The organism is Streptococcus sp. ELY_86 (assembly GCF_058314495.1).
Genome location: NZ_JBZFUK010000003.1, coordinates 115,344 through 173,014, shown reverse-complemented (window position 1 = coordinate 173,014; position 57,671 = coordinate 115,344). Strand labels below are relative to the sequence as shown.

Below are 57,671 nucleotides of genomic sequence, written 5' to 3'. Positions count from 1 at the left end.
CTGCTCAGCCAGCTCAAGAGTGCGCTTAATGGTCGGTCGGTCAAAACCGACAACGTTGTGACGCGTCACACCAAGTTCCTTGGCAAGAGCCAACTCCTCGTCTTCACGCCCGGCGAAGTTCTCAATGTTTAAATGTGTATGTGTATCAAAGATATTCATGCCTTCATTATATCAAAAAAGCCCAAGGAAAACACCTTGGGTTTTGAAAAGTTTCTTGGGAAATAAATCATTGGAAAAATCTTGCGGTGTGTGCGAAAGACTGCACAAAATTAAGATTATTTAGCGATTGGCCTTGTTTTGTCCATTCAGCCAGTCGAAAATATTGCCGTACTCTCTGCCATTAACAATAGCCTTACTTGCACCGCCCTGAGTCGGATTGGTTGCCACCAGGCCATTTAGTCCTTCCATTGAACTGACATTAGCTGTGCTTTGAACGCCATTTACCTGATCATTGAAAAAGTAGACCCAAGACCAATGGCCGTTATAGGTTGTATTAGACATCTCAGTGCCGGCAACACTCTCATAATAAGAAATCCATTTATTGTCAGTTTTAGCATCCATCAAAGCTTTATAGAAAGGCAGGGCACTGCTGGATGGCGCCACGGTGGTATCTGTTGCTGCATGAATCAGCCACATGGGCTGGTCCTTAAGAGCCTTCAGACTATTGTCATCTAAGCTGTAGCTGGTCTTACCGTCTTTATTGTCGGTTTGGTAAGAATAGGGAGCGGCAATCGGCACAAGAGCTGCAAAATAATCCGGATATTTAATTCCCATATCCAAGGTCATGCCGCCGCCGTTAGAAGCTCCGGCAAGGTAGATACGATCCGCATCAACATCGGGATGGTTGGCAACATAGGATTTTATGGTTTCCATCAAAGCATCGGAATATTGATCCACCGACCAAGGAGTCGGCGCCTGAACGGCTAAAACATAGGCTCCGGTCTGAGCTCCTCCTCCCGTTGAGGTGAAATGATTTTGAATGCTGTCTTTTGTCAAATTGACCACTTCACTTGATAAAAGCGGAAAATTGATGTCTGTGCCGGCTTCACCGACACCATGCAGCCAAACAATCAAAGGATTTTTTTCACCCCCCGCTGCCGACTGAGGCGCATAAGCTGCATACTGCATGCTGTTTGTTCCGCGTTCTGAAAATCGCTCTGCTGACGGGGTGATTCGGTTATTAATCGCTTCTTGTTCAGAATCAATAGTCTGCAGACGGCGGCTTCCCGAGGCAATCGCCTTAAGCCCCGATACTTTCACCATATAGCTGTCAACCCAGGCATTTCTGTAGGTATCCAGATTGAAAGTAAAAGGTGAAGCACTTTGAGAAGGATCATCTGCATTGTAGGTCACTTCTAATTCCAGTGTTACATACTTACTTCTGGCACCTCTTCGCAAAGCATTTCCGCGTTCATCAGAAAGATAGCTTGCTTTGACCTGCCTGCTGATGCCGGCCGTCGTGACTGATGTCTGAGAATCAGCAGCAACTCCTCTTAACGTTTGGTTAGTTTCAAGGACAACTTTTGAAACCCCCGGGCCAAATTCATAGCTGTCAATAACAAGATTAGTCTTTGAGACCGCAAGGGTATTGCTAAACGCTTTAACCCTAAAACTTCCTGCAAACACAAGCACTCCCAAAGCTAAAACCAGCAGTCCCTTTATCCATTTGTGCATAATAACAACTCCTTTTCTTTTTCTTAAAATCTCCCATAGAAGCACTGATTCAGCACCTTAGCATGAGTTGTGTTCCACTTTATAGCTTTCTTAAAAAACTGTCAATAGCCTTAACAAAATCTTAACTTGGTTTTACACAATGTAACTCTTTTCATACATAAATACAATAAAAAAAGCGGCCTTTGCCGCATTTTTGTCTGGAAAACAGCTTGACATTTCAGCCTGATTTACCATCAATTTTCAAAAAAAACCTGCCGTTTTCAGAAAAAAGGTCTCTTCTAAAAACAGCAGGATTTTTAATAATCTTTGACTTTCATGATGCGAACGAGGTTGGCCCGTTCGGCTTCTTCAAGCTTGAGTTCGATATAATGGATGGTTTCTTCCAGCTGCGGAATCGTTGAGTGTTCTAAGCCGTTAACACGGCGTCTGGTTTTCTCAATTTCATCCGCCATCAGCTGACAGGATTTTTCAACTTCTGCCAAGCGCAGGAGCTTCTCCACCAAACCGTCCATTTTCTGAATAGTCGCATCCATTTCACTGTTGGAAGCCAGATAACTGTAGACGACATCTCCTTCATCATTGCCGTAAGGACTGTCTATCTGGCTGTGCATCTTGGGAACCGTCACACTCATGATATTTTCTTTTTCGATAAACAGCTCAACCTGCTTTGTCGGAACCGCAAAAATTTCCTCCACCATCAGGTCATTTTCAAGCGATTTAGCCACGACGAAGTCTTGCATATTGCTGACCAAGGCAGTTTCCACTTCCTGCCGAAGCTTATTATTCTCACGAATCAAATCAACAAACCGACGCATGAGCTCATCACGCTTATCTTTAAGCAGCTTGTGACCGCGGGTTGCGGTTTTCAAACGCTCCTTAAGATTGCTTAATTCCATTCGTGTCGGTTTGACATTTAAGCGTGCCATCACTTATCACCTCCCTTGAACCTCTAAGGATAGGAACTCCTTTAATCTAATCGGCTGCGCTTGCTTGCGTTTTAGGCAGGTACTGATCCAGCATGTCATCCTTAATCCGTTTGAGTTCAGTCCGCGGCAGAACGGATAGAAGTTCCCAGCCCAGATTAAGACTTTCCTCAATACCCCGGTTGGTATAAAAGCCTTGATTGATATATTCTTCTTCAAAACGATTGGTGAATTTCACATACAGTTTATCGGTTTCAGACAGAGCAGACTCTCCCAGCACAACAGCCAGTTCTTTGGCTTGCTTGCCTTGGGCATAGGCTGCAAAGAGCTGGTTCATGGTTGCTGCATGGTCACCGCGGGTCTTCCCTTCACCGGCGCCTTTGTCTTTTAACCGAGACAGAGACGGCAAAACATTGATCGGCGGGCGGTAGCCGCTGTTATAAAGCTCGTGTGACAGGATAATCTGTCCTTCTGTAATGTAGCCGGTCAAGTCAGGAATCGGATGGGTAATGTCATCCTCAGGCATGGTCAGAATCGGAATCTGGGTAACAGAACCTTTTTTACCGATTAAACGGCCCGCACGTTCATACAGCGTTGAAAGGTTGGTATAGAGATAGCCCGGATAACCGCGGCGGCCCGGAACTTCACGGCGAGCTGCAGAAACTTCACGCAGAGCCTCACAGTAATTGGTCATGTCTGTCATGATAACAAGAACGTGCATATCTTTTTCGTAGGCCAGATATTCTGCTGTCGTCAGGGCAATACGCGGTGTCGCAATACGCTCGATAGCAGGGTCGTTAGCCAAATTGACAAAGAGCACCGAACGGTCAATCGCTCCCGTCTGACGCAGGTCATTCATGAAGAATTCAGCTTCTTCAAAGGTGATTCCCATAGCTGCAAAAACCACGGCGAAATTTTCATCAGAATTCAAAACCGTTGCCTGACGGGCGATCTGTGCTGCCAGTTCATTGTGGGGCAGACCGGAACCCGAAAATACAGGCAGCTTTTGTCCGCGGACAAGAGTATTGAGGTGATCGATAGCTGAAATTCCTGTCTGAATAAATTCATCAGGATAGTCACGCGCTACCGGATTGATGGCCTGCCCGTCAATATCCAGATACTTTTCAGGAATCAGTTCCGGTCCGCCATCGATTGGTTTTCCCATACCGTTAAAGATACGACCGACCATGTCTTCCGACACTGCCAATTCAAGCGGGTGCCCTGTGAAGCGCACCTTAGCTTTTTCAAGGTTGATCCCGGATGAACCTTCAAAGAGCTGCACCATAGCCTTATCTTCCTGAACTTCCAAGACCTGCCCCTGACGGACTTGACCGTCGTGGAGCTTGATTTCAACCAACTCATTGTACTGGACGCCTTCAACTTGGTCCACAATCATCAAAGGGCCGACAACTTCGCTGACTGTACGATATTCTTTAAGAACACTCATGCTAGATACCTCCCTTTGCCAGCACTTGATGAATGCTGTCGCGAACATCTTCAGTAAGCACCTGAATCTTTTCTATTTGATCTTCTGAAATATATTTGCTGCGGGCGATGCGGTTGCGGACATCTGCTGTTCCGTCCATAATTTCAGTGTAATAAGCCCCCAACTCCAAAGCTTTGCCGGCTTCGTCTGCAAAGGTCAAAATATTGGTCAGCATAGCTTCCTGCTTAGGAAACGACGTAAAGGTATCCACTGTATCAAATGCATTTTGCTGCAGATAGTCCTCACGAATCTGCCGAGCGACAGCCATGGTTAAACGATCTTGATCCGACAGTGAATCAATGCCGACCAGACGGACGATTTCTTCAAGACTTGACTCTCTTTGCAGAACATTCATGGCACGTGTGACCTTAGCTGCCCAGCGTGTATTTTGCACTTTATCAATATACTTGCCGACATCATCCTTATACAGCGAGTAGGAACTCAGCCAGTTGATAGCCGGAAAGTGACGGCGCTGAGCAAGCGGTGCATCAAGTCCCCAGAAGACCTTGACAATACGAAGGGTATTTTGGGTGACCGGCTCTGAAATATCTCCTCCCGGAGGTGATACGGCACCGATAGCTGTAATCGTTCCCTCGCGCCCCTCACTTCCGAGCACACGCGCACGGCCGGCACGTTCATAATATTCGGCAATACGGCTGCCGAGATAGGCCGGATAACCTTCATCACCCGGCATTTCTTCCAAACGGCCGGACATTTCCCGCAGGGCTTCTGCCCAGCGAGAAGTGGAGTCAGCCATGATAGCGACAGAATAGCCCATATCGCGGAAGTATTCAGCAATGGTGATTCCGGTATAAATTGATGCTTCCCGAGCAGCAACAGGCATATTTGACGTATTGGCGATCAAAACCGTCCGCTCCATGATGGACTGGCCGGTATTAGGGTCAATCAATTCCGGAAATTCATTGAGTACATCGGTCATTTCGTTTCCGCGTTCACCGCAGCCGACATAGATAACAATATCAACATTGGCAAATTTGGCAATCTGGTGCTGAACAACTGTCTTACCAGCTCCAAACGGCCCCGGAACGGCAGCAGCTCCGCCTTTTGTAACTGGGAAGAACGTGTCAATAACACGCTGTCCTGTCACCAGAGGCTCAACCGGAATCAATTTCTGAGCAACCGGGCGGCTCTTTCGAACCGGCCATTTTTGCATGAGCGTTCCCTTGAAAACAGAACCGTCAGCCTGTTCGATTTCATAGACAATATCATCAACAGTAAAATCACCTGCTGAGACAGCGATGAGTTTGCCGGATACCTTGTCGGGCACCAGAATACGGTGTTCCACAACCAGAGTTTCTTGAACAACTCCCAAAATATCTCCGGAGACGACCTGACTGCCGACTTCAAGACTTGGCTTAAAAGTCCATTTCACCTCACGGTCAAGACTTGGAATCGTGACACCGCGAATAAGGAAATCACTGTCTGTAGCTGTTTTAAAACGATCCAGCGGCCGCTGAATGCCATCAAACATTTGTGAAATTAAACCCGGTCCTAATTCTACTGACAAAGGATTTCCTGTTGTTAGGACAGGCTCACCCGGCCCGATACCGGAAGTTTCTTCATAAACTTGAATAGAAGCTTGATCGTGGCGCATTTCAATGATTTCACCGATCAAGCCTAAGTGGCCAACCCGGCAGATATCCTGAATGTTGGCCTCCTGCATGCCAGAAGCCACCACTAAGGGGCCTGACACTTTTATAATTTTTCCTTGGCTCAAGATGTTTCCTCCATTAAGATACAGCTCTCAACACACAGCAGTAAAATAAGCAGCACCGATACAGCGTGTTTGAGCTGTGTTTATTTAGAAAGTCTTTCTTTTTGCTGACTTCGATTTTTCAAATAATCTATTTTTACTATTGCAGCATTTGCTCAGCGAAGCATTAGAGAATGTTTTGGCCGACGGCCTTTTCCACATTGTCCTGTACTCGCTGCAAACCAAGCCCTGTCGTTCCCTTGTGTGTGGGGATGAGGATAAGGGCCGGTGTGACCTGACTGTCATAATAGGCAATTGTTTCAGGAATTTCAGCAGCAATGTCTTCTGTCAAATAAACGATACCATAGTCATTTTTGGCCAGCTTTCGCAGTTGATTAATGGCCCCCTGTGCCTGATTAACAGGAAAGGTCTGAAAACCTATCATACGAAAAGGCAGGATGGCATCACGATTTCCAATCACGCCAATTTTGTATTTCTTACTGTCCATAAATCGGTCTCACCCTTTCTTTAACCAGCTCGAGCGGCAGCTGATTGCTGATTGCCGATAAAAGCAGGCGCAAATTTTTAACCTCAAATTCCCGGCAGAGCAAATAACGCGCTAAAACCAGCGGCCCTTCTGCAGTATATCTAGCCGGATCCAGCAGCTGAAACTGCATGAGGTCATAAAGATACTCTAAGTCAACTGCTGATATGTTCCCTTGGCGCATTTTAGCTTCAAATTCCGCCCAATCTGTATTGAAATGATTGGGGTTAACTTGAGTAAACCAAGAGATCAGCTCCTGCTTTTCACCCAGCTCAATAAACTCTCTGGCTGAGAGACTCCCCTCGTCAGAAAGCAGCTGCATCATAAAACTCTGAGGTTTTCCCTGAGAGAGCGCACGCTGGACAGTGATAACATTGTAAAAATCAATCATCAATCCGATTGCCTGGCTAAAGACTTCTGACTCCAGCTCTACCTGGTTGGCCAGACGTTTTAAATGCTTGAAATAGGCTAAATCGGTTCCGATTTCCAAAACCCGGATATCCTTATAATCCTCATATTCTGCCCAGATCATAGCCAGTTCATCCGCCATAAATGCCGGAAAATTTTCCGAACTGAAAGTTGAAATCAGATGCTCCAAAGCTTCCAAGGATTCAGAACCGATGGGGATTAAAAGGTGCGTCAACTCCTGTTTAGTGGCTCTGGCCTTAAAGAAGACCTTGATGTTGTGATAAACATAACGCAGAGCGAACATATTCACGATATCCTGATCCGGTGATTCAGTAAAGGCCCAGGCATACTCCTTGGCCAGTCCCGATGTTAATTGCTGATCAATTCGGTTGAGGTCTTCCAAATCAGCTGCCGACAGGTGATAAGAGCTTGTCTGCAGCAAAAGCACCAAACTTTCTGTATCCGGAGCCTGCAGGAGTTTTTCAAATTGATCCAGAGTAATAAGCTCTCGTTCCTTAACACTGATAGTCGTGTTAATTTGTGAGAATTGACTTGCATCCATCTCAAATCCTCCTAATCCTCTTTGAAAATGTCAGCAGCAATACGGGAGCTCTCCTCTTTGTAGATCGAGTCAATCAAGTTAGCATACAGGTAATTATCATCAATTTTTCCAAGCGATATAACCAAACCGGCTTCATCGGAAATAGCCTGATCTAAAAAGGTTGCATGAGGAAAATCTGCCTGCAGCTGCTGCAAAATACCTGAGTCCCATTTATCAGCTGTTAATTGGCCGAATTGAACAGTAATTGTTTCTTGCCCATATTTGCTGAGAATTTTTCTGACAAAAGAGAGCTCCTCTTTCTGACTCCAGTTTTTCATCTGTTCAAGAGCTGAAGCAAAGAGTTCTTTTAAGACCCTTTGCTTTGATACCAAGGTCGATTGGCGCTCTTTATTTTTGATTTGCTGAGCTTCTATTTGAAAGGCTTGATTGATGTCTTTCAGCTGACTTTGGCGCTCATTTGCTTTTTCTGTCTGAAGCTGCGCCTTGCGGTCTTCAAAATCGTTTTGAATTTGTTTTTTAGCAGCATCTAATTTCAGCTGTCCTTCTTGATGCGCCTGCTCAATAATTGATGTCTTTAATGGATTTGCTTCACTCACAAGACGTCCTCCTTCTTATCATTTTGCTGCAGTAAGAAGAATACGCTACACACGAAGCGTCAATAGGAAGGATACAACGAAAGCTAAGATAGCATAAGTTTCTACCATGGCAGACAAGATGACACCCTTCATTGTTTCTTCCGGACGTTTAGCCAAGATCTGCATCCCTGCAACAGCTACATTTCCTTGATGCTTAGCTGAAAAATAACCAACCAAAGCAATAGGAAGCGCAACAAAGAAATACGCAACGCCCTTTTCAACCGGCAGATCAGGTGTAATTTGTAACCAAATCAGCATGCCGATAACAAAGCCGTAGAGACCTTGTGTTCCTGGCAAAAGCTGCAAAATCAACGCCTGAGCAAATTTTTGCGGCTGCTCTTTCAGCAGGGCTGCTGCTGCCTGACCGGTCTTGCCGACACCGTAAGCAGAGCCCATGCCGCTGAAACCTACAGCCAAAACAACGCCCAGAGCTGCAAAGAAGGCACCGCCGTGTGAAGAGAAGTAACTTGCTAAATGTTCCATTTTATTTGTCCTCCAAATGAGTTTTTGTTATTTTGATATATTTTTCAGCAGGTTTCAGGGGCTTGAAGGCTTCGCCTCCGCCGTCATAGAATTTACCGAAAAATTCAACGAAGATTAGACGTGCACCATGCACATAACCTGACAGAAGCGACAGGAAAATATTAATGGCATGTAAAAGCACAAAGATGAGCACACCGACTGTAAAACGTCCCAGCGGCGGGAAAAGACCGACAATCAAATTGAAAGCTGAGCCGATACTTGCTCCCGACAGTCCCAGAGCCATTAAGCGGGTAAAGCTGACTAAATCACCAACATAAGATGAAATATTATAGAGATTGAAGAGTCCCGAGCCGATACCGGACAGACTTTTTGCCTCAATAACAGAAGCAATCACAACCCCTACAGCATTAACAACAGCCAGCACTGCACCAACAGTGACCAAAGCAGACAGGTGAGGCAGCATCATTCCCAGGGCCAGCAGCAAAATACCTATCAGAATGAAGCACCAGGCAAAACCGGAGTGATAAGCTTCTGCATATTTTTTCATTCTGACCTTCTGGAAACCGCCTAAAAGCAGCCCGACGACTACTGCTATAAAGCCAAAGGCTACCGACAGTGCCAAAATCGTCATAACATCTGTAGTTGTCGATATCAGCACCACAGGCAGCGTATAACCGAAGAACGATCCGTAAATCAATCCCCAAAGGGAAACCGAAACACCTAAAATATTGAGAAATTTGGCAAAGCGGGCAGTTCCTTTGGGAAGATGAAAATATCTTAAAACGAGGAAAGTCGCTGCAAACAACAGCAGTCCGTAACCTAAATCAGCTACCATCATACCGAAAAAGGTAAAGTAAAAAGGAGCTAAAATCGGTGTTGGATCCTTTTCATAATATTTAGGCAGCGAATACATCTCTGTAACCAGCTCGAAAGGCTCAACCAAGGGATGGTTGCGCAGTTTAATCGGAACCTTTTCCCAGTCTGATTCTTCCACATCTACTTCTTGCAGATAAATACTGTCCCCAAACTCCTGTGTCAGCTCGGCTTGCAGAAGTGCTACCTGATCCTTTTCCACCCAGCCTTCCAAAGCAACCAAATGCTCTGTACTGGCTAATTTTTTCTTAGCCGCTTGGCGGGAATAGAGATTCAAAAGATAGTCCGTTTCAGCTTCTAAGCCTTCCAAATCTTTTTGCGAATGCTGCAGTTCCTCTAAAAGCCGCTGCCTTTCTTTGGACCATTCATCAACATCATTTTGCATCTGCTCAATCGCCTGTGCCGGAAGTACGGCTCTGTCATATTCAAAAGGTTTAAAATGATAATCTTCTAAATGAAGGTCAGCTTTTTTATCAAAGAAAATGAGAAGACCGTATTCAGCTTCTGAAGTAAAAATTTCCTGACACTGGACATCGGGATTCTCCTGCAGCCCACGATAAGGGTTGTCATCCAGTGTTTTCGGAAGAGTTCCGACAGCAGCCCTTACAAAATCAAATTTTTTTAATTCTTTGGGAGTAATTTCCAAGTCTTTCCACTTGCTTAAGCCGGCAATATCAGCTTCATTTTCAGAAATCTGCCCTTCCAGCACCTGAAGGCGGCTGATTTTTTGGTTGACCTGAGCAATCACCTGCTCAGCCTGATTGTCTTTGCCGTAATTCTCCAATTCCTCAAAGGAAAGTGAGGAAGCTTCCTTACGCAGAGCCGTCAGAAAGCTTTCTTTTGGTATGAAGGTGCGCAGCTTATCGATGGTTGTCTCCAAATGCTGCTGGCGCTGAGAAAGATAATGGAGGGCTTCTTCGCCTTCAAGTTTCTTTCCCTTCTCCTGATCGGCCTGATAAATGGCTGGCAGGCGGACTTCTGAGCGTTCAAAAACGTCCTGCCAATTTTCCATCTGTGCAATTTCTCGCACCTGCAGATTTTCTAAGCGCTGGAGAGTCAGCAAAACAGCATCCAGCTTATCCTTGGCAAAAACGATGGAAATTTTTTTCATTTGACTAATTGCCATACTTTTCTACCACCCTGTCCACAATTTGCTGAACGAGACCTGCCTTTTTATCCGACAGAACGGAGCGAACATGCTGATCATTTTTAGCAATCGTCTCTGCCAAATTCGCCTGCAGATCTGTTTTTTGCTGGGTTAATACAGCTTCTAGTTTTGATACCTGAAGTTTTGTTTCTTGGTCACAATCCAATTTTACTTTATCTAAATCCTCTGCAGACTGATCACGGAGAGCCTGAATCCGGTCATCATAATCTGCCAGAACTGCCTTGGCTTCTGCTTCAATGGTCTGCATCGTTTCTAAAATGGAGTTTGCCACCTTGCCACCCCCTTTCAATGTTATGTCTATTTTACCAAAATTCCGACAGCTTGAACCGCTAAAATTGAAGTTTTTAAGATTTTTTGACTGAAAACCGCCTTGAAAGCTGATTTAACTGCCCATCAGCCCAACGTTTCATTTTGATGACAGCTACAAACAGCCCGCTTGGGCTGACGCTAAAAAACAAAAATCCAGCAGTCTCGAGCACTGCTGGATTTATTTTATAAGTCATTATCATTTTAGTCAGATAAAAATGCTGTTAAAGCGGTCGGCAAAACTGCTGACAGCTGAAACATTTTTACCAGCTGAAATTAAGCAGACAAGACTTTGCGTCCCTTGCGGCGGCGTGCTGCTAAAACACGGCGGCCATTTTTAGTTGACATGCGGTGACGGAATCCGTGCTTGCGCTGACGACGGATCTTACTTGGTTGAAAAGTACGTTTCACGCTGAATACCTCCTCATAGATTTTCGTATTCGTTTAGCCGGCTATAATGTGATCAGTTACTAAACATACTAGACTATTTTATAACAAAGCACGCACAGTGTCAAGGTTTATTTTTCTTTGAGACTGTGTTCCTCTGCTTTTGTGTCCACATCTCTGGACAATTCATTTCACACGGATTGGTAAACACTTTCTTAATCAGGCTGACGGTAAATTTCTGACACTTTTGCTGTACACCAGTCTAAGCTCTGGCAGCGCAAAACGGCAAATCTGTTATCAGCAAAAAAGCAGCTTCACGGCATTAAAAAAGGACTGGAGATATTGTATCCAGTCCCGCTGTTTATTATTTAACTGATAACCATCACCAAATGCCTTGAAATCAGTCTTTCAAAGCTACCACTACATAGCGATTTGGGTCATTGCCCTCGGAATAGCTTTCGACGCCGTCAATTCCTGTAATGGTCTTGTGGACAACCTTGCGCTCGCTGTTGCTCATAGGATCCATTTGATAGGCTTTGCCTGAATCTAAAACCCGGTTGGCAATTTTATGAGCAAAATCAATCAAGGTTTCTGTCCGATGCTCCATGTAATCATGAACATTCAAAGACACCGCAAAATGTTTGGAGTAGTGGTCATGAAGAAAATTCTGAGCCAGTAATTGCAGAGATTTTAAGACTTTGCCGTGATAGCCAATCACGCGCCCTGCTTCTGGTGTTTCAATCTGAAGGTTAATCTGACGGCGGTTATTGGTCATCTCAATACTTGCTTCCAGATCCATCTCGTAGATAATATTCTGAACATACTGCAGAACAGCTTCTCCGGCCAAAGCAATGTCAGCACCGCCTTCAACCTCATCGAATTCATTAGCAACAAATTCTTCAAAGCTTTGTTCTTCTTCAACCTCAGGTGCATGGGCCTTCTCAGCAGATACTGCAGCCTTTGTTTCAGCATTTTTTAAATTGTCCTGCTTCTCAGCCAACTGGCTTTGTGCCAAAGCTTCCTGCGGCGAAATTTCACCTTCTAAAATTTGTTTTTTGACTGTTTCATCTAAAGGCTGACCGTTTTCTTTTTCAATCTCTTTGATGGCCTTAGAGAGTTTATTTAAAGCTACTGTGTCTTCGACGCTGCTGGAAACAGGGGCATTTTGCTTATTGACATCCTCAGGCACTCCGCGGACAGCTTTTTGGTCTGCTTTATGAGCTGTTTTTTCATTGATGTTTTCGATTTCAACACGGGCCAGTTTCCGGCCAAAACCAAGAAAGCCCTTCTTTTCTCGTGAAATGACTCTGATATGCGCCTTCATTCGGGAAATTCCCATTTGTTTCAAACCATTTTCAATAGCTTCTTCAACAGTTTTTCCTGTGAACAATACCATGATTTGTTCTCCTTATCTTCTCTTCTTCTGTGCTTTCTTCTTGGCACGTCTTTTTCTGGCTTCCAATTCACGCGCTTCTCTTTCGAGGCGTTCGCGCTCTGCAACAATCTTAAACGGATTATTTAAGAGAAGAATCTGAAAGACCTGGTAGGCATTGGAGACAACCCAGTAAAGAGCAACCCCACTAGCCAAATTAAAGCCGACCAGCAGAATGAAAATTGGCAAAATAATGTTCATTGCTACCATCATGCCGTTGCGCTCCTTGGCTGCCTTATTGGTCAGCCAAGACGACAGGAAAGTAAACACTGCCGCCAGAACCGGCAGGATAAAGTAAGGATCCTTATCGCCGATATCCATCCAGAGAAAAGATCCTGTCTTTAAAAATTCGACACGGGTCAAAGCCTGATAGAGCGCCCAGAGCACCGGCATCTGAATCAGCAGCGGAAAAAGACTGGCGTAAGGATTGACACCGTATTGTTTATAAAGTTTTTGGCTCTCCTCAGCTAGAAGCATTCGGGTTTCTCTGTCTTTGCCGGAATATTTGGCCTGCAGGGCTTTCAATTCAGGCTGGATTTCCTGCATTTTCTGCCCGGATTTCAGCTGCATATTGAATAAGGGCAAGAGAACTGTCCTAATCAGAATCGTAAAGATAATGATACCGATACCGATACGGCCATTGACAGAGAAAAAGCGAATAATTTCCGCAAAGAAATAAACAAACTTCTCCCATGCCCCTTCTGACTGATGACTTACCTGGCTGCGGCCGCACGCTGACAAAAATAAAAGCGCAACAGACGCCAAGCCCATTAATTTATATTTCCTTTTCACTCGTCGTTCCTTCCTGATACAATTTAGCCAGTTTCAACACATGGATCAAATTTTTTTTAAGAGCCTGATAATCAAGCTCTTCAGTCCCTTTCCTGGCAATAACGACAAAATCATGTGACTGCAGATTGGGACTTAGTTCCATAAGAATATGGCGTAATTTTCGTTTGATGGCATTTCTAGTGACAGCATTTCCTAACTTTTTCCCAACCGAAAGCCCCGCACGATAGTGACTTTGATCTTTTTTTAAACTGTAGACAACAAACTTGCGATTGGCAATGCTGCGTCCTTCAGTAAAAATAGCCTGAAAATCTTTATCACTCTTAACGCGATAGCTTTTTTTCAAAACATGACTCCAATTAATTTAAAGTATTCTTATTATATCATAAAATGAAAAAAAGCCAAAAATCTCATTAATTTTTGGTTTCTTTCCTTATTTTCTCAAAGTTCCTTTTTGGCTTCATCAATCTGCCATCTGACTTGATCAAAGCCGGTTCCGCCCAATGAATTTCTGCGTTCTACGGCTGTTTCAGACTGAAGAGCCGTGTAGATGTCTTCTTCAATAAGGTCTGAGATTTCCTGATAGCGCTCCAAGGGCACATCCTGTAAATAGTGACCGTTCTTAGTACATTCCAAAACCAGCTTACCGACGATTTCGTGAGCCTGTCTGAATGGCAGTCCCTTAACAGCTAAATAATCAGCCAGTTCAGTCGCATTTGAAAAGTCTTTTTCGGTAGACTCAGCCATGTGGGCATCATTGACGGTCATTGATTCCAGCATTCCGGCAAGAATATCAATGGCAACAGTGATGGTTTCAGCTGTATCAAACATACCTTCCTTATCTTCCTGCAGGTCCTTATTGTAGGCCAAAGGAAGAGATTTCATAACCGTTAAAAGACCAAAAAGATTGCCAAAGACACGGCCGGATTTGCCGCGAATCAGCTCAGCCATATCAGGATTTTTCTTTTGCGGCATAATCGAAGAGCCGGTAGAAAACGTATCAGACAGGGTAACAAACTGGTACTCATTGCTGCACCAATTAATGATTTCTTCACAGATACGGCTCATGTGCATCATTAAAATACTGGCATTGGAGAGAAATTCCAAAATGAAGTCACGGTCAGATACCGCGTCTAACGAATTGCTGTAAGGCTTAGCAAAGCCCATCAGCTCAGCTGTCATCTTCCGGTCAATCGGAAAAGTCGTTCCTGCCAGAGCAGCTGCGCCGAGCGGCGACAGGTCTGTATGCTGCTGATTAAAAGCGAAGCGCTCGCTGTCACGCGTAAACATGCTGTAATAAGCCATCAGGTGATGCCCAAAAGAAATCGGCTGGGCATGCTGAAGGTGAGTGTAGCCCGGCATAATCGTATGGACATGCTTTTCTGCCAGGCTGAGCAAGGTTTGTCTCAGATGACTCAGTTTTTCCAGCACTTCTGCCAGTTTGGCCTTGAGATAAAGGTGCATGTCCGTTGCCACTTGGTCATTTCGTGAGCGTGCTGTGTGAAGCTTTCCGGCCACCGGACCGATTTTTTCAGTCAAAAGGGTCTCAATATTCATGTGAATATCTTCGCTTGAGACATCAAAAACCAGCTGACCTGCTTTATATTCCTGCAGCAGCTCTTCTAAGCCTGCTTGGATTTGCGCAGCATCATTTTGCGGGATAATGCCTGTTTGACCCAGCATGCTGACATGAGCTAAAGAGCCCTTAATATCAAACTCGGCCATCTTTTGATCGAAAGTGATACTGGCACCGAACTCTTCCACCCACTTCTCCAGCCCTGCTTCAAAGCGGCCGCCCCAAAGTTTTTTTTCTGTCATTTTATATCCTCATCTTATTTCTATTATAGAAAAAGGCTAGAAAAACTAGCCCCCATTAGTGTCACTGCACTTGTCTTTCTTAAATCCTGCCTCTCTGCGGACAGGTTTATTTAAGCTCGGTGTAACTCTCTGTTTACACTTACGAGTAGTTAGAAAAGAGTTTCAGATGGATATCACTGTGTCCTTTTATCTGATAATAATTTCTAAATAATTGCATGCGGTTTTCATGATAACAAATCACTCAAACCCTTTTATTGCTTGTTTTGATTGGCCACTTCAGCATTCACTTTCGTTGGCAGCCCCCAAAGTTTAATGAAACCAACCGCTGCATCCTGGTCGAAAGTATCGGCAGATGTATAGGTTGCCAGATTTTCATCATACAGTGAGTTCGGTGATTTCCGGGCAACAACCTTGGCAGAGCCCTTGTAAAGTTTGACTTTGGCGGTCCCATTAACAGCTTTCTGCGTTTCATTGATATAAGCAATAATAGCTTGTGTCGCCGGATTAAACCACAAAGCATTGTAGATGAGATTGGACAGTTCATTTTCAAGGATCGGTTTAAAATGAGATACCTCACGCACTAAGGTCAAATCTTCAATTTCTTTATGAGCTGTCAAGAGGGTAATAGCTCCGGGACATTCATAAATTTCACGCGACTTGATGCCGACCAGACGGTTTTCCACATGGTCAATCCGTCCGATGCCGTGTTTACCGGCCAGATTGTTGAGCTTTTGAATCAAATCTGCCAGCTTCATTTCAGTGCCGTCCAGTGCAACTGGTTTGCCGGCTTTAAATTCGATTTCCACATAATCTGGTGTGTCAGGCGCTTCCTCAACAGAACTTGTAATCCCGAAAGCATCCTCAGGCGCTTCGTTCCACGGATTTTCAAGGACACCGCACTCGTTAGCACGGCCCCAAAGATTTTGGTCAACTGAATAAGGATTATCAAGGTCTGCCGGAACAGGAACGCCGTTTTCTTTGGCATAGTTAATTTCCTCTTCCCGCGACCATTTCCACTCACGAACCGGAGCTATCACGTTTAATTTAGGATCAAGAGCTGCGATAGCTACCTCAAAACGAACCTGGTCATTTCCCTTGCCGGTACAGCCGTGAGCAATTGTTGTCGCGCCGGTCTTGTGGGCAATTTCAACTAACTTTTTAGAAATAACAGGGCGGCTGAGTGCTGAAACCAACGGATATTTTTGTTCGTAATAAGCATGTGCCTGCAAAGCCGGCAGCACATATTCTTCAGCGAATTCATCCTTGACATCAAGAACATAAGACTCGACAGCACCAACTTTAAGAGCCTTATCATGAATAAAGGCCAAATCCTTACCCTCACCGACATCCATGCAAACAGCAACAACATCATAATCTTTTTTCAGCCAGGTAATGGCAACTGACGTATCAAGACCGCCCGAATAGGCTAAAATAACTTTTTCTTTTGACATAAAACAAACTCTTTTCTATTTTGAATTTTGATTAATTATTCAAAGAATGACTTTATTATATTGCATATTTATTCAAAAGTCAAGTATATTTTCAAAAAATATTTATTTTTATGTATTTTTTTCTTTTTCCCTTCTAAAATAATAGTTAAAGCAAAACATTGCTTACCTGCCATGGCTGGTCTGACGGTATAAAGAAAAGGCCGGAACCCTTGGTTCCAACCTTTTTTCACAGTTATAATCAATCACTCTATTCCTTCGGATATTTATAAGTTAATAAATAATCACCGTTGGATTGCTTTGTAAATTCCAGAGATACATAAGTCAATTTAGACTTATCAGAGCTGGAATAATCGCTGTAAGTGAGCTTCAAATACCTTTTAATGCCTTGGCCGTAGCTTTCCACAATTTCTCTTGCTTCGACAGGATCGCCGTGCTTTTTGATGATATCATCCAATTTCGCACCGCCCTTACCATTTTCTCTGTCACCGACAGTTAAGGCATTAACATCAGCTTGTGTCCAATTAGACTTGTATGACCCTCTTGCAACGGTTTTTACTTTTGACGAATCGGAATACATTGTTCCGCTTGAAAGAATAAATTTACCATTATATTGCTTTTCAAACGAAAGTCTTACTCTTTCACTGTCATTAGTATCGCTTGCATATCTCAAAGACAGGTTATTGCCATTGATAGTAGCTTCTGAAGCCTTACCGAATTTCTTAAGAACCGACTTGACCGTAGAACCTTCTTTATTCGAGTAGCTGGCAAATTCTAATTCTTCAAACTTAGACTCGGTCCATTTGTATTCATACTCAGAACTGTCTGCAATATAGTCCTGAACATCAGTACTGTCTTCGTCGCCCTCATCTTCATCTTCTTCATCATCAATGTCTTCGTCGTCAATGTCCTCGTCATCTGTATCTTCTTTTTTCTCACGCTTTTCTGTTTTTGGCTGATCATCCTTAGGCTGACGGACAAAGACAGCAGCTCCGCTGGCCAAAAAGACTATTGATGCCAGCACAACAGCAATAATGGATAAAACTTTTTTGCGCTTAAGATTGACAATTAAACTGACAACAGCATAGATAAGTGCTAAGAAAGCAATAATGACATAAATAATCGGAATCGGCGCCAGCCAAGCCAGAATCAGGGTAATCACCGAAACAACAAATGAAATGATTGGAAGAACAATAAGCTCCTTACGAGCCAGAGCACTTTGAAAGACCGGATTGACAGTCGGAGGAACAACCGGCTGTTCAAAGTTTGCCTGCCCTTGCTGCATATTATTTTGCTGAGGTGCTGCAGGTTCGGCTGCCCCTGCAGGATTTTGCGGCTGACTTTGAGCTTCCTGATAAGCTGCAGGCTCTCCTGCAGTTTGCTCTGGTACAGATTGTTCCGCTGGTTTTGAGTCCTGCGGCTGAGCCGTTTGATTTTCTGGCATAGGAGTTTCTCCAGCTGCATTTTCAGGCGTGTTTTGTTCCGGAGTATTTCCATTGTTAAATTCTTCTGCCATGATATCTCCTTCGCTTTTTTCCTTTATTGTACTATAATCAAAGGCTTTTTTCAATGCTTCCCTAAACTTTAAGATCACAAAAAAAGCAGTTCTGCAATCAGAAGATGATCCAATCACAGAAACTTACCCGACAAGTTTTTAAATACTTTTTGCTGCCTTGAGAAATTTCCAGCAGTAATAGGCCAAATAAAAATCAACCATCCCATGAATGACAGAGCCCATTCCGATTAAAACAATTAAAGTCAGCCAATAAGACGCAGACACAGAACCAGAGACTGTCAGCATTAAAACGACCAAGAACTCAGCTAAGCCATGAATCATATTGAGCCCCAGAGCCAAAAACAGCGTTTTTTGCCAGCTTAGCAGAAAATCAGGATGTTTTTGAATCAGATAGGCACCAATAACAGCAAAAAGCAGATGAGAGAAGGCGCGCAGGACAATCACAAAAGGAAAACCAGCCATAAAAAAGCCAAGCCCTGCTCCCAGAGCGACAGCGATAGCTACTCCCGGTGATATAAAGACAGCAAGAAAAACAGGAACATGGCTGGCTAAGGTAAATGAGGCAGGTCCAATTACCACTTTGACAGGCATAATCAGCGGAATCAAGATGGCAAAGGCGATCAGTATCGCAGACAAGGTCAGCTTTTGAAGACGTTTTTTAGGGACAGGGGAAGCAGACATGATAACTCCTCAGTGTTTTGTACTGATTCAAGTTTACAGCATATCTTTACATATGTCAAGACATATATCTAATTTTCAAATAGCAGCCCCTTGTTTCTGAGATGCCGGACAATGTTTTCAAATGTTTCTTTATCTCGGCAGGATATCCTATGAAGATGAATCCCTCCTGTCAGGCTGCTCAGTAAGCTCCCGTGATAGCAGGACAGTTTATCCATAAAATAATCTATTTCGTCCTGACTTTCAATATTCAAAGGGGCAGTAATCATGCCGTAAATCGGATGTTCTACTTCAACATCCAGTACTTTCCCGCCATTTTGAACGATTGTCTCTAATTCCAGGCGAACTTCCTTAGCACTGTGCTTACAGGCCAATTTCCCATGATAATAAGAACTCGGCACCTGCAGGCGGTCTGCTAAAAGATAACCCCGATGGGTTGCCATAATATCATAGTTTTCAGCCCTTAAAAGAGCCACATCGCCTACAATAATCTGCCGGCTGACTCCCAGCTGCTCTGCCAAACGGCCGGCCGAAAGCGGCTGCTCTGCTTTTTCTAATTTTTCTAAAATAGCCTGACGGCGTTCCTTAGCTTTCATCAGTCACCTCTGCTTTGACAATTAGTTTTCTTATCCCCAATTACTTTAATTATAACAAATCCTGCTCATTCTTGTTTAGTAGCACCGAGCAAAACCGAGGATTTACTCGGTTTTTTCAGTCAAACAAAGGACCGGACATCAGCCCGGCCCTCTGCTCTTATTATATTGTGTGCGGCAATCACTGACTGTGATTTGCCTTCCCAGACGAATGACAGAAAAATTCTTATTTAATTTTTTCCAACATGGAAGTCAGGTGTTCAATTGATTTTTCTTTGCCGAGCAGATAAATAGTGTCCGGCAGTTCCGGACCGTGCATTTCACCTGAAACAGCGATGCGGATTGGCATGAAAAGATTCTTACCCTTGATGCCCGTCTCCTTTTGCACAGCTTTAATCTGCGGGAAGATATTTTCAGACTTAAAGTCTTCATCTGACATGTCTTCTAACTTCGTTTTGAAGGCTTCAAGAACTGTCGGTACCGTGTCAGCTGTCATGAATTCTTTCGCCTGATCTGTCAACTCCGGAAAATCTTCAAAGAAAAGATCCGTCAGCGGTACAATTTCATCAATAGACTTCATTTGCGGCTGGTAAAGTTCCACCATTTTCTCAGCCTTGTCCGTTAAGCGGCCTGCTGCCTGCAAATAAGGTTTCGCCAGCGCAAAAACAGTAGCAAAGTCAGCATGCTTGATGTATTCATTGCTCATCCAGTCAAGTTTTTTCTGGTCAAAGGCTGCCGGAGATTTACTGAGACGTTTCTCATCGAAAAGCTCAATCAATTTGTCATGAGAAAAGATTTCGTTTTCTCCGCCCGGATTCCAGCCCAGCAAAGCAATAAAGTTGAAAACCGCATCCGGCAGGTAGCCTTTTTGGCGGTAGTCTTCAATAAACTGCAGCGTATCGGTGTCCCGTTTTGACAGTTTCTTGCCGGTTTCAGAATTGATAATCAGTGTCATGTGCCCAAATTCCGGCGGCTGCCAGCCGAGCGCTTCGTAGATCATAAGCTGCTTAGGTGTGTTGGCAATATGATCATCGCCGCGGATAACATGAGAAATCTCCATCAGATGATCATCTACTACGACTGCAAAATTATAGGTAGGGTAACCGTCTTTCTTTTGAATGACCCAATCGCCCCCAATGTTACTGCCTTCAAATTCGATATCGCCTTTGACCATGTCGTGCCATTTATAAATACCGGATTCATTAACTGCCAGACGAACGGTCGGAACAATCCCTGCAGCTTCGCGTTCTGCAATGTAGGCAGCCTTTTCTTCTTCTGACATGCCAAGAAATTCATTGATGTAGCGAGGCGTTTCACCCGCAGCCTCTTGGCGTTCACGTTCGGCCGCCAGTTCATCTTCTGTTACGTAGGACTTATAAGCCTTGCCTTCTGCCAGAAGCTGATCAATATAGTTTTGATAGAGAGCCAGACGTTCTGACTGGCGGTAATTTTCATGGGTTTCCGGACTCTCATCCCAATCAATTCCCAGCCAGCGTAAGTTTTCCAGCTGTGAGCGTTCTCCGTCTTCGACATGGCGCTTGCGGTCTGTATCCTCAATACGAATAATAAAATCGCCGCCGTAATGACGGGCATAAAGGTAGTTAAAGAGCGCTGTCCGCGCATTTCCGATGTGTAATAATCCTGTAGGACTGGGTGCATAGCGCACACGAATCTTGTTTGCCATTTCTCTCTCCTGTTAGTTAATTGGCACAGACTGTATGCCAGATGGAAAAGTCAATAAGAGTTCCCTTAAACTTTTCATAGAAAGCTCCGCTTTTTTCTGCTGTTTGGCTGTGCCTATAAAAATCAATCGTTTTTATTATAGCATATCCTTAGCATTTGAGCGAAAAAAACGGCAGTAAAAATAGCCATGCCTTATCACCGTCCGTCCTTATTTAATCAGTTCCGCTGAAAATGATAGTAACCAAAATAATTTCAAAAAAATGAGGCTTGGCCTCATTTAATCATTTGACTTCGGTAATTCTGCCTGTATCCACATCATAAACAGCCCCTGAAATAGTGATGCTCTCAGGAATTAAGGGAGAATGTCGCAAAAGAGCCATGTCTTCTCGCACACTGTCTTCAATATCGGTAAAAGGTAAAAAATCATAATCTGACACATCAACTTTCAAATCCTGCTGCAGCTGCTGCGCAAACTCTTCATTTGTAAAGGTCTGAGCCCCACAGTCAGTATGGTGCAGAACAACAATTTCACTTGTTCCCAGCTGCTGCTCAGAGATAACCAAGGATCGGATGACATCATCCGTCACCCTGCCGCCGGCATTGCGCAAAATATGAGCATCGCCAAGAGCCAAGCCCAAAGCCGGAGCCACATGCAGGCGGGCATCCATACAGGTTATAATGGCAACATGGGTTTTGGGCTTAATGGGCAGATGGTCTGTCCCATGCAAGTCAACATAAGCTTGGTTAGCTTTTAAAAAATTCTCAAAATAAGACATTGTTACTCCTTTGCTTCAAGCCAGTCAAATAAGTAGTTAAGACAACTAGCTTAGGCTGTATCATATCATTTTTCGGATACCTTATCACTGCCAAATCAGCCAAATACTTTTTTCAGCACTTGGCTGACAGTGGTGACACCAATGACCTCAATGCCTTGGGGAGTGCTCAACCCTGCTAAAGCATTTTGAGGAACATAGATTTTGGTAAAACCGAGTTTTGCAGCTTCATTGATGCGCTGTTCAATACGATTGACGCGGCGAATTTCACCGGTCAATCCAATTTCACCAATATAGCATTCCTGAGGATTGGTCGGTTTTTCCTTATAGCTCGAGGCAATAGCTACCGCAACCGCCAAGTCAATAGCCGGCTCATCTAAGCGGACACCGCCGGCAGATTTGAGATAAGCATCCTGATTTTGCAAGAGAAGCCCGCAGCGCTTTTCCAAGACAGCCATAATCAGACTGACACGGTTAAAATCAAGGCCGGTTGTTGTGCGCTTGGCATTGCCAAATACAGTCGGTGTTACCAAGGCCTGGACCTCCGCCAGAATCGGTCTTGTTCCTTCCATAGTGACAACAATAGCTGAGCCTGTTGCCCCATCTAGACGTTCTTCCAAAAAGACCTGACTGGGGTTAAGAACTTCGACAAGGCCATTTGTCCTCATCTCGAAAATACCGATTTCATTAGTAGAACCAAAGCGGTTTTTAACCGCCCGCAGAATGCGAAAAGTATGCTGACGCTCCCCTTCAAAATAAAGGACCGTATCTACCATGTGCTCCAGCATTCTAGGGCCGGCCAGAGTGCCTTCCTTGGTCACATGACCGACGATAAAGGTAGCGATATTATTGGTCTTAGCCAGCTGCATCAGCTCTGCAGTTACCTCACGAACCTGGCTGACAGACCCTTGAACACTGGAAATTTCCGGACTCATAATGGTCTGAATAGAATCAATGATCAGGAAATCCGGTTTGATCTGCTCAATCTGAGCTCGAATAGCCTGCATATTAGTCTCAGCATAGAGGTAAAATTCATTGTCAATATCTCCCAGACGCTCACTGCGCAGCTTGATTTGCTCAGCCGACTCCTCTCCTGAAACATAAAGAACGCATCCCTTATTGGCCAGCTGGACAGAGACTTGCAAAAGCAGAGTTGACTTCCCGATTCCGGGATCTCCTCCAATCAGCACAAGACTTCCCGGTACCACACCGCCTCCTAAGACACGATTGAATTCACTCATTTCTGTCTTTATTCTTGTAACTTGATTAGACCTTACTTGATTGAGTTTAACGGGTTTTGTTTTTTCCCCTGTCAGAGATACACGCGCATTTTTTACCTCAGCGACTTCTACTTCTTCGACAAAGGAAGACCAGCTGCTGCAGTTGGGACAGCGTCCCAGATACTTGGGCGAATTGTAGCCGCACTCCTGACAGACAAAGGTTGTTTTTTTCTTAGCTATGATAATTCTCCTTTAATGATGATTCCCTGTTTTTGGCATTTCTCTTGCGTTTTTTGAAAGGCTGTTTTATTAGCAGTCCTAATGCAGGCCGCCTACCTTGCCTTTATCAGCATAATCAGCCTGCATATCAATAACCAGTAAATAGTCCGCCATCTTTTATTTCCCTGTAGAGCCAAAACCGCCGGTCCGCACGCCATCAGCTTCATCGCCGTCAGCGATCAAAAACGGCGCAAAAACAGCTTGGACGATGCGCTCACCAGCTTCAAGGACGACCGTTTGATCTGTAATATTTTTCATTTGTGCAAAAATGTGCCCTTCATTGGCCGGATTGTTATAGTAGTCTCCGTCAATCACACCGACCGAATTGACCAGTACCAAGCCTTTTTTGCGCGGGTTGGATGAACGGTCATACAAATAAAGTACCTCACCGGGCTGCATGTAAGCTTTAACACCTGTCGGTACTAAAACGATTGCCTCAGCCGGAATCTCGGTCCTCTCTGCCACCTTTAAATCATAACCGGCTGCATGGGCTGTTTCTCGTTTGGGCAGCAGTTCTTTATCCTTATAGTCAGAAATTAATTCAAATCCACGAACTTTCATTGGTCACTCCTTAGGCCTTTTTAAGAATGAACATCAGACATTAAAACAATGCCAATGCTCCTCAATTTCTTCTATTATAAATGATTTATTCGCAAAACAAAAGTAAAATTCCTGCTCTCTCAGAGAGCCGTATTTTCTGGCAGGGCTTCAGCAGGAATGCAAAGAATAACGATTTCCTTTCAACTAAGTAAAGACAAATGAATTAGCTTTATGATATAATGAGGTTAACTTTCCATGAAATATAGGAGAAAAATGATGAGACAAAAAATCGCCGTATTGGGTCCCGGGTCATGGGGAACTGCCTTATCTCAAGTTCTTAATGACAACGGTCATGAGGTTCGTATCTGGGGCAATATCCCAGAGCAAATTGATGAAATTAACGAGCATCATACCAACAAACGGTATTTCAAAGATGTGGTTTTAGATGACAAAATTAAAGCCTACAAAGAATTAAAAGACGCTCTGAAGGATGTTGACGCTGTCCTTTTTGTCGTTCCAACAAAAGTCACCCGCTTAGTGGCTAAGCAAGTAACAGAGCTGCTTGACCATAAGGTCATTATCATGCATGCATCCAAAGGATTGGAGCCGGGAACTCATGAGCGTTTATCTGTGATTCTCGAGGAAGAAATTCCTGCTGAACTCCGCAGCGACATTGTAGTTGTCTCCGGTCCCAGCCATGCTGAGGAGACCATTGTTCGTGACATTACTTTGATTACTGCAGCGTCAAAAGATTTAGAAGCTGCGAAGTATGTGCAAAAGCTCTTCAGCAATAACTACTTCCGCCTCTATACCAATCCGGATGTCATCGGTGTCGAAACCGCCGGTGCTCTCAAAAACATTATTGCCGTCGGAGCCGGAGCACTGCATGGCATGGGATACGGTGACAATGCCAAGGCAGCCGTCATTACGCGCGGCCTAGCTGAAATTACCCGGCTGGGAGTAAAATTAGGTGCCGATCCGCTGACCTACAGCGGTCTTTCGGGTGTCGGCGACTTAATTGTTACTGGAACTTCGGTCCATTCGCGTAACTGGCGTGCAGGAGATGCGCTGGGCCGCGGTGAAAAATTAGAAGACATTGAAAAAAATATGGGAATGGTCATTGAAGGTATTTCAACCACCAAGGTTGCCTATGAACTTGCCAAAGAGCTGGATGTCTATATGCCGATTACCAGTGCTATTTATGAGTCCATCTATGAAGGCAAAAATATCAAGGAAGCCATCAGGTCAATGATGTCCAACGAATTCAGAGCAGAAAATGAATGGAGTTAGTCGTATGCCAAGCAAAAAAGTAAGAAAAGCAGTCATCCCCGCAGCAGGTCTGGGAACTCGTTTCCTGCCGGCCACTAAAGCACTGGCCAAAGAAATGCTGCCCATTGTCGATAAACCGACCATTCAATTTATCGTAGAAGAAGCCTTAAAATCAGGCATTGAGGATATTTTGGTTGTTACCGGTAAATCAAAACGTTCCATTGAAGACCACTTTGATTCCAACTTTGAACTGGAATACAACCTTGAACAAAAAGGAAAAACGGACCTTCTCAAGCTCGTCAATGACACTACTGCCATTAACCTGCACTTTATTCGCCAGAGCCATCCGCGCGGACTGGGGGATGCTGTCCTGCAGGCCAAAGCTTTCGTTGGAAATGAACCCTTTGTTGTAATGCTCGGTGATGATCTCATGGATATTACAGATGAACAGGCCGTTCCTTTGACACGCCAGCTCATCAACGACTACGACCACACCCATGCTTCAACCATTGCTGTTATGCCGGTTCCGCACGATGAAGTTTCTGCCTATGGCGTTATCGCTCCCCACGGTGAAGGAGTGAACGGTCTTTACAGTGTTGATACTTTCGTTGAAAAACCGGCCCCTGAAGAGGCCCCCAGCGATTTGGCTATTATCGGCCGCTATTTGCTGACACCTGAAATCTTTACCATTCTGGAAACCCAAAAACCCGGTGCCGGCAATGAAGTTCAGCTGACAGATGCTATTGACACTCTCAACAAAACACAGCGCGTTTTCGCGCGTGAATTCACCGGCAAACGTTATGATGTCGGCGATAAATTCGGCTTCATGAAGACCTCAATTGATTACGCCTTGAAGCACCCTCAGGTTAAAGACGAGCTGAAATCTTATATTATCAGTCTCGGTAAAGAATTAGACAAAGAAAACAAACAAAAGAACTCGAAATAGCCTCGAGTTCTTTTATCTTTATGAACATCAGCGATGGAAGCCTAAAAACAGCAGGCCCAGAGCAAGGCCTAAATAAAGCAGAAGCGCCAGAAAGCGCTGAGCGGGCCTAAAGACATTCTTTTCTCTTTGACTGGGCAGAATGACCGCTGAGACCACCCCGCCAACAATGCCGCCCAAATGCCCGGCAATGCTCACACTTGGCATAAAAAGATTAAAAATCAGATTGATGGCAATCAAGGCCTGGTAATTACGCCCCAGCTGTTTCAAGTAAGGATTGTGCCCGAAGTAGCCTAGAACTGCAATAGCTCCAAATAAGCCGAATAAAGACGTCGAAGCACCGGCTGCCACTACACTCGGCGTAAAGTAAAGCGTAAAAACATTTCCCATTATTCCGGATAAAAGATAAAGGAGCAAGAATTTTCCGGAACCCCAAATGCTTTCTGCCAGCTGGCCGACAAAGTACAGTGTCAGACTGTTAAATAAAAAATGTTCCCAGCCGATGTGAACAAAAATGGGGGTTATTAACCGCCAGAGCTGGCTGGGCATCTGAACCACCACATCACCGTACATACCGCCAAAATTAAAGACCGCAAGAGTCTCTGCTGCCTGACCGAAATAAAAAACCTGCATGGCCAGAAAGACCAATATTGTCAGCACTAATAAAAATGAGGTTGCAGGATATTTTTTAAAGCTCTCCATATCGTAATACCTCTTTCACTGGAATATCAAAATGACTGGGCTCAAAGTCAATAGTCTGAAAAGGATAGATGGTGCTGACCGTACTGCCCGTAAAGTCAGCCAGATAGCGGTCATAATAACCGCCGCCAAAACCAAGACGGTAGCCATCCTCATTGAAAGCAAGTCCCGGCACATGAATAAGATCGATCAATGACTTATCAACAGCCTGATTGCTTCTTGGCTCTTTGAGGCCAAATGCGCTCATTGTTAAATCAGCAGCATCATAGGAAACAAAAATCATTTCCCCTTGTCCATAAACCTTTGGAACCACTACTTTTTTCCCATCTTTTTGTGCCTGCTCAATCAGCAAAGAGGTGTCAAATTCAAAAGGAAAAGCCAGATATGTTGCTAAAGTCTGAGCTTTTTGATAGGCCTCAAGTCCAATAAACCTATGGAACAGCTCCTTGTCCCTTTGGGCCTTAACAGCCTTGTCCTGCTTTTTTAGCTGCTCTATCATCTGAGCTCTTAGTTCTTTTTTTGTCATGCTAATATCATAACACGATTAGGCCGTTTTTCCTATTATTAACTCAGATGGATAACAAGCAATATAGATCAAAAAATGTTACAATTCCTGTTTTTTCAGCCTGTAAATCTGATAAAATAAGGCTTTTTGCTTTTAATAAAATAAAAATTCCAGTTTAAGATTTCTTTAAGGTTTCTCTTATATAATTTAATCATCCTAAAACAACCACTTCCCCAAGTGGTTGGGGAGATAAACTTTCCTAATTTATTTCCCCTTTTTCATAAATCTCCTAGAGCATCAGTGAAAACTGGTGCTCTTCCCTTTTCCTTTTATAAAAAATCCTTGCAGCTTGTACCTGCAAGGATTTTTTAATGTGCTTTGGTCTTTAAGAAACCACTGATTTTTTCAACAGCAAAAGGCAGTGCCTCTTCCTTTGGACTCATTTTGGGATGATGCAGGGCATAAGGCGTATCAACGCCCAGCCAGAACATGACCCCGGGAATTTTATTGAGCAAATAGCCGAAGTCTTCCCCCGTCATAGCCGGCGGGCAGTCAATCAAATGGACACCGTCTGCTTGCTCGAAATAAGCCATCAGCTGCTCAGCCAGCTCCGGATTATTCTCAACCGGCAGATAGCCGCCCTGTTTTAAGCTGACATCTACTTCTAAGCCAAAAGAAGCTGCGAGGCCTTCTGCCATTTCACGCACGCGCTTTTGAATCAGCAAACTCATATCCTGTGTCAGGGTACGGATAGTCCCGTGCAGGGTCGCTGTCTCAGCAATGACATTGTTGGTTGTACCGGCATGCATAGAACCAAAAGTGACAACACCGCCTTCAATAGGGTCAACATTGCGGCTGACAATGGTCTGTACCTGCGTCACAAAGTAAGAAGCCGCCACTAAAGCATCATTAGCCTCATGCGGAAAGGCCGCATGTCCGCCTTTGCCCTTGAAAGTGATAAAAACCTCGCATGTTCCGGCAAACAAAGTTCCCCTATTGGTCGCAATATCGCCGACCTTAAAGTCAGGACGAACATGCAAGCCGTAAAATTCATCAGGCTCCCAAGTACCAAAAGCATGGTCTTCATACATAAGCATACCGCCGGCCTCATTTTCTTCTGCTGGCTGGAAGAGAAAGAGAAGGTTATTTTTCGGCTGAACTTGCACCATTTCATCTAGTAAGCCAAGAGCAACTGTCATATGCATATCATGGCCGCAGGCATGCATACGCCCTTGATGGCGGCTGGCAAAGGCAAGTCCTGTCTCTTCTGTCACAGGCAGAGCGTCAATATCTGTACGCCAGCCAACGGTTTTCTCAGGTGCCGAGCCCTTTAAGAAGACCAAAATTCCAGTCCGCCAAGTGCGCTGTTCTGCAAAATCTTTTCCGGCAGTTATCTCACCAATCCGCTCAAGGAGATAGGCCTGCGTTTTTACTTCTTCCAAGCCAATTTCCGGAATCTGATGCAAATCACGGCGAATTTTAATAAGGTCAAGTATCATCTTTAGTCCTTTCAAGAAAAGCCTGTGGCAAACACAAGCTTTATTTTTATATAAAAAACCTCTTTGATCAATAAGCAGAAATACCAACACCAAATGAGCAGCAGTATCTTCATTTCATGAAAGATAAACGCTGCATAACTGTCCTTAGACCAATCACAATTGCTGGCAAATCAAGCAGCTAGAATCTTTAGAGGTTGCGAAGAGCGTCTTCAAGCGCTGTTTTTTGCTGCGTCTGTGCATCAATTTCTTTGATGACCCGTGCAGGAACACCGGCAACCACAACATTTTCAGGAACATCTTGAGTAACAATTGCGCCGGCTGCTACAACTGAACCGCTGCCTACTTGCACTCCCTCAATAATAACGGCATTGGCACCAACCAAAACATTGTCTCCGATGCGAACAGGATCTGCTGAAGCAGGCTCAATGACACCGGCAAGGACAGCTCCGGCACCGATATGGCTGTTTTTGCCAACAGTGGCACGTCCGCCGAGAATAGCGCCCATGTCAATCATCGTGCCTTCACCAATTTCAGCACCGATATTGATAACAGCTCCCATCATAACAACAGCATTATCCTCAATAGTAACCTGGTCACGAATGATTGCGCCCGGTTCAATACGGGCATTAATGCGGCGCTTATCAAGCAAAGGAACCGCTGAATTACGGCCGTCTTGCTCAACAACATAGTCCTTATTCTCAGTCAGTTTTGCCAGCAAAGGCTCAATATCTTTCCAGTCACCAAAAAGAACATTTCCCAATTTAACAACAGAATCGGGCACAGCTCCAGCCAGCTCTCCCTCAAACGTTACCTTTACGTTGGTCTTTTTCTCAGCATTTCCAATAAACGCAATAATTTCTTGCGCTGACATTTTTTGTGCAGTCATATATGATTTCTCCAATTCAAAAGTAGTTAGTTATTATTATAGCAAAATCTTTTGAAATTTCTAGAGACAAATAATAAAATGACCTATAGCGACTGCACAAGGTCATGATATATCCTATAATTTTTATTGATTGACCGCAGTAAAAATTAATTTGGCTGTGTCACCAGAAACATCATATTGAGTATTATCAAAGTTAGTCGTAACTATTTCACCTTCTTTAAGCTTTACAACAACATCTGTGTTGTCTGGGTTATAATTTTGTTCTTTAGAATTATCTGCATCTATATTATATATGGAAATGTCCCACCCTAAATTTTCAAATTCAGGATCCATCGTTACATTAGTATCCAATTTATAGGTTCCCGGTTTAATATCACGTCCAACTACGTAGTTGCCAATTCCTAATTCATTACTCATTTTAACAGTATTTGAAACGGCCGTAAATTTTACTTTTGAAATGTCAGTAAATTCTAAAGTGTCACCTTCAAAAAGAATAACTCTAATTGTTGATGGGTATTCAATGTTACTGCCATCAAGGGCAGAGCCTAACCAATTAATATATAGGCCAGAAAAAGTTGATGAACGTTCTCCTGTTATATTTCCACTGCCTCCTGTAATTTGCAAATCATAGATTCCAGGCACGACATCGCTATCTTCCCCAACTTTAATTTTATCAGTAACATAAAGTTCATCTGTAGATTTTGATCCATCAGCTAAGATATTTAAAGCTTCGAGATTTGTAAGTTTTGTCTTTTTAGAATTACTAGAACTACTCGCCTTGATAGTAGAGTCTTTATAAGGCTTGCTAGCATCATTTAAAACAGCACTATAAGTGGATTGAGTTACAAGAACTATAACAAAAGAGATGACTGCAGTTGCTACTGAAATCAATGTTAACATTTTTTTATTTTTTCGATTTACAATTAAAGCAACAATACTTAAAAAGAAAGCAACAAGTGCTAATACTCCTGAAGCATTATTAACGAAAGGCATCCAAGACGTAGCTAGTGCTATCCCCCCAAAAACCAAAGCTAAAATCGGTAAAACTTTTCTTTCTTCTTTTTTCATTCGTTTTCTCCTATTTTGAAAATCTTTACAGAACTATTATATATATATATATATAATGTCAATGCTGTAACAAAACTTTTACACACAAAATAAAAAACCTCCTAAAGAGGTCTTTTATAACGCTTGGTCTTGTCTTTTAGATTTCCAAAACTAAGTCAGATTGTTTTGAAGAAACTTGTCTTTAACTGAACAGCCGGATGACTGATCCTGATCCCAGAGTCACGGGTTCGCTTGCCTGAACATGGAGGGTTCCCGGGAGTGAACCTTCACTTGAGCCATCAAAAGAGATGGTAATATGGCCCAGGTTTTTTAAATTCTTTTCAACGACATCGCCAACTGCGGTAATCGGAAATTCCTGAGTATCGATCACCAGCCGGCCGCCTGCTGCTATCGATCCTGATAAGTCTTTATTGTCAATTTTGTAGCAGTATTCTGCCAAATCTTCAGGGGCTTCTTCGCCGAAAAGGATCAGCATATTGGCATCTTTAATCATACCGGCTGCTTCCGGACCAACTTTAAGAACCTTGGCTTCAAAAATTTTAGTCATTTTCTTTCACTTCCTTTTTAATCTTATTATACTCTTTTATTGATATAAACCAAAGCTTGCCAGCCATGCCACAATAACTCTTGGCACACCGTTTAAGAAACGTGAATAAAGCACAGATGGTACGCCAACTTCTACTGTTTCAGCATCGGCTTCTGATAACCCTAGGGCAACAGGGATGAAATCACAGCCATTCTGCGTATTGATGGCAAACAGAGCCGGAAGAGCCATTTGCGGCGGAATGCTTCCTTTGCCGATTTCAACACCGATAAGAGTTCCAATGATTTGCGAAATAACAGCACCGGGACCAAGCAGCGGTGATAAGAAAGGCAGTGAACAGATAAAACCAATAAGTATCAGTCCCCAGACATTGCCGGCCAGCGGAATCATCAGTTTAGCAATCCAATTGCCGATACCGGAGCCTTGAATAACACCGATTAACAGCGATACAAAGGCCATGAACGGTAAAATGGTGTTCAGCATGGTTTGAATGGCATCACGCGCTGCCTGATTGAAGACGGCAACCACTTTACCGGCTCCCATGCCAATACGGGCAACAAAACTGCTTTCAGCGCGCTGTTCCGTAATTTTCTTGCTGGTGTCATAACTTTCCGTCTGAACTTTGGGTTCTGCCGGCTGAGACTGTACCTGAGCAGCGGCTTCATCGCTAGCTTGGGCAGCAGTGATTTGTTCAGGACCTACGGCCGATACATAAATATCTTCTGTAATGTATTGTGCCAGAGGTCCGCTTTTCCCGGTCGCTACAATATTAATGGTCGGTATACCTTTTTTAGGATAAATGCCGCAGCGAAGGGTGCCGCCGCAATCCACAATAGCAAGGGCTATTTCTTCATCCGGAATAGAAGTTTTAAAGCCGTTAACAGCTTCCATTCCTGTCAATTCAACGATTTTATCAACGATCTCCGGCTTTTCGCCGCCGCCTGTGATGTAAATAAACTTGTGCTTTTCTTCTGTCGGTGTGATGGTCAGCGGTCCGCCAAAGCCGCCACTTCCTTTTACAACTTTAATGCTTCTGTATGTCATAAGGCTTCTCTCTTTCAATTCATTACATTTGACCGGCTTCTGCGAAATTTCTTAACATCGCCGCGCAGTTTCAATTACATTTGTCTAAATCCAAAGTTTTCTGTCCCAAGCATCAATCAAGCGTCTTGCTTAGAGTCACTCCCTGCTGCCTGCAGACCCATGCGGTGGTAAGGTCGGTTACCCAGCCGCCGATAAAGTTCATAATCAAACCAACCAGCAAATAACGGATAGCCAGATCCATTTGACTGAGACCCAATGTCTTTATCCCTGAGGCGATTCCCATCCAGACAAACAATTCACCCGGGTTAATGTGAGGAAATACCCCGTTTGAGGTATGGCAGAACTGCATTTGTGAGGCTATGTAGCTTGGTTTATAATATTCCGGCATGAAGCGTCCCATACTGATTGCCATTGGATTTCCCAGCATAAAAGCTGAAATAAAAGGCAAAATCATGTAACGGCTGACCGGATTTTTAGCAGAAATCTGAGCCAATTTGTTGACGCGTTCTTCACCCATTAAGGCAATGAGAGCATTCATGGCTACCAAAAGCATCAAGACTACAGGAACAATTCCCGTCATCCAGCTGATAAAATTATCACCGCCGGCTTGGAAGAGCTTCATGAAACCCTCAGCAAATTTTGTAATATACTTCATAACAAACTCCTTTTATTAAGGTACTAAGCCGTTAAGCGACTCAAAGGAAAATAGGAAAGTTGACGAAGATGCTGTGTGCATCTAGGAAACTTTTTCTTTTTCCACAGAGTCGTAGGCGTGTTCAGTTACATAAGATACTAAGGCGTAAAGAAATCCGTATAAAAATAGGAAACGGACGCCGTGTCGCTAAGACACAAGGACGCTTATCTTTTTTACTAGGATTTTAGCCCGTGTTCATTTATGATTTTTTAAATTGCAATTTGAGACGAGCCAAGAGCAGCTTGGCTTGGAGACCGACATCAACCAGAGGAGCAGCCTTAGGTACATCTTTGTAAACGCCGGCCTCTGTTCTTAGAAAGACTTCTCTGGCATCTTCAATCGCGATCTGCAGCAGCTTATTTTCCTGACGCACCAAGGGATTATAGCTGTCAAAATAATGGATGTCCTCTCCGATATAAGCCGGCATTTCTTTAAAACGGGCAGCTACGGTCACGCCCTGCATCTTTCGTGCATCTAAGACGCGGCCTTTTTTATCAAGAGCAAACATAACAATCGTTCCTGATTTCACCTTACCGGCTCTGCGGCCTATAGCTACACGGCCCTGACGCCGCAAGGCGGCATAAACCTGGTTGAAATGCTTAATCTGTCTCAAGCCAAACATGATCTGCAAGGCATAGGCAGCAAGCACTACACTTCCGAACACAATCATAGCATTCATTAGAAAATTCCTTTCTGTCTGGTTAAAGCAATAAAATCTGCTTCAGTCCTTACTTTTCTCAAGTCATCTTTTAGATCATCATCACCGGCAATTCTGAAAATATCATCATAGAGTTCCAGCAGTTCGCTTTCCATTTGAGGCTCGACTGCTTGAGGAATAGCTACCAGAAAGATGAATTCCACCGTCTCTTTGCCGACAGTGAAGCTATCTTCCAAAAGCCCCAGCATCAAAATGGTTTTCCCTTGTGTCTGATTGACCGTGTGGGGAAAGGCAATGCCGTTGCCAAAGACGGTTGACTGCTTTTCTTCCCGCTCTAAAATCCGCCGGCCAAAATCACTGTCCACTAATTGTCTGTCTTCTAAAAGGCCTGCCATCTGCTTCAAATAGTCTTGATAGCTTGCAGCTTTTGACAGTCTGACAAACTGTAGGTTAATTGTTTTCAGATTTTTTTGATGATAGTGTTTGACCCGCTGCCACTCTTCGCGCAGCCACTGGTCATCGAATAAATTGGTAATGTGGATGACAGGCGATTTCAGATGGCTGAATTTCAGCGGAACTGTCGTAAAAACAGCAAAATAATCATCATCTGCTCTGGGATTAAACCCCTCTTCCGAATATTGAACAATTTCGATGTCGCGTCCAAGCACCCGCATCAGCTGCCGATAAATCATGTTTGCTGTCCCCCTGCCTGTCGTGCAGACAACAGCAATTCTTCGCTTCCTGCCATCAGAAACCGGCTCATTTTCGTGCAAAATCATCTCAAAATAAAGGGCCAGATAGCTCATCTCTGACTGTTCCAGCTCATGGCCGAATTGCCTTTGCAGTTCTTCGCCGGCGACCTTAGCCATTTCAAAAGCTAAAGGATACTTCTGCCGGATTTCCCCGTGGAAAATATCATTGATCTGGACCCGGAAAATCAGCCGATTAATCAGAAACTTTAAATGCGTATGAATTTCAACAAACAAGCGGTCTTCATCAAAGGTCAAAAGCAGCGCTTCTTTGATACGCCTGACCAGACGCTGGTAGAGCACCTGTAAATCTGTGAGCTGTGTCTGTGTGTAGGTTAAGCCGTCAATAAACTGTGTGTTCAGCGGAAATACCAGAAAATCTTGTTCATACTGGCTCAGTGAAATCTGGTAAGCCATTTCAATATGATAAATCAGTGTTTCTACAAAAGACGACTGTTTAACATCGTTTGTATAATACTTGATAAAATCTTCCAGCGGCTTTCCCCGCTTGATACGCGCTACCGTGATGGAGATCACCTTAGTCAACAGCTCCTGCGTTTTTCTGGGGATTTTAAAGTCGGTATATAAGTTTTCCAAAAAATCTAGCGTCTCATCTGTCAGCGTATCTGAATCAAAATAAGAATAAACATGATGGATATAAAAGAGCCGCAGGTTTAACTCCTCACCGGCAATCTCCAAACCGTGGTTGGGCTTGCCTGCAATATGAATGTGATAGCTGCCGGCTAAATTTTTGACCTGTTTCAAATCCTTATTGATTGTCGTACGGCTGACACCGATTGATTCTGCCAAATCATCAATAAGAAGGGGCGAGGTGCTTCTTATCAGCTGTTTTATCAGGTAAGAGCAGCGCTTGCTGGCAGAATTAAAGTCGCTTTCTTTTCTGAGACTTCCTGCCATAATATCCTCAAGCCTGGCATAATCATACACTTCAAGAAAGAGCCGGTTGCCTTTCTGTCTAATTTGAATGTCAGCATCCAGCAGATCATTGAGCTGCTCAATACTCTTTTGCAAGGTGTGCATGCTGACGTTAAGATCCGCCCGCAGATCTTCTAAAGTGACGCTGTGCTGTGCTATTAAGGTATCTAAGATACGATACCAACGATTAACTAATGCCACCTTTCACCATCCTATAATTTTTTATCCGCGTGTCTTACCTCCGGCCACATTGATGGTCACGCCAGTAATATAGCTGGAGCGCTTAGAAAGAAGATAAGCCACAAGATCTGCAACTTCACTCAGCTTACCGCTGCGTCCCAATGGGGTTGTACTTGTCGACGCATAGCCTGCACGAATATCTTCAACCGTTTTACCTCTAGTATACCCGAGTGCTTCTTCATAAGCAAGCGTTCTCAAACCGGTTGCTTCCATAATGCCCGGCGCTACTCCAACGACACGGACATTGTGCTTGCCCAGTTCTTTGGCCCATGAGCGGGTATAGCTGTAAACAGCTGCTTTGGTTGCTGCATAAGCACTCTGACCTTCAGAACCTTCAAGTCCTGCTTCTGATGCCATATTGATAATAACGCCCTCTTTCTTATCAACAAGCACTCGGCCAACTGCCTGACTGACCAGATAAAGACCTTTTTGATTGATCGTCGTGATCTTATCAAAAACAGCATCATCCAGTTCGTACTTGCCATGAGGGTCTTTAGGGTCAATTAACAGCCGCGGAATATTGATGCCTGCATTGTTGACGACTGCATCAATGGTTCCAAATTTCTCAATCGTTGCTGCTACGGCAGCTTCTACCTGTTCACGGGAAGTGACATCCACCTTTTGAAACAAAAGGTTGTCATGTTTAAGGTCGTTGTCTGCAATATCAAAATTTGCAACATTGACGTCTAAGGCAAGCAGTTCTTCGACAACTGCCCGGCCAATCCCGGATGAGGCTCCTGTGACAACAACGGTTTTACCTGTGATATTTAGCCAATCTGTCATTTTTGTGACTCCTTTACTGTCTTAATTATTTTTTGTACCTTCATTATAAAACGCTTACAAAGAATAATTAAGACAGTCTTTTTCTATGACTGGCAAAATTTAGTGTACTAATTAAAAAATCGATAATCTTTAAAAAAGGTTATCGATTAAGATTTACATGCTATAAAATCTAAAATAACAGCTGACAGATATTTCACCTACTCATTCTCCAAACACTGTCACCTGGCACTTACGAGTACGTCCGCGAGTTTTGTCGTAGTCTACAAAGTAGAAGTAACCTGTGCTACCAACTCCTAAATCACCATTGGTGACATCGACTAACTGGCTGGAACCAATTAGGGTTGCTTTCAAGTGACCATCTCCATTCCAGAGAGCTCTCCGATCACCACCTGGTAGGTATTCCGCCGCATTTGGCCAAGATTCTACAGCCTGGTAATGAGCTTCTCCAGGGTAAATATAGGTGTCTGTACTGGTATGGTCTGGTACAATTTTTTCCAATACATGATTGAGATCGGCCTGCAAGGACTCATCCCCATCCTCTGTATAGTCATGGGCAAACTCTTCGAAGAAGACTGCACAGGTTGTATGAGGCGAAATCATGGCCAACAAACCATTTTGAATCCCACTTTCTTTGACGATTTCCCTAAGTTTTGGCGTAATATCAACATAGGTTGCTTTCCCAGCTTCGGTTTCAACGGTAAAAGTTGTCTTATGTAATTTCATTTGACTTCTCCTTATGCTTTACTAGCTTTGACAGCCGCTTCCACCATGTCGCGTAGCATTTGTTTAGGATTCGGTGCCCCAGTTATACCACTGGTACAACCCGTTCCGTCTGCGCCAAGTTCAATGACATTGTATACATCTTGGGCGCTGGAGATACCTGCTGCCTGCATGACAAGGGTATTTGGTGATACCGTCTTGATGGCTTCGTTGGTGCTAGTGACATAGGAAGCATCACTGGTATTGCCCGTACCAATCAATTCAGTTGGCTCACAAAGGATAATATCTGGTTCAAGAGTGGCAATCGCACGCGCCTCCTTGAGGGAATCCGCACACACTACTGTCACTATATCCAACTCATTAGCCCGTTCAACTGCCTTAACCAATTCACTAAAAGTCAATGAACGTTCCGCATGATTTAGGAAGGTGGCCTGTGCTCCTGCTGCCTTAACAGCTTCTGGAAGGACATGCCCCATCCCACGCCCTGTCTTGATCCCATCGATATGCTGGGCTGATACGATAGCCTTATTTGTTACTGCTGCAACACGGCTAATATCCGCAAATGGACAGGTTACAAAAACAGAGACTTCCGGATACTGAACAGCCATTTCTTCTGCTACTTTCGCCATTTCAACGATATCATCACCAAAAAGATATGATTTTGGGTTGAACATGAAAAATGGGGCTTTTACTGCTACTTTACTCATGTGATTCTCCTAGATTTTTTGTGTTCCAAAAACATCATAATAATGCTCTAAGACGGCTCCCATCGCATTTTCTGCTGCCTTACGCGAAACGATATAATCATCTGTATCGATTTCTTTGACCGCCTTTTGAGCTGCTACGATAAAGTCCGTATAGATATTGATTTTGGTGATGCCTTCACGGGCACAGCGGCCAAGATTCTCATCACCAGAAGAAGAACCGCCATGCAAGACCAGGGGAACACTAGTCAATTCCGCAATTTCATGCAAACGATCAAAATTGATTTTTGGAGTTCCCTTATAAACGCCATGGGCTGTACCGATGGACACCGCCAAAGAATCCACATCGGTCGCTGCCATAAAGGCTTGCACATCACCGACTTCTGTATACACTGAGTTCGTTAATTCTGCTGCCTCTGATGTATCATTGGCTCCCACATGCCCCAATTCTGCCTCAACTACAATGCCTCTTTCGTGGGCATATTCCACCACTTTTTGTGTGATAGCAATATTGTCTTCAAAGGATTCTTGTGAAGCATCGATCATGACAGAGGTAAAACCTAGGTTAATCGCACGTTTGATGAAATCAAAATCCGCACCGTGGTCAAGGTGCAAGACGATTGGCACTGACACAGAATCCGCATAATAGTTCCCAATTGCTGCTGCCTCTTCTAGCGAAAGGATAGAAGAATGAGACTGCGCATAGGCCAAGAGCAGAGGCAATCCTCGGCGTTCTGCTACTGTCACATAAGCACGGGCTGAATCCGAATCAATAAAATTCGCATGAGGGATAGCGAAATTCTCGCTTTTTGCGACCTCGTAAAGATATTTTGAACCGACTTTCATAGGTTCTCCTTTCTGTTTTAAAACGATATTTCTATCTTGATTATAGCACTTGTTTTTTCATATGAAAATTATTTTTTAAATTGATTTTACATTTGTAAAAATAAACGATATAATAAAAGAAAAACAAAGGATTTTTTGACAGATGACAGACCGTAATCAACTGATGTACCAAGTTTCTCGACTTTTTTATGAGGAGGAAAAAACACAGACCGAAATTGCTCATCACCTTCAATTGAGTCGTCCTACTGTGGCAACCTTGCTCAAAGAAGCAAAACAAAAAGGAATTGTGCGTATCACCGTTTCTCCACAGCACTCCTCTACCCTTGAAATGGAACATCAGCTTCGCGAAAAATATAATCTGCAAACAGTTCGGATTACCCCTAGTGGAAATTCAGACAATCAAGCCAAAATCCACATTGGACAGGCACTTGCTGATTTTATCGAACATCGTGCCTATGACCTTTCTTCTATTGGGATCGGCTGGGGCTCCACTATCTATGAATTCATCCAAGCTGCTCATCCCATGCCCTACCAACACCTCTCGATTGTTCCGCTCATGGGAGGGGCCAGTGTCGAATCACTCCATCTCCACTCCAACCACCTCTGCTTTCAATTAGCAGAAAAATACCAAGCCTCTGTCAGCTATTATTATGCTCCAGCTATTGCTGATACAGCCCTGCAAAAGGAAGAACTCATGCATTCCTCCTTTATTAAAAAATCTCATAAAAAAGCCCTAGCAGTAGATTTAGCACTCGTCAGCATTGGGAATCCTGCCCAGTCTTCTACCTATAAGCAACTAGGAATTGTTTCACCAGAAGATGAAGCTGACATCCATCAAAAAGAAATAATCGGGGATGCACTCGCTACTTTCTATGATCAAAACGGAAAAAGTATTGACACTAATTTAAGCAAGCGAATGGTCGGTATCACTCTCGAAGAATTAGAAATGATGAACGAAGTAGCTATTTTAGCTTCAGGTACTCCAAAGGCTCCTAGCCTCTTTGCCCTCCTACAAAAAGGCTGTGTTGACCATATTATTATTGATCAAATTGTGGCAGATTACTTGCTGGCAAAAGACTACTAAAAGAGAATGGACAGAAATCGATTTTGTAGTCTTCTGCGTCCACACAGCTGATTATGGAAGGCTCTAATGCTCGTGCAACAAGGATTGAAAACCTTCAAGCCACAGTGGCTCATCACTGGTTCTAAAGCACTTGATGAATCGTTCAGTGAAAACTCTAAGTTGAGTAAAATCAACAGAGTTTTCATCAGCCACTTCGTCTTACAAGTAAAATTTCAAAAATGTAAGAAGCTAGGAACTCTTCTCTCATCCACTTTATTTATAGTGGATGACACTATGTTAATGCACTTTATTGATTAATATTTTCCCATTTCCAGTTTTGGACTTCAGGAATGTCATCACCGTGCTTACGGATATATTCTTTGTGGTAAGCCACTGTGTCAGACATTTTCGCTGAGAAGTCAGCCGCCTTGTCACCTAATACAGCATTCGCTGCATCTTGTGCTAAGTGGAAGCGGTCAAGTTCAGACATAACACGCATATCAAATGGCGTCGTAATATCTCCGTTTTCACGGTAACCATGCACGCGAAGACTGTGATTCTTACGAGCAAAGAAGATATCGCGAATCATTCCTTCATAAGCGTGGAAGGCAAAGATAACCGGTTTATTTGTTGTAAAAACCCTATCAAATTCTTTATCAGAAAGTCCACGTGGATCTACATTTGGATGACGTAATTTCAAGATATCTACGACATTAACAAAGCGAATCTTAAGGTTTGGGAAGGACTTATGCAAGATAGTAATCGCCGCAAGAGCCTCCAAGTTAGGCTCTGTTCCTGCTGCCGCAAAGACAACATCTGGTTCTTCATCTGCTGAGACGGTGGAAGCCCAATCAATCATTTTGTAGCCCTTTTCAACCAATTCAGCCGCTTCTTTCTTAGAATAAAATTGAGGACGTGGGTGTTTAGAAGTGACAATCAAGTTAATGACATCTTCATCTTTGAAGGCCTTGTCCGCAACAGCAAGGAGTGAGTTGGTATCAGCAGGTAAATACTCACGGATGAATTTAGGTGTCTTTTCTGACAAGTGAGTCAGAATACCTGGATCTTGGTGAGTATAACCATTGTGGTCTTGTTGGAAAGCAGTTGAAGTCGCAATCAAGTTAAGAGCAGGATAATTTTTACGCCATGTTGTATGAGTTTTTGATTTACGCAGCCATTTAAAGTGTTGTGTCACCATCGTATCAACTACACGTAAGAAAGATTCGTATGAAGCGAAGAATCCATGACGGCCTGTTAAGACATACCCTTCAAGAAAACCTTCTGCTTGATGCTCTGACAATTGTGAATCAATAACACGTCCAGCAGGTGACAACCATTCATCATAAGAAGTATTGCGACGTCCCAACCATTGACGGTTAGTTTTTTTGAAGACTTCTTGGAGACGGTTTGATTTCGTTTCATCTGGACCGAATATCCGGAAGTTATCCGGGTTAGCTTCCACAAGATCTGCAACATATTTACCAAACTCAATCATGTCTTGTCCCATGATAGCACCAGGTGTTTTAATATCAAAAGCGTATTGCTTCCAATCAGCTGTGTCCAAAGGTTTGATAATACCTGCGTTTGTGATCGGGTTCATAGACATACGACGGACACCTTTTGGTGAAATTTCCGCAATTTCTGGAAAGAGACGACCTTCTGCATCAAAGAGTTCTTCTGGGTGATAGCCTTTGAGCCAATCAAGAAGGGCATCAACATGCTCCATATGATATGCATCTACTGGAATTGGCACTTGGTGAGCACGCCATCCACCGGCGATAGGAGTACCTTCCCAACTTTCTGGACCTGTCCATCCTTTAGGAATACGAGCGACCAATATAGGCCAAGTTGGCATGGTTGCTTCTTCGGCAGAACCTTTACGAGCCCCTACTTGAATCGTCTTGATTTCCTCAATGGCTTGATCCAATTTTTCAGAAAAAAGTTTATGAGAAGCCTCAAAGTCTTTACTTATAGCTGTGACATCCGCAAAGATCGGTTTCCAGCCAAGCCCCTTGAAGAAGAATTCTAATTCTTCATCTGTTTTACATTCTAAAATAGTTGGATTATGGATTTTACCACCGTTGAGATAGAGAATAGGGAGTACAGCACCATCGTTTACAGGATTGATAAAGGTATTGGCAAACCAACCAGCCATAAGAGGTCCAGTTTCAGCTTCTCCATCACCAATTACTGTTGCGGCAATCACATCAGGATTGTCCAAGACAGCTCCAGTCGCATGAGAAAGAGCATAACCTAATTCTCCGCCTTCATGAATTGAACCTGGAGTTTCAGGAGCTGCATGAGAAGCGATACCACCGGGGAAGGAGAAAATTTTGCATAATTGTTTGAATCCTTCTTCGTTTTGAGGAATATTTGGATTTAATTCTGTGTAAGAACCATCAAGGTAGGAGTTGGATACCATGACTTGCCCACCGTGCCCGGGACCTTCAATGTAGAACATATCCACATCATATTTATTAATGGCTCGATTCAAGTGAGCGTAAATGAAATTTTGTCCTGGCACAGTTCCCCAGTGACCGATTGGATGAGCTTTCAAGTCGTTTTCGACTACTTCACGTTTTAAGAGCGGATTATCTTTCAGATACATTTGAGCTGCAGAGATGTAGTTGGCTGCACGCCACCAGGCATCTACTTTTTTCAAATACTCTTGTGAATCATAGTTTCCTGTCATAGTGTAGACTCCTCGTATTATATATTTATAGGGAATTTAAAACCTCAAATTTTTATAAAAGTTTTATAATTCTTAATTACTATAATTTTAGTTACTTCCTATTAGAACATTACTAAAGATAGCTGCTAATTAACAATTACTCCTGCTTCCACTATGGTAACAGAAGAAAATATTGTCTTTAAAAATTAGATATACCTAGTTATCTATTGTAAAGAATAACTATAGGTATCGTTCTCTACCCTAAAAAATCCTCCAAAGAGGACTTTTTATTTAATAGCTTAGTACATACCAATACTAAATACCCAGCCAATAATAACTGCTAGTGCTCCTGTAATGACACGACTGTACAGTATAGCTGGTACACCAATTTGTACAGTTTCAGGCTTGGCTTCACCAAGCGACAGTCCAACTGGGATAAAATCACAACCAGCTTGCGCATTAATGGCAAAAAGTGCTGGCAAAGCATAGGTTACTGGAATAGTGCCCTTGGCAATCTGTGTTCCTATCAAAACACCGATAACTTGAGCAATAACTGCTCCAGGACCGATAACAGGTGATATAAAAGGGATACTGCAAATAAAAGCAATAACCACAAAACCAATAACAGATCCCGATAATGGCTCAAGTAAATGAGCAATAATATTGCCAACACCAGTATAATTAATAATCCCGATAATCATACTCATAAACGCCATGAAAGGAATAATATTCTTTATTAGCATATCGACAGTATCACGGCCTGCTTGATAAAAAATTCCCATGACATTTCCAATACCGCGAGAGAATTTCACCAGTAAAGTATCTTTAGCATCTTGATTAGCCTCATGTTCAGCTTTTACTTGGGCATACTTTTCATTAAAAGCTTCATCACTTATTACATCCTGATTTAATTCTTCATCATTAACGTCTGTTGCATCAGTTGCCGAAGAGTCTGCTAAAGAGATACATTCTGGTTTAACACCTGAAACAAAGTTTTTTTCATTAATATTCTTAGAGAGCGGTCCTGAAGGTGACGACGGCAAAACATCAAGTGTTAAAATGCCTTTCATTGGATAAACTCCAATACGAGCTGTTCCGCCGCAATCAATAACTGCTGCAGCTATTTCATTATCTGGAACAGCATTTTTAAAACCATCAACAGCCTCTGCACCTGTTAATTCTGCTACTTTTTGAGCTACAGGATGGATGCCTCCACCAGTAACAGAAACAATCTTATTTTTCTGAGCCGTCGGTTGAATAAGTAATCCTTGACCCCAACCATTATCGCCTTTGCTTACAAAGACAGCCTTGTATTCTTTTGTCATATGTCATCCTCTTTCTTATCAATCTTGTTCCCCTATAATTCTTAGCTAGCACGCTGCACCAAGAATCTCGTAATTTTTTCTGTAACAAGGCCACGAATAAAAATAACAACAATACCAGCCAGAAAATAGCGAACGGCAAGAGCTCCTTGAGAGTGTCCTGCTTCAATAACACCCTTGGCAATTCCTAAAAATACAAACAGCTCTCCTGCATTTGCGTATGGGAATAAACCAGTAACAGGATGAAGCATACTTACCGTTGCATCATAAAAGGCCGGTTTTTCTTCTTCTTTTAAAAATCGTCCAAAGGTATAGGCCATTGGATTGGTTAGTATGAGACATGCCAACAATGGCATTATAGTATAACGTAAAATAGTAAATTTAGCACAGGAACGAACAAACTTATTAACGCGTTCTTGACCAATTAAAGCAATTAAAGCATTAGTAAAGGTTAAAAGGGCAACCAAAAGAGGAATAATCCCTGTCATATAACTAACAAATTGTTTACCTCCTGCTTGGAACATACCAATAAAATGTTCACCAAACCATTCAATATAATCCATGTAAATTCCTCTCTTTAATTTTCTTTTGTTACAAAAATAGTAAGCGCTTGCATTTTTTCTTTAAAGATAGGGAGTGGGACACAATCATGATTTCATCGAAATTGATTTTGTCTCCACTCACTACCGTTGGTTTTTTCACAGTCTATTTTAGACATTAAATTAAATTTTTCGTTTTGACTCATATCATTTAAAAGAAATCTATCTATATTTAGATACTAATCATTTAAAATTTTCTGAGCAGTTGTATCTGTGGTAACAAGAATATCAATTAATTGATTTTCCAAAGAAACCTTAATAACTTCTACTTTATCATGTCCGTAAGCAACAGCTACTACTGTAGGAATTTTTTTAATTTGATTCAAATCAAGACCCATGACTCTTTGATTAATGTCATAACTAATCTCTTCACCATGCCTATCAAAAAAATGAGAATTAATGTCTCCAATGACTCCTAATTTCTTTAATTCCTTAATATCATTGACATTGATATAACCTGTTTTAGACATTGTATTCTGATAGTTTATTCCAGCAATACCAACTAAAGCAACATCAACATTTTTAGCTTCTTCTAAAACACTGGAAATCGTTAAATCCTGTTCCAGCTCTTTTTTCAAGGCTGAAGTTGACACCATGGCCGGTACATAAAGATAGTGTGCTTTTGCCCTTATTTTTTGTGCCAACTCATGAACTAACTGATTGGAATGTAGGTAAAAATATTCATTCCCCATACCACCTACCAAAGGATAAATACAGATATCTGGATAGCTCAAATAAGGAAAATAATCAACAACACTTTTTAAAGATGCTCCCCAAGAGATACCAATTTTATTGACAGTATCAGCTTTCTTGATATAAGATTCAAGATAGTTTGCTGCAGTTCGTCCAACCCTCCGTTTAATTTCAGAATCAGCTAAACTTTCTGTATCTACAACAATAACATCTTTTAAACCAAATTTTAATTCTAGCGCTCGTTCAAGTTTTACTGTGTAAACTGACTGACTATTGATAAAAACTTCAACAATTTTGGCATCCTTAGCATCAATTAGTATTTTTGAAATAAGCGAACGAGAAACTCCTAATTTTCTAGCAATTTCCGCCTGAGTCATTCCTTCATCATAATACATAATCGCAACTTTGACATAGTCTTTTTCTGAATACTGATCCATGATTACACCTGATTTCTAATAATATATGTCATATTATAACATATCAGATTTTAATCATTGATAATCTTTAATGTATCTCCAATCTGCAATTTTGGAAAAATAAGCGGCTCTGCTATAATAGCTCCAGGTAAAATATCATTCTCGCCTTCTCTAAAATAAACAGAAACATGTCCCAGCTCTTGAAAATTTTTGTTAGCCGCATCACCGACTCTAGTAACAGTATATTCTTGATCACCAAGTTGAAGCCTAGTTCCAATTTTGAATGCATTATCCTCTTTTCCTTGATAATCATGCACTACACAGATTGCTCTTAATTCCGGCGGAGCCATTTCACCAAAAAGGACAACAAGCATTTCCTCTTCAAAAGCGGGTACCATTTCACCTATCTCAACAACTTTAAATACTTCCATCAGATACTCCAATTAATTATTTTTTGCTACCAAGGATTCGATAGCTTTCTGCATAGCTTTATGATTTTCGCTTTTAACAACATCAACTAAATGATTATTTAATTTTTTGCCTATAATTTTATCAAACGGGGTAAACCTGGAAAAAATAGTTAAACCTTTTAAATAATAAGCCTCAACAATCCTTTTTTCATTGTTAACAACTAAGATAACAATCGTTGAAGCAATAACTGATTTTACAACCTCAGAAATCAAACGATAACTATTTTTTCCTTGGTAATTAGATATCAGATTTTTAACAAAACGCTGATAATACTGAATTTGATATAAGCTCAGTACAAGCTGAAATAAAATAATAACTGTTAAAGCAATTGCTAAATTAGCCATTGTTCTTCCTTGGTTTATTAGTTTAAGTTAGAAGAAACCAATTAACAATTTCTCCTAATATTATAACCTAACATTTCTAATCAGTATAGGCAGTTATAGCAAGAAAATTTCAATTGAATGTTTCATCTTGTAACTTACGTAATTTATAAACAGTCGTTGTATCATCCAATTCAATATCATCGTAGGTTAGGAAGGTACCGTCTTTAATATCCCGTTTAGCCACTGACTTTCCACCGACAAGACCTATTGGTACATTATCATTTTTCTTCATATCTTCATGAGTTTCAACTACGCCTCGTACACAGAAACCTCCGATGCCATCAATTTTTTCACCAGCCTTAATATCGCGTTTAGCAACTGCAACGGTTTCAGCAATAGGAGCTCCTAATGGAACGATTGCATAATCATGTTCTAACACAGCACGAGCAATTGTTAACGGAGTTTCCAGACTACATAGATGGTAAGGACGGTAAATGATGTGGTGATCACGATCACCAACTTTCAAAAGATAATTCATTTCATGCTTGACACCCTCATTTTGGCCTTCAACAATGACAAACACACCAGGTGCAATACCATCCACATATTCGACAACTCCAAATTTATCTAGAACCCCGCCGTTTTCCTTAAGATCAAGGTTTTCAACAGTACCTTTCAGATCTGCTGAAATACCATGCATACCAGGGACATCAGGTACAAAGCCAATTGCATTGGCCAGCAGATTCATTTCTGCCATTGTTTTTGTCCCATCTTGGAAAGCCGCCAACATATGGCTATTCATTTGTTTTGAGGCAGCTTCCTCAGCAGCAGTATCTGGATTTGCAGAAACTTTCAAAGCATTGTTTTTGCCCTTACCAGCAACAAGAACTTTCATACCCATGCTTTTAGCAAATTCAAATAATTGAGCGGTAGCAGCCGGCTCATCACCATCCGAACCGGTATAAACTAAACCTGCAGCATCGTATAATTTTTTCATCAAAGGACCGATAGTAATATCAATTTCAACATTCAATAATACAAGATGCTTTTTAGCAATCAAGGTTTCAAGGGCAATTTTTGCACCTGCTTCCGGAACACCTGTTGCATCAACAATGACTTCAACATTATCAGAATGGATAACTTCTCTAAAGTCTGTACTAGTTAAAATATCAACTTTCTGTTTGGAGCTTTGATTGAAAGCTTGAGCTGCACGATCAGCATTGCTAAGGTTGATATCACTGACACCAGCAACAATCATACCCGGAATAGTTGAAATCTGTGAAATCATTCCATATCCCATTTGACCAGCTCCAATAACACCAACCTTAATAGGATTTGCTTGGGCTTCTCGTTCCAAAAGTTTACCATATAGCGTCATAATAGACCTCCTTCTTTGTCATATGACAACGGCTTTGTCATATGTTATAAGTAAAGCATACTCCTTTCTTTGTCATTTGTCAATAGCTTTGTCATATGTAATATAAATGTAATTTACTAAAAAAAGCCTAAAATAAGCTGCACAATTATAGATAAATCATGCAGCTTTTACATTAGACTCTTGTAACTATTTATAAAGATATTAGGATTTAAAGACGTTCGTTCAGCTCGGCACCAAGGTCTTCAAATCCCGGTTTGCCAAGAAGGGCAAACATGTTTTTCTTGTAAGCTTCCACTCCCGGCTGGTCAAATGGATTGACACCATTGAGGTAGCCTGAAAGGGCAATAGCAAGTTCAAAGAAATAGATTGTGTAGCCAAGTGTGAACTCATCTTGTTCAGGAATGGTCAGATAAGTATTTGGCACACCGCCGTCGGTATGAGCAAGAAGCACACCGTCAGTCGCTTTTTTGTTAACAAAGTCAACGTCCTTGCCTTGAAGATAGCCAAGGCCGTCCAGATCTTCTGCAGCTTCCGGCACCAGAATATTTTTACGCGGTTTATCCACACGGATAACTGTTTCAAATAAGTTGCGGTAGCCTTCTTGGATGAATTGACCGAGCGAGTGCAGGTCCGTTGAGAAGTTAGCTGATGTCGGATAAATTCCTTTTTGGTCTTTTCCTTCTGATTCACCGGCTAATTGTTTCCACCATTCGCTGAAATATTGCAGTGTTGGTTCATAGTTAGCCAGAACTTCTGTCACATAGCCTTTTCTGTAAAGGATATTGCGGATTGCAGCATATTGGTAGGCTTCGTTTTCAGCGATCTTGTCTGAAGAATAGTCTTTGCGCGCAGCATTGGCACCTTCCATCAGTTTGGTAATATCTGCACCGCTTGCTGCAATTGGAAGCAGACCAACCGGTGTCAAAACCGTAAACCGGCCGCCAACACTGTCCGGAACAACGAAGGTTTCCCAGCCGCTGGCATCCGCTTCAACCTTAACAGCTCCTTTAGCCTTGTCAGTAGTCGCATAGATACGCTTGTTGGCTTCATCCTGACCGTATTTTTTAATCAAAAGATCCTTGAAAACACGGAATGCGATAGCCGGTTCTGTTGTTGTACCAGATTTTGAAATGACATTGACTGAGAAATCTTTGTCAGCCACGTAATCCACCAAATCAGCAAGGTAGTTTGAAGAAATAGAATTTCCGGCATACAGAATTTGCGGTGCCTTGCGGTCTTTAGAAGACTGCAGGTTGACAAATGAACTGTTCAAGAAATCAATGGCTGCACGCGCTCCTAAGTAAGAACCGCCGATACCAATGACAATGAGAACATCGCTGTCAGTTTGAATTTTAGCAGCCGCTTTTTGAATGCGGGCAAATTCTTCCTTGTCATAATCTTCCGGCAGGTTGAGCCAGCCGGTCATTTCTGCACCCGGTCCGCTGCCTTCGCGGAGAGCTGCATCCGCAGCTGTCACATGCATTTGCAGGTAGTCCAGCTCGTGCGGTGCTACGAATTGATCCAATACTTTAGAATAATCAAATTTAATATGTGTCATGTCCATACTCCCTTGTAAATTTCGGTTTCTTTACTATCATACTCTTTTGTAAGGGTTTTTTCAATGATTTTGAGTAGAATTTCACAAAAAAGAGACAGTCACTTTCTTTCTGAAAATCTCTTGAAATTCCCTCCTGCTTTATGAAAGTGACTTGATGATTTCCACCCTTGTGATGACGCCGTCTTTCATGCTGTCAACCCGCAGGGCAACATCATTCAGATAAACAGCTGCACCAATGGTAACATGTTTTTCCTCAGCCTCCAAATGCCGTACGACAAAGTCCCTGAGCAATTCACCGTTTTTACCTTCCAGATTGACACGCGCTAAAACATTGGCAATCTTAACTTTTTGACTTCCTCGGACAATAATATTGGTAGAATCATCAAAATTAGTAAAAAGATATTTACGCGTCGCAAACAGAGCCGCGATGGCCAAGATACTCCACAGAGAATTCAGGCTGTTGCTCTGATCGATCACAACATGTCTGGCAATGGCAAAGAGCAGCACCTCAATGATAGTAGCCGAGGTATGCTTGCTCAGCATTTTTATTAACTCCACGCCGATGGCAATACTCATGGCCTGATTGAGAAAATTCTGCAGATAGCCTTCAATAAACCTCTGAGAAGTAAAAATTCCCAGAACATCTACAGCTAAAAAAGATGTTGAAATGACAAGCACAATCATTAAAATGAAAGAAATCAAGATTTCAACATAAAATGACATTTCATAAAAACTTACCTGTAAAAACTTCCGCATAAAACCTCCTTTAATTAAGATACTAAGGGCGTTAAGAAATCCGTATAAAAATAGGAAACGGACGCTGTGTCGCTAAGACACGAGGACGTTTATCTTTTTTACTAGGATTTTAGCCCGTGTTCAATTAAACGCTTTCTAAAAAAGCTTTACTTTATTATAACTGATATCGAGCGGAAAAGATAGGGTGACAAAGCAAAAGAAAAGCGCCGGATCAATCAGCACTTTTAAATTTTATTAAAACTTAATTGTCAGCGTCTTATTAATTTACTTTTTTACACAATGGTATAGCCGTAATCTAAGATGAGATTATGCCCTCTAATTGACTTGCTCTGCTCACTTAATAAAAATTGGATGGAATGGCTGACGTCTTCTAAATCAACAAATTTTTGATAAGGAATCCTAGCTTGCAGACGCTGTCCGAAATAAGAGTCTAATAAATCACTGTTGGCAGCCGTTTTTATATAGAAGGGCGATATAGTATTGACTCTAATATCTTTATCCTCTACCAAGGAATAATCTACAGATAAATTTTTAGCCAAATGAATTAAGGCACTTTTAGAAGGCCCATGATCTATTCGCATGCTGTTAGCAACAACGCCCTCTTGTGAAGCAATAAAAACGACTGCAGCTTTTTCTGATAAATAATCGTAAACAGCTTTCATTGAAAATAGGGCTGCCTTGACATTGACATTAAATGTTGCATCCCAATCTTTAGATGTCACGCTAAAAACATTGTTCATATAATTAATGCCTGACGCAAAAATAATATGCGAAAAGTTTAAACTCAGTTTTTTCAAAAAAGATTCGATTTTTTCAAATGAATTATCGTCACGAAAATCAACCGATAAATAATTTTTCACACGCTCAGATGTTTTAGGAAAATCAATTCCTGCAATAACATTGTATTGATGACCGTATCGTTCCAGAAAATCTTGGCAAACATAACTTTCTGATCCAATTAATAATAAATTTTTAGTTGCCATTGACTACTCCTCTCTTTATTTCTATAGACATTCGCTATCATAAAATCAATATATTTGATAACAATCAATTTAGATCTTGCAGGTAACGCTGATATAAGGCACTTCTCTTAGTTAAATCTGAATGTTTCCCGATATCACTGATGCTGCCATTCTCATCTAAGACCATAATAGCATCAGCATTTTTTATCGTTTTCAATCTGTGAGCAATTGTCAAGATGGTTTTATGTTTCCCTAATTTTTGAATGGCCTTAACAACATAAGATTCCGTTTCAACATCCAGATTGGCAGTCACTTCATCCAGTAAATAGATACTGCTGTCAGACATGAAGCCTCTGGCTATATTTAACCGCTGTTTCTGTCCCTCAGATAGGCCAGCTCCTGTCTCAGTAATTGGGGTGTCTAATCCTTTTGATAAGTTAACAACCATATCAGTCAGCTTTAAATCTGATAATATACGACCTATTCTAAAATGAGCAGTCTTTTTATTTTTACCATACATCAAATTATCTAAAATGGTGCCTTGAAGCATCGTATTCTCTTGGGACACGTAACTGCAGTTTTTTCTTGCTTCATAATGACTGAGTTCTTTTAATTCTCTTCCGCCGATTTTGATAGATCCCCGATAATCAGAATAAAATTTCATTAACAGTGAAAAGACAGTGCTCTTCCCAGAACCACTGGGACCTACAATCGCTATGTGCTGTCCGGAATCAATTTGAAAGCTTACGTTGTTTAAAGCTTTTTTGGATTTATCATACGAAAAAGAAACGTTATCAAAAACAATGCTGCCTTCTAAATCACTATCGTCAGACAGTGTTTTCTCTTTTTCTAAATGTAAAATTTCCATAATTCTATGCGAGATTCCGCGTATTTCGGCTAGTTCTGAAAACAGATCTGATAAATCTGAGACTGGCTCTATCATTTGTGTAATATATAAAATAAAAGCCGTCAAAGCTGCAACACTCATACTGCCTCTTGAAACTCCGACACCTGCCACAAGCAGACAGACCACAATAATAAATAAAATCAGACTGCTTATCAAAGAAGATTCAGCAGCGATAACAATCAGCACTTTATTGAAGTTTAGCATGAAATCATTCAGCAGCCTGCTGATTCCTTTCTTTTCATCTTCTTCAGCAAGCATAGCTTTTACTAGGCGGATATGATTTAACTTATGATTGACTTCGCCAGAAATTTTCCCTAAATATTCCTGATGCTTTTGATAATAATATTCTAATTTTTTATTAAGAGGCCATAGTACAAAGACTATCAAAGGAACCAATGACAAACTAACCAACGTTAACTGCACGTTAATTCTTAACAGAAAGACAACTCCTCCTATAATGGATAGTATGTTAAGAAATAATTGAGGAAAAACAACAGTCGCAATTCTAACCAAACCAGATATATCAGAAGTGATTCTGCTTGATAAATCGCCTGATCGGAAGCTATCCAAAGCAGTAACCGGTAGATTTAAAATATGGTTAAAAAAGTATCGCTGCAGTTTGACCATAGCTCTATTCCCGCTCAGACCTACTAAATAACTGGATAAACCTCTTAGAATATAGACTCCGATAAAAAATGCCAGCATCGCCACTAATAGTAATTTATGCGATAAAATCTTTTCTAGGATTTTCCTATTTAGCAGCTGGCTAATCATTTGGGGCAGCCACAAAGCAGCGATTGTACTGATAACACTTAAAACAACACCAATTACAAAATAAGCTTTAGGCATTTTTTTATAAATTAAATACCATAATTCTCTATATGCCATAATTCCCCTAAAATTCTAAGTTTTTAAATTTATGCAGGCTGCAAAAATAGATAAATGCGCTGTATAAAAATGTCAGCCCTGTAATTGCCAGCAAGCCTATCCCCAGACCATTTGCTTCTGCAAAATCGGCATAACCTACAGGAAACAGCCAATGAAGTCCAGCAATAATAGCAGACAAACTCATAAAGACATTGAAAATCAAAATCAGGGTAATGACTATTCCGTTGCTGAGATATAAAGAGGCCAGACTGGACAGCATGACTACAAGGACATAAGCCAAAACAACACCAAGACTTGAAATAATGGAATAAGTGAAATCATCACTCCAAAACTGAAGACTGCCATAAGAAAGATGGGCTACGCGTGTATAATAGGTAAACAGAGCTGCTAAGAAGTAAATTCCGCAATACAGTAATACGACAGTCATCAGACTGAGAATTTTTGATAGAAATATTTTTCCTTTGTCAATATCCTTGTATAAAAAAAGAATATGCGCAGAGATCTCTGTCCGAAACACACTGATTGCCAGAAAAGCCAGCGCCAATGATGAAATAATAGAATTAAACTGCAGATTAAACTGACCGTAAAAGAAATCAAAAAAGGCAATTTTACTGCCGGCAGGCCCAGAAAAAGAAAACAATTTCGTTTTTAAAAAGGTTGAAAGGAAATAAAGAAGAGGGGTCAGACTAAGTGCCAAAAACACCTTCACTTCTTTGCGCTTAAGGACTGAACGTAAAATAGGATAGAAAACAGACATGATTATTCCTCACTTCCGAAAAAATCGCTCAGATGGTTTTCTTTGACAGCTATTCCTTCAATAGCCTCCTTGCTGGATAAAAGGAACCCTATCTGATTCAGTGTTTTAGCATCCAAATCTGTTGGAATTTCTACTGTGAGATCGTCTCTGACCTCTATAGAAGACGGTAAATCAAGATCTTTAGCTGCCGCTGTTACATTGACAATTACACTTGGAGCTTGCTGCTTTTCAAATTCTTCAGCGAGGCGGCCATTCTCAATAAAAATATAACGGTTGCACAAGGCTTCCAACTCTCCCAATTGATGGCTGGAAATAATCATTGAAATATTCCGTTCTTCTGACCATTTTTTCAGAATATCAATCAGCTGCCGCACACCGATTGGATCTAAACCGACAAACGGCTCATCCAGCAAAAGAAACTCCGGTTCTGCGACCAAGGCAATGGCCAAGGCAGTGCGCTGTTTCATTCCAAAAGAAAATCCTTTGGGCTTGCGATGGCGTACTTTCCATAGATCAACTAACTTTAAAATAGTTTCGATATTTTCATAGTATTCTTTTTTCCCATGAAGATCCAAATAGAATTTTAAATTGTCAGCTACAGTCATTTCTGGATAAAAAACAGGATCGATCATTACACCAAAATCTTCCAGAGCGTTTGACCGTTGACTAATATCCTTTCCCAAATACATTATCCGTCCGCTGCTGGGTTTGATCGATTTAGCAATTAATTTGAGAAAGGTAGATTTCCCAGCACCGTTCTTTCCGATTAAACCAACGATATCTCCTCGATTGACCGTTAAACTCACATCTTGAAGTGAGTAAAAATCGTTTCCCTTAAATTGTTTGGATAAATTTTCGATCTTGAGCATTCTTGTTTTTTCCTCTCTTTTTATTTTGAATGAGATAATTGAGCCCTGAAAGACTGAAGTACAGCAGAGTCACAAATATAATTTGCGACATATCCAATAAATTGCCGCTGATTTCTACAGAAAAATCATGTGCTTGAACACTGTTACGCTCCACAAAGTCTTCCCAAGCTGACCCTGATAAAACCAATTTTGAAAATAGCGTATAGGATAATAGAGATAAGGTTGGAAAAATTAAGGTAAGCGGGAGCAGCCGCTTTTTCCTCTTAAAAGAAGCTAAATTGACAGAAACAGCATTTACAACCAGCGGTAATAAATAAAAGAGTCCGATAAATAACAAGGTTGAAATATTTCCTAAAAAAGATGCTGTTAAGAATGCTAATAAAGTATAAAAAATAATACCTAAAATCGTAATAATAATCATATGTCCTCCTTAAAACAATCTGCCAACAGCCATGTTGTAAAGCCAATGGAAAGAAATGGAATACTGTAAACCAAACCTAACAGCAAGCTGTGACAGAATAATTCCTGCAGGTATTTTAGTAAAAATATTTACTAATAAATTCCCATTAAGATGCAGCAGCACCCCGAATAAAACTGCAGTAATAATAATCGCTTGATTTTTATTAAATGTTCTTACTAAAATACCATAAAGTAAATAGCGGAAAAGATACTCTTCACATGTTGCTACAATCAATGCCGTATATAGTTCATGTGATCTCAAAATTAAGAAATTAAATAGAAAAACTAAGAGCAGCAGTACAATTGCTGATTTTTTATTTAATTTAACAGGTATATTCTTGACATCTAAATCGATCTTTTTAGCAATCCATGTCGGAATAACAATAAACCCTAAAGTCATTGATAGAAATTTGACCACTGTCATTCCCAGCTCTTGCTGCAATTCAGGGATCAAAATCATGACTATATTGCCTAAATTATAAATTAAACCAGCTAACAAGATGAGTGCCAAGATTAAAATAAGATGTTCAATTCTATTTTTTGCTAGCATATTCGTCTTCCTAAAATTCAATTTGTTCAAATTTTTTAAGTCCTAAACTATAAGTTGATATTATATAAATCGAGCTGATCAGACACATCAAAATGAGCGAAAGAAGAAAAGGCATTCCTGTTCCAGCATACCCTGTTGGAAAGAGATACCTTCCCAGCGGCAGCTGCGGTGCTACATTTGCTAATAACATAAAAAACAAACCTGCTAAAACCGAGATGGAATTATTATAGTGACTGGATAAAGCTGATACCAGCAAGACAACAATCACATAGATAATCATTCGTGACAAAACAGTCAGTAAACTCATCTGAACAATAGACCAATTTTCAGGAAAAAGATGCCCTGATATGTAACTTTGATAAAGCATCAGAGTGTAATAAGACAAAAGCGATGCCAAAAAAGTCAGTACCGTAAAAATGCCTAAGATTTTGATGAGACTCAGGATTTTTGCTTTAAAAATCATCTTTTTTTCTAGATCTTTATATAAAAATAAAATGCCAGAATGGATTTCAGTATAAAAAACAGTCGTAACAGCATAGGCTAACAATAAAATTGGTATGGCTAACTGCCACTGTGTTTGAACATTAATAGACCAATACTCCAAAAAGCTCAGTTTTCTCCCATGAGCCATACTTTTTAATCCTGTCTGAAACAGACTGACTGCCGAAGCCAGCAGCGGATAGAGAGAACAAAACAAGAAAGCTGCTATCTCCCTGCGCTTTAGTATTGATTTGTAAATCGGTGTAAAGACTTGTTTCATTTTTTCCTCTTTTTAATTGTATTTTTCCAAAATTTAATTGAGTTATAGATAAACGAACTTTGCCGCTTATCTCTTCTCAATTAATTTATTTTACCAATGATATTTTTTACCTTTGTAGCCAAAACGGGCAACACCAATGTTAACTTCATTACGCTTAAAGAATTTCTTTAAAATGTTAAACATCTGTTTTCTCCTTTCTTTTTAATTAAGAATCGAAAGTTTTACCTTTCACCTTAGTGCTACTGCACTACATTACCAATGGTATCGTTTACCCTTGTAACCAAAACGGGCAACACCAATGTTAACTTCGTTACGCTTAAAGAATTTTTTTAAAATGTTAAACATCTGTTTTTTCCTTTCTTTTTAATTAAGAATCGAAAGTTTTACCTTTCACCTTAGTGCTACTGCACTACATTACCAATGGTATCGTTTGCCCTTGTAACCAAAGCGGGCAACACCAATGTTAACTTCGTTACGCTTAAAGAATTTTTTTAAAATGTTAAACATCTGTTTTTTCCTTTCTATTTGTGATTAGAACGTCAAACCTGATTATTTTAAGCAGGATGACGTTCATAGATATTTCTTAAAAATCTAATCATTTTCTTCTCCCTTCCTTAATAGTTTGTTTCATTTAAAATAATATTTAATTTTACTTGGTATTTTTTAACGTCCACCAACCATTAACCAAGTTGTTACAGCAGTCATCAAAAATCTTAACAGTTTCAGTTTCATTTCTATTTTTCCTTTTCAAATTTTATAATATTATTATATATATAGTGATACTTGTTGACCATGACATTTATGTCACTGCTAATCAGCAACTATATTTTTAGGCCAAAGCACCAATTAAGTTAAACTTAACCTGTTGCTTCAAACTTTACGCTCTTATTATAAAAAAAGCTAAATAATAAGACCATGACATTTATGTCATGGCCTTATTTTTCTATACCTGATCTTTTTTTCTTTCAGCTTTAAGTTTTGTCTCTAAAATATCATCACCAAAATTCTGAGCCAGCAAAGCAGCTAAATCATAGCATTCTTTTGCTTTCTCCTTATTTTGTTCACTATAGAGATAGTATTTAGCCTCATAAATTAATACTATAGGCTTAGCACTGTACTGCTGTGTCTCTGCAATCACTTCATGCATTCTGTCTGCTAAGTTTTTCAATTTAGAATACTCAGCATGATCCAGATAAACGCCTGCTATAGCTGTCAATGCCCCTAAAAGTTCAATATTATAATATTCATCACCTGAGACTTCCTGCTTCAAAATAGCTTTTTCCAATGTTTTTAACGTTTTTTTATTATAATTTTTATCTTGGTATTGAACAGCATAACACGATATCAATAATAAATCATTGAATGTATGCCTTTCTTTTAATAACAACTGCTTAAAAAAATCTTCAAAAATAACTTCAGCCGCTGCTGTTTTACCTGTCGAAATATAATCTAGAGCATTATCTAATAGTTCCAAAGTAAAAAGCTCATCTTCTGGCAAAATTTCAAAATACTTTTCATAGATGCTTTCAATCATTTGCGTTTTCTGTTCC

At 41.6% G+C, this 57,671-nt stretch carries 59 protein-coding genes (2 of these 59 cut by a window edge); 3 read left to right on the top strand and 56 right to left on the bottom strand.

All coding sequences use genetic code 11. The annotated features are described in order from the left end of the window. The 25 genes from AC4HAN_RS06310 to AC4HAN_RS06190 form a co-directional block, all read right to left on the bottom strand. On the bottom strand, window positions 1-159 hold the 5' portion of the coding sequence (locus tag AC4HAN_RS06310) for a TatD family hydrolase (RefSeq protein ID WP_491091745.1). It extends 615 nt beyond the left edge of the window; the window shows 159 of its 774 coding nt (coding positions 1-159); it begins with the start codon at window positions 157-159; the stop codon falls past the left edge of the window. Between the two features lie 120 nt (window positions 160-279). Beyond that, entirely contained in the window at window positions 280-1,674 is a 1,395-nt protein-coding gene (locus AC4HAN_RS06305; RefSeq protein ID WP_491091744.1) for a PHB depolymerase family esterase, read from the bottom strand. Between the two features lie 296 nt (window positions 1,675-1,970). After that, the gene (locus tag AC4HAN_RS06300) at window positions 1,971-2,600 is read right to left on the bottom strand and encodes a V-type ATP synthase subunit D (RefSeq protein ID WP_491091814.1); all 630 of its coding nucleotides are present in this window, start codon (window positions 2,598-2,600) and stop codon (window positions 1,971-1,973) included. A 46-nt stretch (window positions 2,601-2,646) separates the two neighbouring features. After that, window positions 2,647-4,044 (bottom strand): V-type ATP synthase subunit B, encoded by a 1,398-nt coding sequence (locus AC4HAN_RS06295; RefSeq protein WP_491091743.1) that lies wholly within the window; start codon window positions 4,042-4,044, stop codon window positions 2,647-2,649. Between the two features lies 1 nt (window position 4,045). Continuing rightward, window positions 4,046-5,821, bottom strand: coding sequence for a V-type ATP synthase subunit A (locus AC4HAN_RS06290; RefSeq protein WP_491091742.1), 1,776 nt, complete (start codon window positions 5,819-5,821; stop codon window positions 4,046-4,048). Window positions 5,822-5,984: 163 nt separating this feature from the next. Then, entirely contained in the window at window positions 5,985-6,305 is a 321-nt protein-coding gene (locus tag AC4HAN_RS06285) for a V-type ATP synthase subunit F (RefSeq protein ID WP_491091741.1), read from the bottom strand. After that, window positions 6,295-7,311, bottom strand: a complete 1,017-nt coding sequence (locus AC4HAN_RS06280; RefSeq protein WP_491091740.1) for a V-type ATPase subunit — start codon at window positions 7,309-7,311, stop codon at window positions 6,295-6,297. Before AC4HAN_RS06280 ends, AC4HAN_RS06285 begins: the two co-directional genes overlap by 11 nt. An 11-nt stretch (window positions 7,312-7,322) precedes the next feature. Beyond that, window positions 7,323-7,907 carry a hypothetical protein gene (locus tag AC4HAN_RS06275; RefSeq protein WP_491091739.1) on the bottom strand — a complete coding sequence of 195 codons (585 nt, stop codon included), beginning with the start codon at window positions 7,905-7,907 and terminating at the stop codon, window positions 7,323-7,325. 45 nt (window positions 7,908-7,952) lie between these two features. Further along, complete coding sequence (locus AC4HAN_RS06270) at window positions 7,953-8,429, bottom strand: V-type ATP synthase subunit K (RefSeq protein WP_491091738.1); 477 nt, start codon at window positions 8,427-8,429, stop codon at window positions 7,953-7,955. 1 nt (window position 8,430) lies between these two features. Next, on the bottom strand, window positions 8,431-10,428 hold the full coding sequence (locus tag AC4HAN_RS06265; protein WP_491091737.1) for a V-type ATP synthase subunit I: 1,998 nt from the start codon (window positions 10,426-10,428) through the stop codon (window positions 8,431-8,433). Beyond that, window positions 10,418-10,741: an ATP synthase subunit B family protein gene (locus AC4HAN_RS06260; protein WP_491091736.1), complete on the bottom strand. Its 324-nt coding sequence runs from the start codon at window positions 10,739-10,741 to the stop codon at window positions 10,418-10,420. Before AC4HAN_RS06260 ends, AC4HAN_RS06265 begins: the two co-directional genes overlap by 11 nt. A gap of 311 nt (window positions 10,742-11,052) precedes the next feature. Continuing rightward, entirely contained in the window at window positions 11,053-11,187 is a 135-nt protein-coding gene (rpmH, locus tag AC4HAN_RS06255) for a 50S ribosomal protein L34 (protein ID WP_002262507.1), read from the bottom strand. 376 nt (window positions 11,188-11,563) lie between these two features. Beyond that, window positions 11,564-12,559 (bottom strand): RNA-binding cell elongation regulator Jag/EloR, encoded by a 996-nt coding sequence (gene jag / locus AC4HAN_RS06250; protein ID WP_491091734.1) that lies wholly within the window; start codon window positions 12,557-12,559, stop codon window positions 11,564-11,566. A 12-nt stretch (window positions 12,560-12,571) separates the two neighbouring features. Next, a complete protein-coding gene (locus AC4HAN_RS06245; RefSeq protein WP_491091733.1) occupies window positions 12,572-13,387 on the bottom strand; it encodes a YidC/Oxa1 family membrane protein insertase in 816 nt (271 codons plus the stop codon). Continuing rightward, entirely contained in the window at window positions 13,371-13,730 is a 360-nt protein-coding gene (gene rnpA, locus AC4HAN_RS06240; protein ID WP_491091732.1) for a ribonuclease P protein component, read from the bottom strand. The genes AC4HAN_RS06245 and rnpA overlap by 17 nt, the downstream gene beginning before the upstream one ends. A 95-nt stretch (window positions 13,731-13,825) precedes the next feature. Further along, window positions 13,826-15,202 carry an argininosuccinate lyase gene (gene argH, locus AC4HAN_RS06235; RefSeq protein WP_491091731.1) on the bottom strand — a complete coding sequence of 459 codons (1,377 nt, stop codon included), beginning with the start codon at window positions 15,200-15,202 and terminating at the stop codon, window positions 13,826-13,828. A gap of 251 nt (window positions 15,203-15,453) precedes the next feature. Further along, window positions 15,454-16,653 carry an argininosuccinate synthase gene (locus AC4HAN_RS06230; protein WP_491091730.1) on the bottom strand — a complete coding sequence of 400 codons (1,200 nt, stop codon included), beginning with the start codon at window positions 16,651-16,653 and terminating at the stop codon, window positions 15,454-15,456. A gap of 68 nt (window positions 16,654-16,721) precedes the next feature. Further along, window positions 16,722-16,883, bottom strand: a complete 162-nt coding sequence (locus AC4HAN_RS06225; RefSeq protein ID WP_491091729.1) for a hypothetical protein — start codon at window positions 16,881-16,883, stop codon at window positions 16,722-16,724. A 17-nt stretch (window positions 16,884-16,900) separates the two neighbouring features. Then, window positions 16,901-18,166: an MFS transporter gene (locus AC4HAN_RS06220; protein ID WP_491091728.1), complete on the bottom strand. Its 1,266-nt coding sequence runs from the start codon at window positions 18,164-18,166 to the stop codon at window positions 16,901-16,903. Between the two features lie 138 nt (window positions 18,167-18,304). After that, window positions 18,305-18,847 (bottom strand): hypothetical protein, encoded by a 543-nt coding sequence (locus AC4HAN_RS06215; RefSeq protein ID WP_491091727.1) that lies wholly within the window; start codon window positions 18,845-18,847, stop codon window positions 18,305-18,307. A gap of 68 nt (window positions 18,848-18,915) precedes the next feature. Then, window positions 18,916-19,440 carry a transcription repressor NadR gene (locus tag AC4HAN_RS06210; RefSeq protein ID WP_491091726.1) on the bottom strand — a complete coding sequence of 175 codons (525 nt, stop codon included), beginning with the start codon at window positions 19,438-19,440 and terminating at the stop codon, window positions 18,916-18,918. 223 nt (window positions 19,441-19,663) lie between these two features. Then, a complete protein-coding gene (gene gltX / locus AC4HAN_RS06205) occupies window positions 19,664-21,121 on the bottom strand; it encodes a glutamate--tRNA ligase (RefSeq protein WP_491091725.1) in 1,458 nt (485 codons plus the stop codon). A gap of 280 nt (window positions 21,122-21,401) precedes the next feature. Then, window positions 21,402-21,896 carry a beta-class carbonic anhydrase gene (locus AC4HAN_RS06200; protein WP_491091724.1) on the bottom strand — a complete coding sequence of 165 codons (495 nt, stop codon included), beginning with the start codon at window positions 21,894-21,896 and terminating at the stop codon, window positions 21,402-21,404. 95 nt (window positions 21,897-21,991) lie between these two features. Next, on the bottom strand, window positions 21,992-23,353 hold the full coding sequence (radA, locus tag AC4HAN_RS06195) for a DNA repair protein RadA (protein WP_491091813.1): 1,362 nt from the start codon (window positions 23,351-23,353) through the stop codon (window positions 21,992-21,994). Between the two features lie 156 nt (window positions 23,354-23,509). Further along, complete coding sequence (locus tag AC4HAN_RS06190) at window positions 23,510-23,953, bottom strand: dUTP diphosphatase (RefSeq protein ID WP_491091723.1); 444 nt, start codon at window positions 23,951-23,953, stop codon at window positions 23,510-23,512. Between the two features lie 252 nt (window positions 23,954-24,205). Here AC4HAN_RS06190 and AC4HAN_RS06185 point away from each other — a divergent pair, with 252 nt between their 5' ends. Together AC4HAN_RS06185 and galU are read left to right on the top strand one after the other, a co-directional pair. Further along, entirely contained in the window at window positions 24,206-25,222 is a 1,017-nt protein-coding gene (locus AC4HAN_RS06185) for an NAD(P)H-dependent glycerol-3-phosphate dehydrogenase (RefSeq protein ID WP_491091722.1), read from the top strand. A 4-nt stretch (window positions 25,223-25,226) separates the two neighbouring features. Beyond that, window positions 25,227-26,147, top strand: a complete 921-nt coding sequence (galU, locus tag AC4HAN_RS06180; protein ID WP_491091721.1) for a UTP--glucose-1-phosphate uridylyltransferase GalU — start codon at window positions 25,227-25,229, stop codon at window positions 26,145-26,147. A gap of 27 nt (window positions 26,148-26,174) precedes the next feature. On the opposite strand, the gene AC4HAN_RS06175 is transcribed toward galU, so the two are convergent. The 14 genes from AC4HAN_RS06175 to AC4HAN_RS06110 all read right to left on the bottom strand — a co-directional run bounded on the left by AC4HAN_RS06175 (window position 26,175) and on the right by AC4HAN_RS06110 (window position 38,719). Next, window positions 26,175-26,846, bottom strand: a complete 672-nt coding sequence (locus tag AC4HAN_RS06175; RefSeq protein ID WP_491091720.1) for a rhomboid family intramembrane serine protease — start codon at window positions 26,844-26,846, stop codon at window positions 26,175-26,177. Further along, the gene (locus AC4HAN_RS06170) at window positions 26,833-27,369 is read right to left on the bottom strand and encodes a 5-formyltetrahydrofolate cyclo-ligase (protein WP_491091719.1); all 537 of its coding nucleotides are present in this window, start codon (window positions 27,367-27,369) and stop codon (window positions 26,833-26,835) included. The genes AC4HAN_RS06175 and AC4HAN_RS06170 overlap by 14 nt, the downstream gene beginning before the upstream one ends. 347 nt (window positions 27,370-27,716) lie before the next feature. Continuing rightward, complete coding sequence (locus tag AC4HAN_RS06165) at window positions 27,717-28,847, bottom strand: N-acetyldiaminopimelate deacetylase (RefSeq protein WP_491091718.1); 1,131 nt, start codon at window positions 28,845-28,847, stop codon at window positions 27,717-27,719. Window positions 28,848-29,034: 187 nt separating this feature from the next. Continuing rightward, window positions 29,035-29,733, bottom strand: a complete 699-nt coding sequence (dapD, locus tag AC4HAN_RS06160) for a 2,3,4,5-tetrahydropyridine-2,6-dicarboxylate N-acetyltransferase (RefSeq protein WP_491091717.1) — start codon at window positions 29,731-29,733, stop codon at window positions 29,035-29,037. Window positions 29,734-29,856: 123 nt separating this feature from the next. Next, window positions 29,857-30,801, bottom strand: a complete 945-nt coding sequence (locus tag AC4HAN_RS06155) for a hypothetical protein (RefSeq protein ID WP_491091716.1) — start codon at window positions 30,799-30,801, stop codon at window positions 29,857-29,859. Between the two features lie 181 nt (window positions 30,802-30,982). Next, window positions 30,983-31,348, bottom strand: a complete 366-nt coding sequence (locus tag AC4HAN_RS06150) for a PTS glucitol/sorbitol transporter subunit IIA (RefSeq protein ID WP_491091715.1) — start codon at window positions 31,346-31,348, stop codon at window positions 30,983-30,985. A gap of 36 nt (window positions 31,349-31,384) precedes the next feature. Then, window positions 31,385-32,389: a PTS glucitol/sorbitol transporter subunit IIB gene (gene srlE / locus AC4HAN_RS06145; RefSeq protein ID WP_491091714.1), complete on the bottom strand. Its 1,005-nt coding sequence runs from the start codon at window positions 32,387-32,389 to the stop codon at window positions 31,385-31,387. A gap of 112 nt (window positions 32,390-32,501) precedes the next feature. After that, window positions 32,502-33,044 (bottom strand): PTS glucitol/sorbitol transporter subunit IIC, encoded by a 543-nt coding sequence (gene srlA / locus AC4HAN_RS06140; protein WP_491091713.1) that lies wholly within the window; start codon window positions 33,042-33,044, stop codon window positions 32,502-32,504. Between the two features lie 238 nt (window positions 33,045-33,282). After that, window positions 33,283-33,762, bottom strand: a complete 480-nt coding sequence (locus AC4HAN_RS06135) for a transcriptional regulator GutM (protein ID WP_491091712.1) — start codon at window positions 33,760-33,762, stop codon at window positions 33,283-33,285. Beyond that, window positions 33,762-35,627 carry a BglG family transcription antiterminator gene (locus AC4HAN_RS06130; RefSeq protein ID WP_491091711.1) on the bottom strand — a complete coding sequence of 622 codons (1,866 nt, stop codon included), beginning with the start codon at window positions 35,625-35,627 and terminating at the stop codon, window positions 33,762-33,764. The genes AC4HAN_RS06135 and AC4HAN_RS06130 overlap by 1 nt, the downstream gene beginning before the upstream one ends. 21 nt (window positions 35,628-35,648) lie before the next feature. Next, window positions 35,649-36,449 (bottom strand): SDR family oxidoreductase, encoded by an 801-nt coding sequence (locus AC4HAN_RS06125; protein WP_491091710.1) that lies wholly within the window; start codon window positions 36,447-36,449, stop codon window positions 35,649-35,651. Between the two features lie 201 nt (window positions 36,450-36,650). Next, a complete protein-coding gene (locus tag AC4HAN_RS06120) occupies window positions 36,651-37,172 on the bottom strand; it encodes a YjbQ family protein (protein ID WP_491091709.1) in 522 nt (173 codons plus the stop codon). Between the two features lie 11 nt (window positions 37,173-37,183). Continuing rightward, window positions 37,184-37,876: a triose-phosphate isomerase gene (locus AC4HAN_RS06115; RefSeq protein ID WP_491091708.1), complete on the bottom strand. Its 693-nt coding sequence runs from the start codon at window positions 37,874-37,876 to the stop codon at window positions 37,184-37,186. Between the two features lie 9 nt (window positions 37,877-37,885). Then, window positions 37,886-38,719: a class II fructose-bisphosphate aldolase gene (locus AC4HAN_RS06110; RefSeq protein WP_491091707.1), complete on the bottom strand. Its 834-nt coding sequence runs from the start codon at window positions 38,717-38,719 to the stop codon at window positions 37,886-37,888. A gap of 142 nt (window positions 38,720-38,861) precedes the next feature. Between AC4HAN_RS06110 and AC4HAN_RS06105 the strand changes: the two genes are divergently transcribed. After that, window positions 38,862-39,803 (top strand): sugar-binding transcriptional regulator, encoded by a 942-nt coding sequence (locus AC4HAN_RS06105; protein ID WP_491091706.1) that lies wholly within the window; start codon window positions 38,862-38,864, stop codon window positions 39,801-39,803. Window positions 39,804-40,089: 286 nt separating this feature from the next. Here the strand turns inward: AC4HAN_RS06105 and AC4HAN_RS06100 are convergent, their stop codons facing one another. The 17 genes from AC4HAN_RS06100 to AC4HAN_RS06020 form a co-directional block, all read right to left on the bottom strand. Continuing rightward, window positions 40,090-42,474, bottom strand: a complete 2,385-nt coding sequence (locus AC4HAN_RS06100; protein WP_491091705.1) for a phosphoketolase family protein — start codon at window positions 42,472-42,474, stop codon at window positions 40,090-40,092. A 278-nt stretch (window positions 42,475-42,752) separates the two neighbouring features. Further along, window positions 42,753-43,778, bottom strand: coding sequence for a PTS glucitol/sorbitol transporter subunit IIB (gene srlE / locus AC4HAN_RS06095; protein ID WP_491091704.1), 1,026 nt, complete (start codon window positions 43,776-43,778; stop codon window positions 42,753-42,755). Between the two features lie 41 nt (window positions 43,779-43,819). After that, entirely contained in the window at window positions 43,820-44,338 is a 519-nt protein-coding gene (gene srlA, locus AC4HAN_RS06090; protein WP_491091703.1) for a PTS glucitol/sorbitol transporter subunit IIC, read from the bottom strand. 215 nt (window positions 44,339-44,553) lie between these two features. Beyond that, a complete protein-coding gene (locus AC4HAN_RS06085) occupies window positions 44,554-45,504 on the bottom strand; it encodes a sugar-binding transcriptional regulator (protein WP_491091702.1) in 951 nt (316 codons plus the stop codon). A gap of 50 nt (window positions 45,505-45,554) precedes the next feature. After that, window positions 45,555-45,914: a PTS glucitol/sorbitol transporter subunit IIA gene (locus AC4HAN_RS06080; RefSeq protein ID WP_491091701.1), complete on the bottom strand. Its 360-nt coding sequence runs from the start codon at window positions 45,912-45,914 to the stop codon at window positions 45,555-45,557. A 12-nt stretch (window positions 45,915-45,926) separates the two neighbouring features. After that, entirely contained in the window at window positions 45,927-46,298 is a 372-nt protein-coding gene (locus AC4HAN_RS06075; RefSeq protein ID WP_491091700.1) for a transcriptional regulator GutM, read from the bottom strand. 109 nt (window positions 46,299-46,407) lie between these two features. After that, window positions 46,408-47,655, bottom strand: a complete 1,248-nt coding sequence (locus AC4HAN_RS06070) for an NAD(P)H-dependent oxidoreductase (protein WP_491091699.1) — start codon at window positions 47,653-47,655, stop codon at window positions 46,408-46,410. A gap of 208 nt (window positions 47,656-47,863) precedes the next feature. Next, window positions 47,864-49,213: a glucose-6-phosphate isomerase gene (locus AC4HAN_RS06065; RefSeq protein WP_491091698.1), complete on the bottom strand. Its 1,350-nt coding sequence runs from the start codon at window positions 49,211-49,213 to the stop codon at window positions 47,864-47,866. Window positions 49,214-49,351: 138 nt separating this feature from the next. Next, the gene (locus AC4HAN_RS06060) at window positions 49,352-49,969 is read right to left on the bottom strand and encodes a hypothetical protein (protein WP_491091697.1); all 618 of its coding nucleotides are present in this window, start codon (window positions 49,967-49,969) and stop codon (window positions 49,352-49,354) included. Window positions 49,970-50,241: 272 nt separating this feature from the next. Then, entirely contained in the window at window positions 50,242-50,952 is a 711-nt protein-coding gene (locus AC4HAN_RS06055; protein WP_491091696.1) for an SDR family NAD(P)-dependent oxidoreductase, read from the bottom strand. Between the two features lie 64 nt (window positions 50,953-51,016). Beyond that, the gene (locus tag AC4HAN_RS06050) at window positions 51,017-52,726 is read right to left on the bottom strand and encodes an ABC transporter ATP-binding protein (protein WP_491091695.1); all 1,710 of its coding nucleotides are present in this window, start codon (window positions 52,724-52,726) and stop codon (window positions 51,017-51,019) included. A 7-nt stretch (window positions 52,727-52,733) separates the two neighbouring features. After that, window positions 52,734-53,483, bottom strand: a complete 750-nt coding sequence (locus tag AC4HAN_RS06045; RefSeq protein WP_491091694.1) for a hypothetical protein — start codon at window positions 53,481-53,483, stop codon at window positions 52,734-52,736. A 2-nt stretch (window positions 53,484-53,485) separates the two neighbouring features. Continuing rightward, the gene (locus AC4HAN_RS06040; RefSeq protein ID WP_491091693.1) at window positions 53,486-54,352 is read right to left on the bottom strand and encodes an ABC transporter ATP-binding protein; all 867 of its coding nucleotides are present in this window, start codon (window positions 54,350-54,352) and stop codon (window positions 53,486-53,488) included. Further along, window positions 54,318-54,773: an Msa family membrane protein gene (locus tag AC4HAN_RS06035; RefSeq protein ID WP_491091692.1), complete on the bottom strand. Its 456-nt coding sequence runs from the start codon at window positions 54,771-54,773 to the stop codon at window positions 54,318-54,320. The genes AC4HAN_RS06040 and AC4HAN_RS06035 overlap by 35 nt, the downstream gene beginning before the upstream one ends. A 9-nt stretch (window positions 54,774-54,782) precedes the next feature. After that, the gene (locus AC4HAN_RS06030; RefSeq protein ID WP_027975103.1) at window positions 54,783-55,361 is read right to left on the bottom strand and encodes a CPBP family intramembrane glutamic endopeptidase; all 579 of its coding nucleotides are present in this window, start codon (window positions 55,359-55,361) and stop codon (window positions 54,783-54,785) included. 10 nt (window positions 55,362-55,371) lie between these two features. Then, complete coding sequence (locus AC4HAN_RS06025) at window positions 55,372-56,121, bottom strand: amino acid transporter (RefSeq protein ID WP_491091691.1); 750 nt, start codon at window positions 56,119-56,121, stop codon at window positions 55,372-55,374. A 943-nt stretch (window positions 56,122-57,064) separates the two neighbouring features. After that, window positions 57,065-57,671, bottom strand: partial view of a helix-turn-helix domain-containing protein gene (locus tag AC4HAN_RS06020; protein WP_491091690.1) — the 3' portion only. It continues 290 nt past the right edge of the window; only the last 607 of its 897 coding nucleotides appear in the window; the start codon falls outside the window, past its right edge; its stop codon occupies window positions 57,065-57,067.

Coding starts and splice junctions, on each gene's coding strand:
- AC4HAN_RS06190 (WP_491091723.1), bottom strand. CDS start 23,953: ATGAAAGTTCGTGGATTTGAATTAATTTCTGACTATAAGGATAAAGAA.
- AC4HAN_RS06105 (WP_491091706.1), top strand. CDS start 38,862: ATGACAGACCGTAATCAACTGATGTACCAAGTTTCTCGACTTTTTTAT.
- AC4HAN_RS06030 (WP_027975103.1), bottom strand. CDS start 55,361: ATGCTAGCAAAAAATAGAATTGAACATCTTATTTTAATCTTGGCACTC.
- AC4HAN_RS06040 (WP_491091693.1), bottom strand. CDS start 54,352: ATGCTCAAGATCGAAAATTTATCCAAACAATTTAAGGGAAACGATTTT.
- srlE (WP_491091714.1), bottom strand. CDS start 32,389: ATGACATACAGAAGCATTAAAGTTGTAAAAGGAAGTGGCGGCTTTGGC.
- gltX (WP_491091725.1), bottom strand. CDS start 21,121: ATGGCAAACAAGATTCGTGTGCGCTATGCACCCAGTCCTACAGGATTA.
- srlA (WP_491091703.1), bottom strand. CDS start 44,338: ATGGATTATATTGAATGGTTTGGTGAACATTTTATTGGTATGTTCCAA.
- AC4HAN_RS06060 (WP_491091697.1), bottom strand. CDS start 49,969: ATGCGGAAGTTTTTACAGGTAAGTTTTTATGAAATGTCATTTTATGTT.
- AC4HAN_RS06065 (WP_491091698.1), bottom strand. CDS start 49,213: ATGACACATATTAAATTTGATTATTCTAAAGTATTGGATCAATTCGTA.
- AC4HAN_RS06135 (WP_491091712.1), bottom strand. CDS start 33,762: ATGAATGCTATGATTGTGTTCGGAAGTGTAGTGCTTGCTGCCTATGCC.
- AC4HAN_RS06295 (WP_491091743.1), bottom strand. CDS start 4,044: ATGAGTGTTCTTAAAGAATATCGTACAGTCAGCGAAGTTGTCGGCCCT.
- AC4HAN_RS06045 (WP_491091694.1), bottom strand. CDS start 53,483: ATGTCTGTTTTCTATCCTATTTTACGTTCAGTCCTTAAGCGCAAAGAA.
- AC4HAN_RS06120 (WP_491091709.1), bottom strand. CDS start 37,172: ATGAAATTACATAAGACAACTTTTACCGTTGAAACCGAAGCTGGGAAA.
- AC4HAN_RS06215 (WP_491091727.1), bottom strand. CDS start 18,847: ATGTCTGCTTCCCCTGTCCCTAAAAAACGTCTTCAAAAGCTGACCTTG.
- AC4HAN_RS06110 (WP_491091707.1), bottom strand. CDS start 38,719: ATGAAAGTCGGTTCAAAATATCTTTACGAGGTCGCAAAAAGCGAGAAT.
- AC4HAN_RS06155 (WP_491091716.1), bottom strand. CDS start 30,801: ATGAAAAAAGAAGAAAGAAAAGTTTTACCGATTTTAGCTTTGGTTTTT.
- AC4HAN_RS06210 (WP_491091726.1), bottom strand. CDS start 19,440: ATGAAAGCTAAGGAACGCCGTCAGGCTATTTTAGAAAAATTAGAAAAA.
- AC4HAN_RS06220 (WP_491091728.1), bottom strand. CDS start 18,166: ATGGCAGAAGAATTTAACAATGGAAATACTCCGGAACAAAACACGCCT.
- AC4HAN_RS06300 (WP_491091814.1), bottom strand. CDS start 2,600: ATGGCACGCTTAAATGTCAAACCGACACGAATGGAATTAAGCAATCTT.
- jag (WP_491091734.1), bottom strand. CDS start 12,559: ATGGTATTGTTCACAGGAAAAACTGTTGAAGAAGCTATTGAAAATGGT.
- AC4HAN_RS06055 (WP_491091696.1), bottom strand. CDS start 50,952: ATGGCAACTAAAAATTTATTATTAATTGGATCAGAAAGTTATGTTTGC.
- AC4HAN_RS06050 (WP_491091695.1), bottom strand. CDS start 52,726: ATGGCATATAGAGAATTATGGTATTTAATTTATAAAAAAATGCCTAAA.
- AC4HAN_RS06175 (WP_491091720.1), bottom strand. CDS start 26,846: ATGGAGAGCTTTAAAAAATATCCTGCAACCTCATTTTTATTAGTGCTG.
- AC4HAN_RS06080 (WP_491091701.1), bottom strand. CDS start 45,914: ATGGAAGTATTTAAAGTTGTTGAGATAGGTGAAATGGTACCCGCTTTT.
- AC4HAN_RS06085 (WP_491091702.1), bottom strand. CDS start 45,504: ATGGATCAGTATTCAGAAAAAGACTATGTCAAAGTTGCGATTATGTAT.
- AC4HAN_RS06230 (WP_491091730.1), bottom strand. CDS start 16,653: ATGTCAAAAGAAAAAGTTATTTTAGCCTATTCGGGCGGTCTTGATACG.
- AC4HAN_RS06100 (WP_491091705.1), bottom strand. CDS start 42,474: ATGACAGGAAACTATGATTCACAAGAGTATTTGAAAAAAGTAGATGCC.
- AC4HAN_RS06070 (WP_491091699.1), bottom strand. CDS start 47,655: ATGACGCTATATGGTAAACTTTTGGAACGAGAAGCCCAAGCAAATCCT.
- AC4HAN_RS06025 (WP_491091691.1), bottom strand. CDS start 56,121: ATGAAACAAGTCTTTACACCGATTTACAAATCAATACTAAAGCGCAGG.
- AC4HAN_RS06185 (WP_491091722.1), top strand. CDS start 24,206: ATGATGAGACAAAAAATCGCCGTATTGGGTCCCGGGTCATGGGGAACT.
- AC4HAN_RS06115 (WP_491091708.1), bottom strand. CDS start 37,876: ATGAGTAAAGTAGCAGTAAAAGCCCCATTTTTCATGTTCAACCCAAAA.
- srlE (WP_491091704.1), bottom strand. CDS start 43,778: ATGACAAAAGAATACAAGGCTGTCTTTGTAAGCAAAGGCGATAATGGT.
- AC4HAN_RS06305 (WP_491091744.1), bottom strand. CDS start 1,674: ATGCACAAATGGATAAAGGGACTGCTGGTTTTAGCTTTGGGAGTGCTT.
- AC4HAN_RS06285 (WP_491091741.1), bottom strand. CDS start 6,305: ATGGACAGTAAGAAATACAAAATTGGCGTGATTGGAAATCGTGATGCC.
- AC4HAN_RS06200 (WP_491091724.1), bottom strand. CDS start 21,896: ATGTCTTATTTTGAGAATTTTTTAAAAGCTAACCAAGCTTATGTTGAC.
- galU (WP_491091721.1), top strand. CDS start 25,227: ATGCCAAGCAAAAAAGTAAGAAAAGCAGTCATCCCCGCAGCAGGTCTG.
- AC4HAN_RS06165 (WP_491091718.1), bottom strand. CDS start 28,847: ATGATACTTGACCTTATTAAAATTCGCCGTGATTTGCATCAGATTCCG.
- AC4HAN_RS06150 (WP_491091715.1), bottom strand. CDS start 31,348: ATGACTAAAATTTTTGAAGCCAAGGTTCTTAAAGTTGGTCCGGAAGCA.
- AC4HAN_RS06265 (WP_491091737.1), bottom strand. CDS start 10,428: ATGGCAATTAGTCAAATGAAAAAAATTTCCATCGTTTTTGCCAAGGAT.
- argH (WP_491091731.1), bottom strand. CDS start 15,202: ATGACAGAAAAAAAACTTTGGGGCGGCCGCTTTGAAGCAGGGCTGGAG.
- AC4HAN_RS06035 (WP_491091692.1), bottom strand. CDS start 54,773: ATGATTATTATTACGATTTTAGGTATTATTTTTTATACTTTATTAGCA.
- srlA (WP_491091713.1), bottom strand. CDS start 33,044: ATGAAGTATATTACAAAATTTGCTGAGGGTTTCATGAAGCTCTTCCAA.
- AC4HAN_RS06270 (WP_491091738.1), bottom strand. CDS start 8,429: ATGGAACATTTAGCAAGTTACTTCTCTTCACACGGCGGTGCCTTCTTT.
- dapD (WP_491091717.1), bottom strand. CDS start 29,733: ATGACTGCACAAAAAATGTCAGCGCAAGAAATTATTGCGTTTATTGGA.
- AC4HAN_RS06125 (WP_491091710.1), bottom strand. CDS start 36,449: ATGACAGATTGGCTAAATATCACAGGTAAAACCGTTGTTGTCACAGGA.
- AC4HAN_RS06280 (WP_491091740.1), bottom strand. CDS start 7,311: ATGGATGCAAGTCAATTCTCACAAATTAACACGACTATCAGTGTTAAG.
- AC4HAN_RS06075 (WP_491091700.1), bottom strand. CDS start 46,298: ATGGCTAATTTAGCAATTGCTTTAACAGTTATTATTTTATTTCAGCTT.
- AC4HAN_RS06170 (WP_491091719.1), bottom strand. CDS start 27,369: ATGACAAAAAAAGAACTAAGAGCTCAGATGATAGAGCAGCTAAAAAAG.